The organism is Paracidovorax anthurii (genome assembly GCF_003269065.1).
GTDB classification, from domain to species: Bacteria; Pseudomonadota; Gammaproteobacteria; order Burkholderiales; family Burkholderiaceae_C; genus Paracidovorax; species Paracidovorax anthurii.
In genome coordinates, this window is sequence record NZ_QLTA01000009.1 from 1 (window position 1) to 56,620 (window position 56,620).

A 56,620-nucleotide genomic window follows, 5' to 3' on the forward strand; every position below is an offset into this window, starting at 1 on the left:
CCCGATCTGGTCAAGCAGGAGCTGTGGGGCTTGCTGATTGCCTATACGCTGCTGCGCCGATGGATGCGCAAGATGGCTGAGCACGCGGGCGTGCAGCCTGTGCGCATCAGCTTCCATACGGCCCAGCATGCCATCGTCGGTCTGCTCAACTCAGCCAGCCTCGCCACACCGGGCACGCTGCCCCAACGGCTGGATCAGTTGCTGCAACAGGCCCACTACTTCGTCCTACCGCCACGGCGACCTGAGCGAACCTACCCGCGCGAGGTCAAAAACAGAGCGCACAAGTTCCCAACGAAAAAATGCCAGTCAGCTGTTAACTGACTGGCATTGCGCCCGCAGGGGCTGTTTCACTTCAGTTTTCCATCGTGCGGCGCGCCACCCGCGACGCATGCCACTGGCGCGGCCCGGGCCCGTGGCCGCCGCGCAAGGGCCTCCCCGCCGCGCTGGCGGCGCCCCCTCCCGCTTCGCATCGCATCGCAAGGCGAAAGAGGAGGAAGGCGCGAAGCGGCTCAGGGGGTGTCGTTCCATCTCATGCCGGCGCGGCCAGCAGCAGCGTGGCCAGGATGCCGATGGCGCCGGCCCGGCCGAGCTCGCCGCCGAGCACGCTCTCGGCCAGATGCTCCCCCGCGCCCAGGAACGCGACGGTGAAGCCATACACCACCTCGGCATCGGCGCGCACGAATCCTTCCAGCGCGGCGGCATAGCGCTTCGCGAAATCGACCCGGACCATCCGATGGTCCTCGCCGGAAACCACCAGCGCGGCACTGATCGCGTTGTAGAGCGGGCCGTTCTCCAGGGTGCAGTCCAGGTAGGCCGTGCCGATGGCGCGGGCCACCTCGGCACGCTCCAGGCGCCCCTCCCGGCCTTCCCGCAGGGCCGCCAGCGCGGCCCCTTCGTGCTCCGCGCCCAATTGCCCGTACAGCTCCGACAGCAGGCCTTCCCTGGAGCCGAAATGCTGGTAGGCGATCGGCTTGGTCACCCCGCACGCCTGCGCGACCCGGGCCAGGGTCAATGCCGCGACCCCCTCCTCTCGCACCATGCGGACGGCCGTCTCCAGCATCTGCTGCCGGCGATCGGCCGCAGGCATGCGCTTGCGCGGGGAGGAAAGGGGGGTGGGAGAGGTCGCCATTTCGGATCGCCGGGGTTGAACGGTCAGCATTCGAACATATACTACCACCAGCAACTTACCATTGGTAGCTTGCTGACGGCACGCCGATGGCGCCGCCGTCGATCCGGGCGCGCGCCGGCCATGGCATGCCGCCCTCCATCCCGAGCCCTCCGAAAAAACGCCGCAAGGAACCCCCACCGTGTCCCGGAAAATCACCGTCATCCTCGGCCACCCCGACAGCTCCAGCTTCTGCGGGGCCCTCGCCGAGCGCTATGCCGCCGCCGCGCGTGCCGCCGGCCATGAAGTCCGCCTGCTCAAGCTGGGCGATATGGATTTCGACCCGATCCTGCGCCACGGCTACCAGCGCGTTCAGCCGCTGGAGCCGGACCTGCAGGAAGTCAGCGATGCGATCCTGTGGGCGCGGCACCTGGTGTTCGTCTATCCGATCTGGTGGGGCTCCATCCCGGCGCTTCTCAAGGGCATGCTGGACCGGGTTCTCCTGCCCGGCTATGCCTTCAGGATGCGCAAGGACTCCCCCTGGTGGGACAAGCTGCTGGCGGGCCGCAGCGCGGACCTCATCGTGACCATGGACACGCCGCCGTGGTATTACCGCCTCATCTATTCCATGCCGGGGCACCACCAGATGAAGAAGACCATCCTGGAATACTGCGGCGTCAAGCCCGTCAGGATCACGGCGCTGGGCCCCGTGCGTTACGCGCCGGAGCAACGGCGCGGCCGGTGGCTCCAGCGCATCGAGCGGCTGGCGGCCGGCTGAACGCTTCCGCCCGGACCGCGCCGCCGCGCTCAGAACGTGTTCACGATCTCAGTGCCTGGCGCGGCGCAACTGGCTCAGGCGCGCCCCGATGGCATCCACGTCCAGCGCGTCCTCAGCATGCGCGAGGTAGGTTTCCAGGTCGGACACGGCGCCGCCGGTATTGCCCAGCTCGGCCCGCGCGAGGCCCCGGTCGCGCCATTCGCCCCAGGCATCGGGCAGCAGCACCACGAGGCGGTCCTGCACCGCCGCGAGGCGCACCCAGTCCTGCTGGGAGCGGTGGATTTCCTTGAGGTTGCGCAGCATGCGGGCGATGACCTCGCGCGCGGGCGCGGCCTGCAGGTACAGCCCCAGCGGCACCTCGAAGTCGTCCACCAGCCCGCTGCGGCGCTTGAAGGGCTCCAGGCGCTCGGCCAGTTCCTCGCGCGAGAGCGACTGACCCGTGGTCGGGTCCATCACCACCTGCCCGCGCGGCAGCAGCACCTTGACCATGAAATGCCCCGGAAACGAGATGCCGCGCACGTGCAGCCCGAGCCCCTGGGCCAGCTCCATCCACAGCACGGCGAGCGAGATCGGAATGCCGCGGCGCGTGCGCAGCACGGCGTTCAGGTAGCTGTTGTCGGGGTCGTAATAGTTGTTGACGTTGCCGCCGAAACCCAGGTCGTGGAAGAAGAACTGGTTGAGCGAGCGCAGCCGCTGCATCGACGAGGCGTCGGTCGGCAGCCTGCGGCGCAGCCGGGCCAGCAATTGATCCACGTCGCCGAGCAATTGCTGCACGTCGAACTCGGGATACTCGTCATGGGCGATGCACGCAGCAGCCTCCAGCAACGGAAACTGCTCGTCGCTTTGCACCAGCGAGGTGAAATATTCGAGCGGCGTGGGAAGGGAATAGCTCAGGACCATGCCAGGGGTTGTACGGGCGGGTGCGTGGTGCGTCAAGCGGACGGCATGGCGCGCAAGGGGATAAAAACGCCTGGGAATGGAAAGGAAAAAGAAAAGGAATGGCAGCGCCCGTTCAGCGCCGCAGCAACAGGCGCAGCTTCAGGCCCGCCGCCCACAGCGCGCCGAAATACAGCGCCATGGCACCCAGCAGCAGCAGCGCGAGCCAGCCCGCGCGCTGCGCCTCATGGGCGCGCAGCGCGATCCAGTCGAAATGCCGCGCGCCCCAGATCAGGAAGATCGCCAGCAGCGCGCTGGCCGCCACCACCTGCAGCAGCAGCCGGCCCCAGCCGGGCCGTGGCTGGAAACTCCCGCGCCGCAGCAGCCCGATCAGCAGCCAGAGCGCATTGACCAGCGCCCCCAGCCCGATCGAGAGCGCCAGCCCCGCATGGTCGAGCATGGGCACGAGCACGGCATTGAGCACCTGCGTGACGACCAGCACCACCACCGCGATGCGCACGGGGGTGCGGATGTCCTGGCTGGCGTAGTAGCCCGGCGCCAGCACCTTGATCGCCACCAGCCCCAGCAGGCCCACTCCATACCCCGCGAGCGCCAACGCGATCTGCGCCACGTCGCCGTCGTGCAGCGCGCCGTGGTGGAACAGCGTGGCCACCAGCGGCTGCGCGAACGTGAGCAGCCCGACCGCGCAGGGCACCGACAGCACCACCACGATGCGCAGGCCCCAGTCCAGCATGGCGGAATAGCGCTCCGCATCGCCCGCCGCGCGCGCCGCCGCGAGCTGCGGAGTGAGCACCACCCCCAGGGCCACGCCCAGCAGCGAGGTGGGGAACTCCATGAGCCGGTCGGCATAGAAGAGCCACGTGACGCTGCCCGGCGCCAGGTACGAGGCGATCTGGGTGTTGATCATCAGCGAGATCTGGGCCACGCCCACGCCCAGCAGCGCCGGGCCCATCAGCGTCAGGATGCGGCGCACGCCGGGATCGCGCCACGCCGAGAGGATGGCCGAGGGCGCAATGCCGATGCGGGGCAGAAGCCGCAGGCGGTGCAGGGCCGGCAACTGCACGGCCAGCTGGGTGATGCCGCCCAGCATCACGCCGCCGGCCATCGCGTAGATGGGCTCGATGCCGCGCGCCGCGAGCTGCGGCGCGCCCAGCCAGGCGGCGGCGATCATGCACAGGTTCAGCAGCACCGGCGTGGCCGCGGGCACGGCGAAGCGCTTCCAGGTGTTGAGCACGCCGGCCGAGAGGGCCACCAGCGACATGAATCCGATGTAGGGGAACATCCAGCGCGTCATTACGACGGCGGCATCGTAGCCCTCGGGGCTCTGCCGCAGGCCGCTCGCGAGCAGCCACACCAGCAGCGGCGCGCCCAGGACACCCGCCGCGCAGGTGGCCAGCAGCACCCAGAACAGCGCGGTGGCCACGCTGGCGATGAGGCCGCGCGTGGCGTCGTCGCCATGCCGGGCCTTGTGCGCGGCCAGCACGGGCACGAACGCCTGGCTGAACGCCCCCTCGGCGAAGAGGCGGCGGAACAGGTTGGGGATGCGGAACGCGACGTTGAAGGCGTCGGTGAGCGCATTGGCCCCGAACATCGACGCCATCAGCAGATCGCGCATCAGGCCCGTCACGCGGGACGCCAGGGTCAGCAGGGAGACGGTGGAGGCGGCTTTGAACAGGGACACGGCGCGAGTGTATGCGCTGCGCCCCCCCGGCCCGCCGGCGCCCGGGCCGGCGAATGCCCCGGAAAGACGCTGCGCTATAATCGCCGGCTTTGCTGACATCATCCTCAGACACCTAAGGAACACACCATGGCATCTGCCAAGCCCAAGAAAAAGAACCCCCGCCTCGCCTCCGGCCGCAAGCGCGCCCGCCAGGACGTGAAGCTGAACGCAGCCAACACCTCGCTGCGCTCCAAGTACCGCACCGCCGTCAAGAACGTCGAGAAGGCCGTCCTGGCCGGCGACAAGACGAAGGCCTCCGAACTGTTCGCCAAGATGCAGTCCGTCGTCGACACCATCGCCGACAAGGGCATCTTCCACAAGAACAAGGCTGCTCGCGACAAGAGCCGCCTGTCCGCCAAGGTCAAGGCCCTGGCACTGGCCGCCTGACCCTCTTCAGGCAACAGCCCGGGCGGCCCCGCCGTCCGCCGTTTGCAACGGGTGCGCTGTCAGCAAAGCGAAAAACCGCCTTCGGGCGGTTTTTTCGTTTCTGCCGGGTGGCGGCTCCGGGCATGCAGGCCGGAGGCGGCTACCACGAATCGGCTTTGCAAACTTTGATCTGGCGGAAGGTCTTTGCTTGATGGGACAATCCCTCTGTCGTAAAACATTGTTTTTTGATAAGCGAGCAAAGCCTGCGGCCCTGCCAGCAGGCTTTTTTTCACGCCCAGCCATCCGAGATCCATGAAAAAGTCGATCAAAGCCTTGTTCGGCGCCCTGCTGGCGCTGGTTCTGGCCGCGGTACTGTTCCTGTACTGGCCTCTTTTCCCCCGCTCCGTGCCCCCCGCCGAAAACGAGCAGCCCATCGATGTGGTGATGGTCGGCGCCGGCGTGATGAGCACCACGCTCGCCACCTACCTGCAGGAGCTGCAGCCCGACTGGAAGATCGAAGTGTTCGAGCGCCTGGACGGCGTGGCCCTGGAAAGCTCCAACGGCTGGAACAACGCCGGCACCGGCCATTCGGGCTTCGCCGAGCTGAACTACACGCCGCAGCTGCCCGATGGCTCCATCGAAACCGTGCGGGCCGTGGGCATCGCCGAGCAGTTCGAGGTGTCGCGCCAGTTCTGGGCGCACCAGATCGGCCGCGGCAGCATGCAGGCGCCCGGGACCTTCATCAACCCGACGCCGCACATGAGCTTCGTCTGGGGCGACGACAACATTGCCTACCTCCGCAAGCGCCATGCGGCACTCGTGCAGAACCCGCTCTTCTACGGTATGCAGTACTCGGAGGACCAGGCACAGATCCGCCAATGGGCGCCCCTGATGATCGAAGGCCGTGATCCGGGCCAGAAGGTGGCCGCCACCTACATGCCCCTGGGCACCGATGTGAACTACGGCGCGGTGACCAACCAGCTCATGGCCGGCCTGCGCAAGAGCCCCCACTTCACGCTGAGCCTTCAGCACGAGGTGCGCGCGCTGCGCCAGAACGCCGACAAGACCTGGAACGTCACCGTGGCCCAGCTCGCCGAGGGCGGCAAGGAAAAGACCGTCAAGGCCAAGTTCGTCTTCGTGGGCGCGGGCGGCGCGGCGCTCAAGCTGCTGCAGGCCTCCGGCATCCCGGAGTCGAAGGACTACGCCGGCTTTCCCGTGGGCGGCCAGTTCCTCGCGATCGAGAATCCGGACATCACCGCACGCCACGACGTGAAGGCCTACGGCATCGCCTCGACCGGCTCCCCGCCGATGTCGGTGCCCCATCTGGATGCGCGCAACATGGACGGCAAGCCGGTGGTGCTCTTCGGCCCCTTCGCGCTGGCCACCACGAAATTCCTCAAGAACGGCTCGTGGTTCGACCTGTTCGCCTCCGTGACGCACGACAACCTTGCCGGCATGCTGCGCGTGGGCATCCACAACCTCGACCTGGTCAAGTACCTGGTGCAGCAGGCCGAACTGACCGACGAAGACCGCCACAAGGTGCTGCTGGAGTATTTCCCCCACGCCAAGCGCGAGGACTGGAAGCTCGTGACGGCCGGACAGCGGGTGCAGGTGATCAAGCGCGACCCCGTGAAAGGCGCGGTGCTGCAGTTCGGCACCGAGATCGTGACCGACAGCGACGGCACCATCGCCGCGCTCATGGGCGCCTCCCCGGGCGCCTCCACCGCGCCGCACATCATGCTGAACCTGATGGCGAAAGCCTTCCCGCAGCAGATGACCGATGCCGCCTGGAAGCCGCGCCTGAAGCAGATCGTCCCCTCGTACGGTCGCAAGATCAACGAGAGCCCCGCCCTGACGAACGAGATCCGCCGCATGACCAGCACGGCGCTGCATCTGCCCTACCTCGATGTTCCGGCGGATCTGTCACGGCCCGCCGCGCCGCAGGCTGGCGCCGAGAGCGCCGCACCGGCGGCACCTAGCGCACCGCGCCAGTTGAACAAGGAAATGCAGGCGCTTTGACCGCACAGGGCCGGGCTTTCAGTCCGGTTCGTTTCCTGCCGGGGGGGCCGCCTCCGGCCCGCCTGCAGACCCTCTTGCACGGCGCCCGCAGCCACACGACCGGCGCCGCGGGTTCCGCGCCGGTGCCGATGGCCCGCCATCGGCAGGGTGAAGGGGAAGGAAGGGTGAGTGTCCGGCGCGGCCGCCGGGCGATTCAGGGCTTGCCGGCGGGCGGATTGCCGTCAGGCAGCAGGCAGGCCTCGGCCACCTGCAGGCCGTTGTCGCGCGCGAAGTTCATCACGAAATCCCAGGCCATCGGCTCGTGGGCCTGCAGGTCGCGGTGGATGACGACGCACTTCACGCCGTTCATGGTGGTGGGAACGCACCAGGGGGAATAGCTCAGGTGGCTGCCCGGACGCGCACCGCCCGGGCGGAACTGGCTCATCACGCCGGCCAGTCGCTCGGCCCAGTCGCTGGGGCGAAAGGTTTTCCCGTCTTGGGTGACGCCTTGGATGAAGACTTCTTTGGAACTGGGGGAAACCATCGGGATCGGGGGGTCGTTGGAGGAAATTCGCCGCAGGATCGCCGCATGGCGCTACCGCCCGGCATTCTAACTCTTATATAAGAGCTACCCCCTTCAAAGACCCCTGGGCCGCGTCCGGCACGCATGGCTGTGATGCGCAATCGGCAATGGCCTCGCCATGCCCTGCACCTAGAATCGTGCTTCCGCGCGCCGGCCGGTCTCCCCGGGCCGGCGCACTCTTTTCCGATCCGCCTCGACCGTCTTTCTGGAGACCCCGCATGAGCGCTTCCGCCCAGCCCGCCTCGCCCCACGTGATGAACACCTACGGCCGCCTGCCGATCGCGCTCGAACGCGGAGAGGGCAGCCGGGTGTGGGACGTGAACGGCAAGCAGTACCTGGATGCCCTGGGCGGCATCGCCGTGAACACGCTCGGCCACAACCACCCCAAGCTCGTGCCCGCGCTGCAGGAGCAGATCGCCCGGCTGATCCACAGCTCCAACTACTACCACGTGCCGCTGCAGGAGCAGCTCGCCGCGAAGCTGGTGGAGCGCTCGGGCATGACCAACGCGTTCTTCTGCAACTCGGGCCTGGAGGCCAACGAGGCGGCCATCAAGCTCGCGCGCAAGTACGGCCACGACAAGGGCATCGAGAACCCGCAGATCGTGGTCTACGAGAAGGCCTTCCACGGCCGCTCGATCGCCACGCTCTCGGCCACCGGCAACCCGAAGGTGCAGGCCGGCTTCGGGCCGCTGGTGGAGGGCTTCATCCGCGTGCCGATGAACAACATCGAGGCCATCCGCAAGGCCACCGAGGGCAACGCCAACGTGGTGGCCGTGTTCTTCGAGACCATCCAGGGCGAGGGCGGCGTGAACCCGATGCGCATCGACTACCTGCAGCAGCTGCGCCGGCTCTGCGACGAGCGCGGCTGGCTGATGATGATCGACGAGGTGCAGTGCGGCATGGGCCGCACGGGCAAATGGTTCGCGCACCAGTGGGCCGGCATCGTGCCCGACGTGATGCCGCTCGCCAAGGGCCTGGGCTCGGGCGTGCCGATCGGCGCCGTCGTGGCCGGCCCCCGGGCCGCGCACATCTTCAGCCCCGGCAACCACGGCACCACTTTCGGCGGCAATCCGCTGGCCATGCGCGCCGGCAACGAGACCATCCGCATCATGGAGGAAGACAACCTCCTGCAGAACGCCGCCGACGTGGGCGCCCACCTGAGGACGGCACTGGAGCGCGAGCTGGGCGGCCTGCCCGGCGTGAAGGAGATCCGCGGCCAGGGCCTGATGCTGGGCATCGAGCTCGACCGCCCCTGCGGCGTGCTCGTGGGCCGCGCGGCCGAGGCCGGCCTGCTGCTCTCGGTGACGGCCGACAGCGTGATCCGCATGGTGCCGGCGCTCATCCTCACGCGTGCGGAGGCCGACGAGATCGTGTCCCTGCTCGCCCCCCTGGTCAAGGCCTTCCTGGCCGAATGAAAGCCCCTGCGCCCATGAAGCATTACCTGCAATTCAAGGACCTCGCCGCAGACGAATACGCCTACCTGCTGGAGCGCGCCGCGTTCATCAAGGCGAAGTTCAAGAACTACGAGAAGCACCACCCGCTCTCCGACCGCACGCTAGCGATGATCTTCGAGAAGGCCAGCACCCGCACGCGCGTGAGCTTCGAGGCCGGCATGTACCAGCTCGGCGGCAGCGTGGTGCACCTGACCACGGGCGACAGCCAGCTCGGCCGCGCCGAGCCCATCGAGGACAGCGCCAAGGTCATCAGCCGCATGGTGGACCTGGTGATGATCCGCACCTACGAGCAGACCAAGATCGAGCGCTTCGCGGCGCACTCGCGCGTGCCGGTCATCAACGGCCTGACCAACGAGTTCCACCCCTGCCAGATCCTGGCCGACATCTTCACCTTCATCGAGCACCGCGGCTCCATCCAGGGCAAGACCGTGGCCTGGGTGGGCGATGGCAACAACATGGCCAACACCTGGCTGCAGGCCGCCGAGCTGCTGGGCTTCACGGTGCACGTGAGCACGCCCTCGGGCTACGAGGTGGACAGCCGGGTCGCCGGCGTGGCGGCCGGCTCGCACTACAAGGTGTTCCAGGACCCGATCGAGGCCTGCCGGGGCGCCGACCTCATCACCACCGACGTGTGGACCAGCATGGGCTACGAGGCCGAGAACGAGGCGCGCAAGAAGGCCTTCGCCGACTGGTGCGTCGATGCCGAGATGATGGCCGCCGCCCGGCCCGATGCGCTCTTCATGCACTGCCTGCCCGCGCACCGCGGCGAGGAGGTGGAGGCCGACGTGATCGACGGCCCGCAGTCCGTGGTGTGGGACGAGGCCGAGAACCGCATGCACGTGCAGAAGGCTCTGATGGAGTACCTGCTGCTCGGCCGCGTCGCCTGACGCGGCCTCTTCCCTTCGCTCCATGGCCCCGGACCGCGACGCCCTCCTGGCCCGCTGGGCGGCGCTGGGCCGGCAGCTCGGGCGCGAAGGCCCAGCCTGGATGGCGCAGGGGCGGCGCCTGCTGCGCCACTGGTCCCTGTGGCCGCGCGCCTACCACGGCACCCGCCACCTGCAGGCCTGCCTCGACCATTTCGAGGCCGCGCGCGCGGCGCCCCCCTCGCAGGCCATGGCCGATCCGCAGGCCGTCGCCCTCGCGCTCTGGTTCCACGATGCCGTCTACTGGCCCTGGTCGCGCCGCAACGAGGAGCGCAGCGCCCGGTGGGCATGCCGCTTCCTGCAGGCCCAGGGCTTCGCCCCCACCCTGGTGGACACGGTGGAGCGGCACATCCTGGCCACGCGCCATGCGCCCGCCAGCCCGATCGAGGGCGACGCCCGCTGGGTGGTGGACATCGACCTCGCCATCCTCGGCCAGCCCCCCGGGGCATACGCGGAGTTCGAGCGGAACGTGCGCCGCGAATACCGCTTCGTGCGCTGGCCGCGCTACTGCGCGGGCCGCTGCGCGGTCCTGCAGTCCTTCCTGGACCGCCCTTCGGTGTATGCCACCCGGTGGTTCGGCGACCGCTGCGAGGCTCAGGCCCGCCTGAACCTGCGCCACGCGCTGGAGACGCTGGGCCGGGGCCACCCGTTCTGACCACGGCACCGCCGCCCGGGGCGAAGGATGCCGCCCGGCCCGCGCCGCGCGGGACGGCCGCTTTGTTCACAACTGCGGCGAAATGACAAACGGGTGCCCGAGAGTCCCATCTCCGTGCGTTCCCTTTGGCCCACGGCAGGGTCAGGCCGGGGAGAATTTCCGTCCTCCCATTTGCTGCCCCTTCTTCCATGACGTCGCCCACGGCCTCTGCGCGCCCCTCCACCCACCAAGGCACCGCCTTCCATGACGAAAGCTTCACCCGCGAGCGGCTGGCGCAGTGCCTGGCCGAGGAGACCGCGCCGCTGCTCTTCGAGCGCTGCCGCTTCGAAGGCGTGGACATGAGCCACCTGACGCTGGCAGGCTGCATCTTCTCGGAATGCCATCTCCAGGACGCGAACCTCGTGGCCTGCGACCTGGGCGCCAGCCGCTGGTTCCACTGCGATGCCGCGCGCGCGGATTTCCGCAGCGCCCGCGCGGACGCGGCGGAATTCCAGGCCTGCAACCTCGGCAACACCCGCTGGCAGAACGCGGTGATCGATGACGCGCGCTTCATCGAATCCAAGCTGACCGGCGCGCATTTCGGCAATGTGAAAGGCTCGGGCGTGGTGTTCAACCGCTCGCAGCTCTTCGCCGCCCACCTGCGCGGCATGGGCTTTCGCAAGGCGCGGATCGAAGAGGTCAACTTCGCGGAGGCGGACCTTTCGCAATGCGATTTCCGCCAGGCCGTCTTCGTGGGGGGCAGCCTGCGCGACGCCCGCGTGGACAACGCCGATTTCTCCTTGGCGGACCTGGGCGCCACCGAGATCTCCGGCCTGCCCCTGTGGAACAACCCGAAGTTCCGCAAGGCCCGCATCTCCCTGGCCCAGGCGGCCGCCCTGGCCGAGGAGGGCGGGCTGGTGGTGGACATCTGACGCGCCCGGCCGGGGACGGCCGGGCGCGGCTTCAGTTCCGCGGCGCTCCCGAGGGGCCCGGACGCACGATGGACACCGGCCGCGCCGCATCGCCGCCGGCCCCCGTGGTGGCGCAGCCACCCGCCGCGCCGCTGCCGCAGCTGCTGCATCCACCGCAGCCGGACGATTCGGCCAGCGCCGGGTGCACCGCCCCCAGGCGCCCGCGCCAGCGCGCGGGCATCCACTTCCATGCCAGATAGGCGGCAGCCACCGCCACGATGGCCACGACGATCCATTCCTGAGCCATGTCCTTCAACCTCCGGAGGTGAGCGCGAGCGCCACGCGGTAGGTGACGAAACTCGCGGCGTAGGCCAGCGCGAAGAGGTATCCCGCCATGAGCAGCGGATAGCGCCAGCTGTTGGTTTCACGCCGCACGGCGGCGATGGTGGAGATGCACTGCGGCGCGAACACGAACCACGCCAGCAGCGACAGCGCGGTGGCCAAAGACCACGTGCCGGCGATCAGCGTGCCCAGCTGCGCGGCGGCTTCCTCGCCGGTGGCCGACAGCGCATAGACCGTGCCCAGCGCGCTCACCGCCACCTCGCGCGCGGCCATGCCGGGGATGAGCGCGATGGCGATCTGCCAGTTGAAGCCGATCGGCGCCACCAGCGGCTGCAGCAGCGCACCGATGCGCCCGGCCAGGCTGTACTGGATGGCCGCACCGGTGGCGCCGTCGGGCGGCGCCGGGTAGCTGGAGAGGAACCACAGCAGGATGGTGACGGCCAGGATGATGCCGCCCACGCGCTTGAGGAAGATCATGGCGCGCTCGTAGAGGCCCTGCGCCAGGCCGCGCGGGCTGGGCCAGCGGTAGGCGGGCAGCTCCATCAGCAGCGGCGTGGCGCCCTGCTGGCGGCGCGCGAGCTTGGCCACGGCGGCCACGGCCATGGCGCTCGCGATGCCGCCGAAGTAGAGCGCGAACAGCACCAGCCCCTGCAGGTTGAACACGCCCGCCACCGTGCGCTCGGGGATGAAGGCGCCGATGAGCAGCGCATAGACCGGCAGGCGCGCCGAGCAGGTCATGAGCGGCGCGATCATGATGGTGACGAGCCGGTCGCGCCAGTGGGTGATGGAACGCGTGGCCATCACGCCCGGCACGGCGCACGCGAAGCTGGAGAGCAGCGGGATGAACGAGCGCCCCGACAGCCCCACCGTGCCCATCACGCGGTCGAGCAGGAAGGCCGCGCGCGGCAGGTAGCCCGAATCCTCCAGCGCGAGGATGAAGAAGAACAGGATCAGGATCTGCGGCAGGAAGACCAGCACCCCGCCCGTGCCGGCCAGGATGCCGTCGGTGAGCAGGCTGCGCAGCGGCCCGTCGCCCATGTGCGCGTTGACCCAGCCCGAGAGCGCGGCCACGCCGTCCTCGATGAGGCCCTTGGGCGCCTCGGCCCAGCTGAACACGGCCTGGAACATCAGGAACAGCGTGGCGGCCAGCAGCAGCAGGCCCCAGAGCGGGTGCAGCACGACGGCATCGATGCGGTCGTCGGCGCGCAGGCTGGCGGCGGGCTCGCGCACGGCCACGGACATGATGCGGCGCACCTCCTGGTGCTGGCGCATGGCGCGCTCGGCAGCGCCCGTGGCGCCGGGCGCATCGCCCGCCGCCGCGGGCGTGGACGGCAGGGCGGCCGTGTCGAGCCAGCCCAGCAGCTCGCGCGCGCCGTCGCTGCGCACGCCCACGGTGGCGATCACGGGCATGCCGAGTTCCCGCGACAGCGCCTCGCGATCGATCGCGATGCCCTGGCGCTCGGCCATGTCGCTCATGTTGAGCACGAGCAGCATGGGCAGGCCCAGCGCGCGGGCCTCCAGTACGAGCCGCAGGTTGAGCCGCAGGTGGGTGGCATCGGTCACGCACACCAGCAGGTCGGGCACCGCCTCGCCCGGGCGGCGGCCGGTGACGATGTCGCGCGTGACGGCCTCGTCGAGGCTGTGGGCGTTCAGGCTGTAGGCGCCCGGCAGGTCGAGCACGCGCACGCGGCGCCCGCCCGCGGTCTGCAGGTGCCCTTCCTTGCGCTCCACGGTGACGCCGGCATAGTTGGCGACCTTCTGGCGCGCGCCGGTCAGCAGGTTGAAGAGCGCGGTCTTGCCGCAGTTGGGGTTGCCCAGCAGGGCGATGCGCAGGGGCGATGCGGCGCTCATGCCACGCCCTCCCCGGGCCGCACGCGCACCAGCGCGGCTTCATGGCGCCGCAGCGCGAAGGTGGCCTGGCCGATGCGCACGGCGATCGGATCGCCCCCAGGGAAGCCGCTGGCCACCACGCGCACGGGCTCGCCGGGCAGGAAGCCGATTTCCATGAGGCGCTGGAGGATGGCCTGCTCGCGCTCGTCGCTCGCGGGCTGCAGCTCCATCACGCAGGCCGGCGTGCCGCGCGGCAGCCGGTCGAGGCCGACGAGATCGGTCATGGCGGACGGACGGGCCACGGCGGGCCCCATCACTCCTTCTGACATTTTCATGGGATATTGTTGGAAATGATATTAATTTTCATTCTATCCACCCGGCCTTCGAGGGCCTTGTGATGGATCACAGACCCGGGCAGCCCGCAAAGGTTCTGCGGACCGGGCATTTCTGTCGCCGGGCCGCCGCCGCGCGGGGCGCGGCACAATCGCGCCCAGCCCGCCACCGCCAGCCACCTTGTCCATGAGCCTCCATCCCTGCCTGACGTGCGGCGCCTGCTGCGCGAGTTTCCGCGTCGATTTCTCGGTGCACGAATCGGAGGAGATGGGTGGCAGCGTCCCGGGGGGCCTCGTGGTGGAGGTGAACGACGGGCTGCGCCGCATGCGGGGCACCGACCACGCCGCGCCGCGCTGCGCGGCGCTCACCGGCCGCGTGGGCGCCCGGGCGGCCTGCGGCATCTACGAATGGCGCCCCTCCCCCTGCCGCGAGTTCGAGGCCGGCGGCGAAGCCTGCGCCCGCGCGCGCAGGCGCCACGGCCTGGAGCCGCTGGCGGACTCCGTGGTGTTCTGACCGGACCGCGGGCCCGCGCGGGCCCGGCCAAGGTCAGCCGGGCACCGGCAGCCCGCCGATGCGCCCCTTGAATTCCTGCAGCGAGAAATAGCTGTGCACGTGGCGCACGCCGGGCAGGCGGTGCAGCCGGCCCTGCAGCAGCTCGGAATACGCATCCAGGTCGCGGGCCACCACCACGAGCATGAAATCCTCGGGCCCGGAGATGCCGTGGAACATCACCACCTCGGGGATCGCGCGGACGGCGTCCTCGAACGGCCGGGAGGACGCCTCGGTCTGCCGGTCGATGCCCACCATCACGAACACCAGCACGCCCAGCCCCAGTGCGCGGCGGTCCAGGGCCGCGTGGTAGCCGGCGATGACGCCGTCGTCCTCCAGGCGCTTGACGCGCCGCCAGCAGGGCGACTGCGAGAGGTGCGCCATCTGCGCCAGCTCGCCCGAGGTGAGGCGCGCGTCGTCCTGCAGGGCCGCCAGGAGCTGCCGGTCGGTGCGATCGAGGTCGGCTTGCATAGGTTTTTTCCTTTTTCCAGCAAATCGGAAGATTTATCCAATTTTCAGGCTTGTCAGGATTAAACGACACCATACCCCACCCGTGTGCCTAGGATGCGCCCCATAGCGGTTCGAAGCCGCCTTTGGAGGGAGGAGACAGCCTATGACCGCTACCCGCACGCTGTGGGACATTTCCGCGCCGGTGCACGCCGGCAGCCCGGTGTTCCCGGGCGACACGCCCTATTCGCAACAGTGGTGCGCCACCATCGGCCCGCAGTGCCCGGTGAACGTGAGCGCGGTCACCCTCTCGCCGCACGTGGGCTCGCATGCCGACGCCCCGCTGCACTACGACCCCCAGGGCGCCGCCATCGGCAACGTCGCGCTGGACGCCTTCCTCGGGCCCTGCCGGGTCATCCACGCGATCGGCCGGGGCCCTCTCATCGGGTGGGAGCACCTCGCGCACGCCGTGGACGGCGGCGCCCCCCTGCCCCCGCGCGTGCTGGTGCGCACCTACGGGCGCATGCCCGTGGACCGCTGGGACGGCGCGCTGGCCGCCTATGCGCCCGAGACCATCGAGCGCCTGGCCGACCGGGGCGTGGTGCTGGTGGGCATCGACACCGCCAGCATCGACCCGGCCGAGAGCAAGGCGCTGGAGAGCCACCAGGTGATCCGCCGGCGCGGCCTGCGGGTGCTGGAGAACCTCGTGCTCGACGCCGTGCCCGAGGGCGACTACGAACTCATCGCCCTGCCCCTGAAGCTCACCACCGCCGATGCCTCGCCCGTGCGTGCCGTGCTGCGGGCCCTGGACTGAGCCCCGGGCGCCCTGAAGGCCCTTTTCTCGGCCTTTGGGCCTCCATGTCGCCGTATCCGCTGCGAAGTTAGCTACACATTTAATAGCAATCCCCTGCCATGACCACCCTGGACGACTGCCGCGCCCTCGATGCGCAAGACCCGCTGCGCCCGCTGCGCGACCACTTCCTGCTGCCCGAGGGCGTGATCTACCTCGACGGCAATTCCCTGGGCGTGATGCCCCGGGCCGCGCCCGCGCGCATCGCCGACGTGGTGGCGCGCGAGTGGGGCACGGACCTGATCCGCTCGTGGAACGACGCCCGCTGGTTCGACCTGCCGCAGCGCCTGGGCGACCAGCTCGCGCCGCTGATCGGCGCGGGCGCCGGCGAGGTGGTGTGCACCGACAGCACCTCCGTCAATCTCTACAAGGTGCTGAGCGCCGCGCTGAACATCGCCCGCGAGGACGCACCCGCGCGCCGCCGCGTGGTGAGCGAGCGCAGCAACTTCCCCACCGATCTCTACATCGCCGAAGGCCTGTGCCGGGAGCGCGGCCTGGAGCTGGTGCTGGTGGAGCCCGAGGACATCGCCGCCGCGCTCACGGGCGACGTGGCCGTGCTGATGCTCACCCACGTCAACTACCGCACGGGCGCGATGCACAACATGGCAGCGGTCACCGCCGACGCGCATGCCCGGGGCATCCTCTGCGTGTGGGACCTGGCGCACAGCGCGGGCGCGGTGCCGGTGGACCTGCGCGGCGCGCAGGCGGATTTCTCGATCGGCTGCGGCTACAAGTACCTCAACGGCGGCCCCGGCGCGCCCGCCTTCGCGTGGGTGCACCCGCGCCACGCGGACCGATTCTGGCAGCCGCTGTCGGGCTGGTGGGGCCACGCGGCGCCGTTCGCCTTCACGCCCGGCTACCAGCCGGCCCAGGGCATCGCGCGCTACCTCTGCGGCACGCAGCCCATCATCAGTCTGTCGGCCCTGCAGTGCGGGCTGGACGTGTTCACCGCGGCCGGGCCGCTGGGCGGCATGGCGGCGCTGCGCGCGAAGTCGCTGGCCCTCACGGACCTGTTCATTCGATTGGTGGAGGAGCGCTGCGCGGGCCACGGCCTGGGCCTGGCCACGCCGCGCGGGCATGCGCAGCGCGGCTCCCAGGTCTGCCTGACGCGCGACGAAGGCCAGGGCGTGGACGGCCGGGGCAGCGGCGCCTACGCCATCGTGCAGGCGCTGATCGCGCGCGGCGTGATCGGCGACTTCCGCAAGGGCGACGGCGGCCAGGGCCCGCACAAGGACATCCTGCGCTTCGGCTTCACGCCGCTCTACCTCGGCCACGAGGACGTCTGGAACGCCGTGGAGCACCTGCGCACGGTGCTGGAGAGCGGCGAATGGCGCCGCCCCGAATTCAACCAACAACATGCCGTGACCTGAACCGGCCGGAGACCGCCCCCCATGTGCCCCCACGCCCCGCAAGCCGCCACCACCGCAGCCCCCCAGCCCGAAGCCATCGTGCACGAAGAGCGCGCCCAGCTCGACTTCAGCCGCGACATGAGCTATGGCGACTACCTGCAGCTCGACGCGATCCTGAGCGCGCAGTCGCCCCTCTCGCCCAACCACAACGAGATGCTGTTCATCGTGCAGCACCAGACCAGCGAGCTGTGGATGAAGCTCATGCTGCACGAGCTGCAGGCAGCCATCGCCCACGTGGCGCGGGACGACCTGCCGCCGGCCTTCAAGATGCTCGCGCGCGTGTCCAAGATCATGGAGCAGCTCGTGCACGCCTGGGACGTGCTGGCCACGATGACGCCGCCCGAGTACAGCGCCATCCGCCCCTACCTGGCGCAGTCCAGCGGCTTCCAGAGCTACCAGTACCGCTGCATCGAGTTCGCGCTGGGCAACAAGAACGCGGCCATGCTCCGGCCGCATGCGCACCGCCCCGACCTGCTCGCGCGCGTGCAGGCCGCCTACGAGGCCCCCTCGCTCTACGATGAGGTGCTGCGCCTGCTGGCGCGCCGGGGCCTTCATGTGCCCGCCAGCCACACGCAGCGCGACTGGACCCAGCCCTATGCGGAGAGCGACGCGGTGGAGCAGGCCTGGCTGGCCGTGTACCGCGACACGGCGCGCCACTGGGACCTCTACCAGATCGGCGAGAAGCTCACCGACCTGGAGGACGCCTTCCGCCTCTGGCGCTTCCGCCACGTGACCACGGTGGAGCGCGTGATCGGCTTCAAGCGCGGCACGGGCGGCACGGGCGGGGTGAGCTATCTGCGCCGCATGCTGGACGTGGTGCTGTTCCCCGAGATCTGGAAGCTGAGGACGAGTCTCTGAAGCCCGCCTGAGCGGCCTTCTGACGGGTGGCGCCGCGCCGGTTCCATGCGCCCTGGGGGACTGCGCACGTGCGGCTAAAAGCCGAGAATGCCGGAGCCTCGCCGCAGCCGCGGCGAGGCCGTCCGCACGCCCTCCGCCGCCATGCACTCCACTCGCCAGCCCCCTGTCGAAACAGCCGCGCCTCCGGACTCGGGCGCCCCCTGGGCCATGCTGCTCGCGCTGGTCTCGGGCTTCGCGCTCAGCCAGGCGTTCCGCACGGTCACGGCCATCATCGCCACGGGGCTGCAGGCGGAGTTCGGCCTCTCCGCGCAGGCGCTGGGCGTGTTCGCGGGCACCTTCGCCTTCGCGTTCGGCACCATGCAGCTCTTCATGGGCGTGGGCATCGATCTCTTCGGCGTGCGGCGCACGGTGCTCGCGGTGTTTCCGCTCGCGGTCGCGGGAGCGCTGCTGTCCGCGCTGGCACCGGGCCATGGCGCCGTGCTGGCCGGGCAGGCGCTGATCGGCGTGGGCTGCGCGCCGGCCTTCCTGGCGTGCACGGTGTTCATCGCGCGGCACTTTCCGGCGCGGCGCTTCGCGTTCGTCTCGGGCGTGGCGCTGGGCGTGGGCGGGCTGGGCATGCTGTTCACCGGCACGCCGCTGGCGTGGCTGGTGGAGTGCACCTCCTGGCGTGCGGGCTTCGGCGTGCTGGCGGGGCTGGCGGCCGCGGCCTGGCTGCTGATCGCCTGGCGCGTGCGCGAGCCCGCAACGCATGCGAAGGACGCGCCGCCGCGCGAATCGCCGGGCGCGGCGATGCGCGGCTTCGGCGCGCTTTTCCTGCTGCCGCACACGCCGGGCATCCTGCTGCTGGGCCTGGTGACCTATGCGGCCTTCCTCGCGCTGCGCGGCCTGTGGCTGGGGCCGCTGCTGATCGGGCGGCACGGCTTCTCGCTGGTGGAGAGCGGCAACGTGGCGCTGCTGGTGTCGCTGGTGTCGCTCTTCGGCCCCGCCGCCTTCGGCCGGCTCGACCCCGGCCCCGCGCGCCGCCGGCGCTGGATCATCGGCGCCACGCTGCTGATCGCGGCGATCTTCCTGGCCATGGGGGCGCTGCACAGCGCCCGCGCGGACGTGGCCGGCGCGATCGCGGTGGGCGTGCTCTCGGGCGCCCTGGTGCTGCAGTACGCCGACGTGCGCTCGGCCTACCCGCCCGCCATGACCGGGCGCGCGATGTCGGTGTTCACCATGGCGATGTTCCTCGGCGTGGCGCTGGTGCAGTGGGTGACGGGCCTGGCCGCATCGGTGGCCGCGGCGCGCGGCGCCGACCCGTATGCGGCGGTGCTGCTCACCATCGCCGGGCTGCTGGCGGCCGGCGCGCTGGCCTACCGGCTGCTGCCGGCGCCGCCGGGCGCGGCCGGCCCGTCCGCCGGCTCCCGATAAAGCCAGGGCTGGTCCAGCAGCCGCTCGCCCAGCAGGCGCAGCGCGGCGTCGCGGGCCCAGCGCACCGGGCCCGCCGCGTGGAAGATGCGGCCGTTGCGCTCGGCGCGGGCCTGCACGCGCGCATTGCGCCGCCAGCGCTGCCCGGCATAGTGCCGCAGGCGCCCGGGCACGTCCGCGCCCGCGCCCGCGCCCGCGCCGGCCAGCACCTGCTGCAGCACGGCGGCATCCTCGATCGCCATGCCCGCGCCCTGGGCCAGGTACGGCCGCATGGGGTGGGCCGCGTCGCCCAGCAGGGCCACGCGGCCCCGGGCCATCTCCTGCGGCCCCCCCACGGGCGGGCGGTCGCACAGCGGCCAGAGGCGCCAGCCCGCGCCCGCGTGCGGCACGGCGCGCACCACGTCCTGCAGCGCCGCGCAGGCGCCGCGCAGCGCCGATTCGAGGTCGCCCGCGTTGCCCGCGTGGTCCCAGCCGTCCAGGTCGTCCGGCGCGCGGCCGTGGCGAATGGCCACGACGTTCATCAGCTCGCCGCGCCGCACCGGGTACTGCACCACGTGCAGGCCCGGCCCCAGCCAGGCGGTGACCTGCGCCGTGCGCAGGCCCTGCGGCAGCGCGGCCTGCGGCACCACGGCGCGGTAGGCCAGGTGGCCCGACACCCGCGCGGGCGCATCGCCCAGCAGGCGCGCGCGGGTGGCGCTGCGCAGCCCGTCGGCGCCGATGAAGGCATCGCCGCGCGGTGCGTCGCCCGCCGCCGTGCGCAGCACGATGCCGTGCGCCTCCTCGGCATGGCCGGCGATGGTCTCGCCCGGATGCAGCCGCACGCCGGCCTGGGCGCGCGCGGCCTCCAGCAGCAGGCCGTGCAGGTCGGCGCGATGGATGGTGGCGTAGGGCGCGCCGTAGCGGGCCCGCAGGGCCTCGCCCAGCGGCAGCGTGGCCAGCACGCCGCCGTGCAGGGCGCTGCGCACCTGCAGCCGGTCAGGGTAGGCGGCCACGGACTGCAGCGCGCCGCCCAGGCCCCAGGCCTGCAGGCGCCGCACGGCATTGGGGCCCAGTTGCACGCCCGCGCCCACCTCGGTGAAGGCGGGGGCGCGCTCGAAAAGCTCCACGGCCCAGCCCCCGCGCCCGGCGCCCAGCGCCGCGGCCAGGCCGCCGATGCCCCCTCCGGCGATCAGGAGCACCGGCTGTCGTGTGTGGTTCATGCGCGCGATTGTGCGCGGGGCGTGCGCCGCGCGGCACGAGGCAGGTCAATGGAATGACTGCCGCGCCCCTGCGGCGGCGCAGCCGTCACAGCGCGGGGCGCAGCGCGCGCTCCAGCACCGAGGCCGGCGCGGGTCGCCCGAAGAGGTGCCCCTGGAAGGCATGGCAGCCGTGGCGCTGCAGGAACTGCAGCTGGCCCGTGGTCTCCACCCCTTCGGCCACCACGCTCAGGTCCAGGCTCTGCGCCAGCGCGAGGATGGTACGCACGATGGCCGCGTCGTTGGGGTCGGAGAGCACGTCGCGCACGAAGCCCTGGTCGATCTTGAGCTGATCGAGCGGCAGGCGCTTGAGGTAGCTGAGCGAGGAATAGCCCGTGCCGAAGTCGTCGATGGAAAAGCCCACGCCGTGCGCGCGCAGCTGATCCATGCGCGCGATGACCTCCTCCACATCGACCATGAGCAGGCTCTCGGTCAGCTCGATCTTGAGCAGCCTCGGCTGCGCGCCGCTGCGGCGCAGCGCCCGCAGCACCTGGTCCACGAAGTCGGGCTGGCGGAACTGGCGCACGCTCACGTTGACCGACAGCACGAGCTGCGCCGTGGCCGCGCCGCGCGCCCAGGCGACGAGCTGCTCGCAGCCGCGCTCCAGCACCCACTGCCCCAGCGGCACGATCAGGCCGCCCTGCTCGGCCACCGGGATGAACTCCCCGGGCAGCACCATGCCCCGGCGCGGATGCCGCCAGCGCACCAGCGCCTCGGCCCCGAGCATGTGCCCCCCGACGTCCACGATGGGCTGGTAGTGCAGCACCAGCTCATCGGCCCGCAGGGCCTGCCGCAGCTCGGTTTCGAGCGCGGCGCGGGCGCTCACCGCGGCCTGCATGGACGGGTCGAAGAAGCGCACGGTGTTGCGCCCCGCCGCCTTGGCCTGGTACATGGCCAGGTCGGCATGCTTGAGCAGGTCGTCCACGCCCGGCGCGGCCCCCTGCCCCGCGCCGAACATCACCAGCCCGATGCTCGGCGTGCTGTGGTGGTGCCCCATGCCGCCGACCTCGTAGGGCGGGCCCAGGGCGGCCACGATGTGCTGGGCCAGCCGGGCGGCCTCTGAGCGCGCGGCGCCCGCGTCGCCGGGCAGGCCCTCGGCCAGCACCACGAATTCGTCGCCGCCGAAGCGCGACACCGTGTCCTGCGGCCGCACGCAGGCCAGCAGCCGCTGCGCGGCCTGCTCCAGCAGGCGGTCGCCCATGTCGTGGCCCAGCGTGTCGTTCAGGTCCTTGAAGTTGTCCAGGTCGATGAAGAGCAGCGCCCCGTGCCGCGTGCCATCCGCCGTGGAGCCGATGGCCCGGCCCAGGCGGTCGGTGAGCAGGCGGCGGTTGGGCAGGCCGGTGAGGGCATCGAAGAAGGCCAGGCGCTCGATCTCCGCCTCGACGCGCTTGCGCTCGGAGATGTCGCGCCCCACGCCCCGGTATCCGAGGAACGCGCCCCCCGCGCCGAACACCGGCACGCCGCTCAGCGACACCCAGTAATTGCGCCCATCGGCGCCCGGGCGCTGCAGCTCCAGGTCGCGGAAGGGCTCGCGCGCATCGAGCAGGCGGCGGTGCGCCGCCCAGTCGGCGTCGGTGAAATTGAGGGCGCCCAGCTCCCAGCGCGTGCGCCCGAAGATGTCCGCGGGGGGCATCCGCAGGTTGCCCGAGCCGCCGGCGAAATGGACGAAGCGGTAGTTGGCGTCCTGCTCCCAGTACCAGTCGGAAGAGAGATCGCTCAGGCTGCGAAAGCGCGCCTCGCTCAGGCGCAGCTCCGCCTGCAGGCGCGTGTGGGAGGTCACGTCCGCGAAACTGCGCAGCAGCCTGCCGCCCGGCAGCGCGGTGGTGGTGACCTCCAGCGTGCGGCCGCTGTGGGTCTTGCGCCAGTACACCCCGGGCGCGGCCAGGCTCGCGCCGCTCTCCACGTAGGCGCGGCCGCGCTCGTCCACGCGGTCGTAGCCGGGGCCGAAATCGCCGCGCCGGGCCTGCACCTGCTTGATCTCCGCGAGCGTGGGCGCGCGGTCCAGCAGCGCGCGCGGCAGCTCCAGCATCTCCAGCAGCCGTTCGTTGTAGAGCTGCAGGCGGCCATCCGCCCCGAAGATCAGCAGCCCCAGCCCCATGTGGTCCAGCGCGGTCTGCAGCAGCGCCGCGGGCGCGGCCCCCACGACGGGCGGCATGGGGGGCGCGGCACCGTCCCGTGCCTCGGCCTCGCCGTCCGCCTCCATGCCCCGGGCCCGGCGCACCATGGCCGCCGTGCCCGCAGGCACGGCGGCCAGCAGCGTGACCAATCGCAAGGCCAGCTCGCGCACGTGGCCATCGCCCTGGGCGCCGCGCTGCACGTAGTCGCCCGGCCCGGCGCGCAGCGCCCGGGCGGCCAGGGCCTCCTGGGCGATCTCCGGCCCCAGGCACAGCAGCAGGGGCATGCGCCGGCCGGGCTGGACGGCCCAGGGCGGGAGCGCGGTGGCGTGCAGCGAGGGCGCGAGCACCACGGCGTCGAAGCCGGCGCCCGACCCGGGCAGGCCGTCGCTGGACAGCGCGCCCGTTTCCCCGGGGGCCATCCCGAAGGTCTGCCATGGCAGCTGCACCACCTCCCAGGCATGGCCCCAGTCGCGGCCCTGCGCCGCCAGGGAGGCGGCCGCGGCGGCCCGGTCCGGCAGCTCGGGCGCGGCGTCGATCCAGGCGATGCGGGTATTCATGGCCCGGGGGGAGCCACGGCCCCTGGTGCCAGGGGCGCCGCGGACTGCGGGCCGGGCAGCTGGTGCTCGCGCTCGAATGCGGCCATCGGGACCGGGCGGCCGAACAGGTAGCCCTGGAAGCCCTCGCAGCCGTGCAGCTTCAGGAAGCTGAGCTGGCCCGCCGTCTCCACCCCTTCGGCGACCACCTTCAGATCCAGGCTCTTGGCGAGCGCGAGGATGGTGCGCACGATGGCCGCGTCGTTGGGGTCGGTGAGCACGTCGCGCACGAAGCCCTTGTCGATCTTGACCTGGTCCAGCGGCAGGCGCTTGAGGTAGCTGAGCGAGGAATAGCCGGTGCCGAAATCGTCGAGCGCGAAGCCCACGCCCGCCTGCTGGAGGTGGGCCATGCGGGCGATGGTGTCCTCGACGTCGCCCAGCAGCAGGCTCTCGGTGAGCTCGATCTTGAGCCGCCGCGGGTTGGCGCCCGTGCGCTCCAGCGTCTCCAGCACGTCGGCCACGAAGTCGGGCTGGCGGAACTGCCGCGCGCTCACGTTCACGGCGATGGTGAGGTGGGCGGTGGCGGGATGCGCCGCCCAGCGCACGAGCTGCTCGCAGGCGATGTCCAGCACCTGGCGCCCCAGCGGCACGATGAGCCCGGTCTGCTCCGCGATGGGAATGAAATCGGCCGGGCTGATGAGGCCCTTCTCGGGGTGGTGCCAGCGCACCAGCGCCTCGGCGCCGCACAGGTGCGTGCCGCCGTCCACGATGGGCTGGTAGTGCACGGCGAGCTCCTGGCGCGCGATGCCCTGGCGCAGATCGGATTCGAGCTGCGAGCGGGCGGTCACCTCGGCCTGCATCTCCGGGTCGAAGAAGCGCTGCGTGTTGCGGCCGGCGGCCTTGGCCTGGTACATGGCGAGATCGGCGCGCTTGAGCAGCTCGTCCACGCTGCGGCGCTGGTCGCCGAAGAGCGTGATGCCGATGCTCGGCGTGCTGTAGTGCTGCTGCGAGCCCATCGCGAACGGCTGGTTGAGCTGCGCGAGCAGCTTCTCGGCCACCTGCTCGGCCTGCAGCGCGGCCTGCGCGAGATCGCCGTCCAGGCTCTCCAGCATCACCACGAACTCGTCGCCGCCGAACCGCGCCACGGTGTCGGAGGGCCGCACGCAGTCCTGCAGGCGCTGCGCCACCAGCACGAGCAGGCGGTCGCCCATGTCGTGGCCCAGGGTGTCGTTCAGGTCCTTGAAGTTGTCCAGGTCGATGAAGAGCAGCGCGCCCAGCTGGCGGTTGCGCAGGCAGGCCGCGCTCGCACGCTGCAGGCGGTCCAGCAGCAGGCGGCGGTTGGGCAGGCCCGTGAGCGCGTCGAAGAAGGCCAGCAGCTCGATCTGCTGCTCGGCCTTCTTGCGGTCGGTGATGTCGCGGCACACGCTCAGCAGGCCGGTGACGTGGCCGTGCAGGTCGCGGATCGGGGTCTTGATGGTCTCGAAATAGCCGGAATAGCCGTCTTCCGCGAAGGTGAGCGTTTCCTCGTACACCAGCGGCTGCCAGGCGGCCATGGCGCGCTGGTCGAGCTGGCGCACGCGCGCCGCCTCGATGGGCGGCAGCAGCTCGTCGTCGCCGAGGCCGAGGATGTCGCGCTCGCGGCGGCCCAGGAAGCGCTCGAACACCGGGTTGCACGACAGGTACCGGCCCTGCGCGTCCTTGAGGAACACCACGTCCGGGATGGCGTTCACGAGGCTCGCGAGCCGCGAGCGCTGCTGCGCCAACTCCAGGGCCATGCGCTTTTGCTCGGTCAGCTCGAACGCGAACACCACCACCGCGGCCACGCGGCCATCGGGCCCCGTCTCGGGCACCACGGTGGTGTGGAAGAACAGCGGGCCGGACTGGCCGCCCGGGGTGCTGTATTCGAACACCACCGTCTGCCCGCGCAGCGCGCGCAGCACGTGCGGGCGCAGCGAATGGAACAGCTCGGCGGGCAGCACGTCGGAGAGCAGTTGCCCTTCGAGTTCGCGCTCGGAGCGACCCAGCCACTGCGCCTGCGACGGATTGACGTAGAGGATGCGCAGGTCGGGATCGAGCCGCGAGACACCACCCGGCATGCGGCCCAGCAGGCTCGCGAGCTGGATCTCGTGCGCGTGGCTCAACTCCTGCGCCTCGCGCTGCTCGGTCACGTCGGTCAGCACGCCGTCCCAGATCACCCGGCCGCTGCCGTCGTCCAGCAGGCGCGGCGACGAGCTCAGCCGCATCCACCGCCGCTGGCCGTCCGCGCGCCGCATGCGCACCACCGACTGGCTCACGCCCATGGTGCGGTAGGAGTTCTCGTCGGCCTCGGCGCTGGCGGCGCGGTCCTCGGGATCGATCCGGTCGAACAGGCGCGAGGCATCCTCCATCACCTCGGCCGCGGGCAGGCCCACGAGCCGCTCCAGCGCCTCGCCCATGTGCACGAAGCGGCGGCGGCCATCGGGCTCGCGCACGACCTGGTAGGGCACGCTGTCGGGCAGGTTGCGCCCGAGCAGCTGCAGGCGCAGCTCGCTCTCGCGCAGCCGCGCCTCCGCCTCGCGCACGCGGGCGAAGGGCATGCGGATGCCGGCGATGAACACCGCCTGGAACAGCAGCGCATACCCCAGCACGCGCAGCGCGTGCGAGAGGGTGTCGATCCACAGGGAATAGCCGCTCGCGAGCACCAGCAGCAGCACGAACTGCCCCGCCGCCAGGGACACCGCCGCCGAGGCCATGAGGTGCCTGCGCCCCTGGCGCAGCAGCGGCTCGCCCGCCCTGCGGTGCGGGCCGTAGAGCAGGGCCGCTGCCAGCACCAGCAACGCGCCGGAGAACAACCCGCCCGCCTGGGACGGCAGGCCGCCGAACCACCGCGCGAGGCGTTCGGGCAGGCCGGCCGTGGCCGACCACACGATCGCCAGCGCCAGCCCGGACGCCGCCACCGCCCACGCGCGGCCGGGCCCGGGGCCGGAGACGCGCAGCGCGAACAGCAGCAGCGTGACCGCCTCGACCACCGTCCCCCACAGCGCGAAATAGGCCGATGCATTGATGCTCCCGCCCACCGGCACGCCCATCACCTCGTGCTGCAGCACGCCATGCAGGAAATTGCACACCGCCGCCGTGGCCAGGCCCAGCACCAGCACGTTCGCCCGCCCCTGGGAGCTCTCGTCCAGCATGTGCAGCGACACCGACACGGCCAGCAGGCCCACCAGCACCACCACCATGTCGAGGAACGGCTCCACGCCGTGCAGCCCCTCCAGCCCCGCCCCCAGCATCTGCACGATCGGCACCAGCAACAGGGCCATGCCCGCGGCCACCAGCACGATGGTGACAGCCGGGGTATCTGACCGCAGGGCGCGGGAGAGAAGACCGGCGGGCGGCGGGCGGCGGGACGGACGCATGGCGTGATCGGTGAGGGCGGGCCGGCTGGGGAGGATGCACCGGGGCCCGCTCACGGGCTTTCAGCGCGGCGACGCCTGGAAAGCCCTGTGCACCGGCCCGGTGACAACATATCGTCACAAGTGTATCGATCCCCACGGCCCGGTGGGGGCCCGCCCGTCCCCGCAGGGTCAGGCAGTGAGCAATTGGCGCAACACGTAGGGCAGGATGCCGCCGGCGCGGTAGTAATCCACCTCGATGGGGGTGTCGATGCGCAGCGTCAGGGCCACCTCCTGGCGGGTGCCGTCGGCGCGGCGGATCACCAGCCTGGCCTCGCTCTGCGGCGTGAGCGCCGCATCGGGCACCACGTCGATCACCTCATCGCCCCGCAGGCCCAGAGATTCCCAGGAATCCGCTCCGCGGAACTGCAGCGGCAGCACGCCCATGCCCACGAGGTTGGAGCGGTGGATGCGCTCGAAGCTGCGTGCCACCACGGCCTTGATGCCCAGCAACTGCGTGCCCTTGGCGGCCCAGTCGCGGCTGGAGCCCGTGCCGTACTCCTCGCCCGCGAAGATCACCGTGGGCGTCTTCTGCGCCATGTACTGCATCGCGGCATCGAAGATGAACATCGTCGCGCCGTGGTGCGGCCCGTCGTTCTGGAAGACCGTCAGGCCGCCCTCCTCGCGCGAGCCGTCCTCCTTGGGCGGGATCATGAGGTTCTTGATGCGCACGTTGGCGAAGGTGCCGCGCATCATCACGTCGTGGTTGCCGCGCCGCGCGCCGTAGCTGTTGAAGTCCTGCTTCATCACGCCGTGCTGCAGCAGCCACTGCCCGGCGGGAGACGTCTCCTTGATCGAGCCGGCCGGCGAGATGTGGTCGGTGGTGATGGAATCGCCGAACAGCGCCATGATGCGCGCCCCCAGCACCGATTGCGATCCTTTTTGCGCCCGTGTCGCTGATTCTTCTGGATTGTTTGCTATGGAATCAAGAGCAAATCGGGCGAAGAACGGCGGCTCGGCGATGTAGGTGCTGGAAGGCCAGTTGTAGGTGTCGCCCGAAACGCCCTGCACCTTGCCCCAGAGCGCGCCCGGGTCGGTCCTCACCTTGCCGTAGTTCTCGCGGAAGGCCTTGCCGTTCATCGCGTGCCGCATGAGCTGGTGGATCTCGTCGCTGCCCGGCCAGATGTCGCCCAGGTAGATGTCGCGCCCCCCCCGGCCCTTGCCCACGGGCTCGGTCATCAGGTCGCGCAGCACCGTGCCCGCGATGGCGTAGGCCACCACCAGCGGCGGGCTCGCGAGGAAGTTGGCCTTGAGGTTGGGGTGGATGCGCGCCTCGAAATTGCGGTTGCCCGAGAGCACGGCCGCGCACACGAGGTCGTTGCCGGTGATGGCCTCGTTGATCTCGGGCGCGAGGTCGCCCGCGTTGCCGATGCAGGTCGTGCAGCCGTAGCCGGCCACAGCGAAACCCAGTTTTTCCAGGTAGGGCAGCAGGCCGGTTTCGGTCAGGTACTGCGTCACGATGCGCGAGCCCGGGGCCAGCGAGGTCTTGATGTGCGGCTGCACCTTCAGGCCCGCCTCCACCGCCTTCTTGGCCAGCAGGCCGGCCGCCAGCAGCACGCTGGGGTTGGAAGTGTTCGTGCAGCTGGTGATGGCGGCGATCAGCACGTCGCCGTTGCCGATCGTGGGATCGGCCCCCCGAACCGGCAGCTTCGCCGTGGCGTCGGCGTGCTGCGTCTCCAGCGCGGGCTTGTTGTGCTCCATCTCCACGAGGAAGCGCGGGCCGCCGGCCGGCGCCGGCTTCTCGCCCGGCAGGCGCGCCGGGGCGGCCTCGCCGGCGCGGTGGATGTGGTGGCGCGTGTGCAGCAGCTCGGCCGGGCGGTTGAAGCCGTTCTCGGCCGCCGGCCTGGCGAACAGCGTGGTGAACTGCTCCTTCACCTTGCCCAGCTCGATGCGGTCCTGCGGGCGCTTCGGGCCGGCCAGGCTCGGGGTCACGTCGCCCAGGTCGAGCCGCACCACCTGCGAATAATCGATCTCGCCGGCCCGGGGCACGCCGAAGAGGCCCTGCGCGCGGAAATACGCCTCGAAGGCCTCGATCTCGGCGCGCGTGCGCCCCGTGCCCTCGAAATAATCGATCGTCTTCTCGTCCACCGGGAAGAAGCCCATGGTGGCGCCGTATTCGGGCGCCATGTTGCCGATGGTGGCGCGGTCGGGCAGCGAGAGCGTGCGCGTGCCCTCGCCGAAAAACTCCACGAACTTGCCCACCACCTTGTGCCGGCGCAGGATCTCGGTCACCGTGAGCACCAGGTCGGTCGCCGTCACCCCCTCGCGCAGCTGCCCCGTCAGCTCGAAGCCCACCACGTCCGGCGTGAGGAAATACACCGGCTGGCCCAGCATCGCCGCCTCGGCCTCGATGCCGCCCACGCCCCAGGCCACCACGCCGATGCCGTTGATCATCGTGGTGTGGCTGTCGGTGCCCACCAGCGTGTCGGGGTAGTACACGCCGTCGGCGCGCCTGTGCACGCCGCGTGCGAGGTACTCCAGGTTCACCTGGTGCACGATGCCGAAGCCCGGCGGCACCACGCCGAAGGTGTCGAACGCCTGCATGCCCCACTTCATGAACTCGTAGCGCTCGCGGTTGCGCTGGAATTCGAGCTTCATGTTCAGGTCCAGCGCCTTCTTGCTGCCGTAGTGGTCCACCATGATCGAGTGGTCCACCACCAGATCGACGGGCACCAGCGGCTCGATCTTCTTGGGCTTCTTGCCCAGCCGCTGCGCCACGCTGCGCATCGCGGCCAGATCGGCCAGCAGCGGCACCCCGGTGAAATCCTGCAGCACCACGCGCGAGACGATGAACGGAATCTCGTCCTTGCGCTCGGCCACGGGCTGCCAGCGGGCCAGCTGTTCCACGTGCGCGGGCGTCACCTTGAGGCCGTCGCAATTGCGCAGCACCGATTCGAGGACGATACGAATCGATACCGGCAGCCTTTTCACGGAAGGAAACTTGCGCGCCAGCGCAGGCAGTGAATAGAACTGGCCGCTTTTACCCGATCCGGTGGTGAATGTCTGGAGGGTGGAAGCAAAAGCGTGGCGGGGTACCTGGGCAGACTTCGGGGCCATGGGGCACTACTCCTTTTACTGGGGCGACGGCAGCATTTTGGCAGTCCGCCATTTCGATGCAAATGTGGGGAGATCGCCCGAAGACCCATGTGCCGGCCGTTCGGGAGAACCCCAATGCCGCCGCGCCGGGCGCGGTATGGATCGGGTATCCGGGGTATGTCGGACAACGCCGCTTTTTGCCCATCCGCGAACGCCCGCATTCTCGGCAGTTACCACATTTCCGCCGTTTATGCTTCGCGCCGCCAATACCCCATCTGCCCGCATCGCCAAACGCCAGAACCGCAGATGGTTATGCCCTCCCCCGGCCGCGTCCCGCCGTTTCGACCCGAATGCCGCCCACGCGTCCGGGCGATTACGCGCGTATTTCGGCAATGCCCCTGAAAGGGTATTGCCCCGGCATTCGCGCCGCCCGGTCCCGCATGGTTCGCAGCACCGATTACCCTCGCCGGCCCCGAGTGCAGCCCGGCCAGCCGTGGCGGCTGCGCCAGAAACACAAAACCCGCCAAAAGGCGGGTTGTGCAGGCGTTCGACACTATCCACGGCGGCTGGGCAATGCACCGCCCAGCGGTGCCGCACATGCAGCCGGTGATGCTGCGAATATCAGATGGCGAACTGTTCGCGATTTTCGTTCTGGATCCACTTCGGGGCCTTGCCGCGGCCCGTCCAGGTCTGGCCGGTGGCGGGATTGCGATATTTGGGAGCCACCTTGGTACCGGCGCTGGCACTGCGCGCGCGGCCAGCGGGGAATATGTCCTCGGCCTTCAGGCCATACTCGGCCACGAGCGTGCGAGCCTGGGTGATTGCATCGGCGAGTTCACGGCGGCGGGCCTCGCTGATTTGCTGCTCGAGTTGATCCCGCTGTTTCAGCAGTTCCTTGTAGCTGGTGGTCATGTGAGTCAGGGTGGTAGTGAAAAACGAAGACTGCATTATAGAAACTATTTTCGAATACATGCGGACTCTCGCATCCGGAAAATTAAAACCCCGCAGATGTGCCGTCCGGCCATGGAACTTTGAATCCACCCTCTTCTCCAAGCCCGCCCGCGCGATACGCCAGCCGGCCGCACAGGGCGTTTTTGCCATTCACAATGGCGCCTTGGCGAATAAACACTTCCCCCTCCATTCATGGCCCTCTACTGCATTGGCGATATTCAGGGATGCGACACCGCGTTGCAGCGCCTGCTCGACACCATGGATTTCTCGCCCAGCCGCGACACGGTTTATCTGCTGGGCGATCTGGTGAATCGCGGCCCCGAATCCGCGCAGGTGCTGCGGCGTTGCGCCCGGGCGGGCGACAGCCTGCGCAGCCTGCTGGGCAACCACGACCTGCACCTGCTGGCGGCCTCGCGGGGGGCGCGCAAGCCCTCGCGGCGCGACACGCTGGCCAGCGTGCTCGACGCGCCCGACCGCGACAGCCTGCTGGAATGGCTGCGGCAGCAGCCGCTGGCGCGCGAGCACCGGCATGCCGGCGAGCGCCTGCTCATGGTGCATGCCGGCGTCCTGCCGCCCTGGACGGCCGACGACGTGCTGGCGCACGCCGCGGAAGTGCAGGCCCTGCTGCAGGGGCCGGAGCTGCCCGGGTTCCTCCACGCGATGTACGGCAACCAGCCCGACCAGTGGCGGGCGGACCTCCAGGGCACCGAGCGGTGGCGCGCCATCGTGAACGCCCTGACGCGGCTGCGCTTTTGCACCCCCGAAGGGCGCATGGACTTCGAGAGCAGCGAAGACGCCGGCGCAGCGCCGCCAGGGCTGGTGCCCTGGTTCGACGCCCCGGAGCGGCGCACGCGCGGCACCCTGATCGCCTTCGGCCACTGGTCCACCCTGGGCTGGATGAACCGGCCCGATCTGCTGGCGCTGGACACCGGGTGCGTCTGGGGCGGCTGCCTCAGCGCCGTCCGCTTCGGCGCCACCCTGGCCGAGCGCGAACACCTCAGCGTGCACTGCGAACAGGCACAGGCGCCGGGGTGAAGCGCGGCTGCGCCCCGTACCGGTCTGCAACCCTGTTTGCTATGTTTTTAGGAGCAAAGAACGCAGGCGATACGCCGACATCCGCCTGATTTCATCAGCATATTGCCCTACAGGGCGGTCCGCGCCGCCTTGGGCGCGCCCCGGAGTGCCGGGCCCCGTGGCGGCCGCGTTGCCTCGCCCCGTTCCCGCAGGGATCGCCCGGCCCGGGCGATCCGGTTTACTGCGACGGGCTTTCCACCCCGGGCGGCGGCACGGCCTTGAACAGGGCCGCGACCTTGCGCTTGGACTTGATGTTCGCGGAGATGCCGCTGCGCGCCGGCTGCTGCGCGCGGGCGGTGGCCTCCCAGCCCGGAGCGGTGCTGGAGGCGGCCTCGTAGGGCTTGTCGAAGAAGGGATCGCGCGGCGCGGACGGCGCGCGGTAGCCGCCGCCCCGGGGCTCGCGCCCGTCGCCACGGGCATCGCGCCGCGGGCGCTGGTCGCCCTGGGCACCGTCCTCGTCGCGCCATGCGCGGCGGCCGTCGTTGAACCGGCCGCGCGGGCGGTCCTCGTCCCACTCCATCGGTTCGAGATCGATCTTCTTCTTGATGAGCTTCTCGATGTCGGCCACCAGCCGGGTGTCACTGCTGGACACCAGCGTGACCGCCAGCCCCGAGGCGCCCGCGCGGCCCGTGCGGCCGATGCGGTGCACGTAGTCCTCGGCGTTGAAGGGCACGTCGAAATTGAACACCGCCGGCACGTCCTTGATGTCCAGGCCCCGCGCCGCGACGTCCGTGCACACGAGCAGATCGACCTCGCCGCGCTTGAAAGCGTCGAGCGCCTTGAGCCGCTCGTCCTGGCTCTTGTCGCCGTGCAGGGCCGTGGCCTTGAGCCCCTCGCGCTCCAGGGTGCGGGACAGGCGCGCGCAGCCCAGCTTGCTGTTGACGAAGATGAAGGCCTGCTTCACGCCGCGCGTGCGCAGCACCTGGTGGATGGCGCGGCGCTTGTCGTCGTCGCCCACGCTGTAGAAGCGCTGCTCGACGGTGGAGGCGGTCTCGTTGGGCCGCGCGACCTCGATGGTGATCGGGTCCTGCAGGTAGCTGCTGGCCAGCCGCTTGATCTCGGGGGAGAACGTGGCCGAGAACAGCAGCGTGGTGCGGCTCTTGGGCAGGTAGCTCAGGATGCGCTGCAGGTCGGGCAGGAAGCCGATGTCCAGCATGCGGTCGGCCTCGTCGAGCACCACGTACTCGACCTGGTTGAGCACGGCATTCTTGGCCTCGATGTGGTCCAGCAGGCGTCCCGGCGTGGCCACCAGCACTTCCACGCCCTTCTTCAGCTCCAGAGTCTGCGGCTTCATGTCCATGCCGCCGAACACGACGGTGCTGCGCAGCTTGGTGTACTTGGCGTAGAGGGCGATCTGCTGGGCGACCTGGTCGGCCAGCTCGCGCGTGGGCAGCAGCACCAGGGCGCGCACGGGATGGCGGGCCGGCGAGGTGGAACTGTTCTCGTGCTGGAGCAGGCGCTGCAGCAGCGGCAGCGAGAAGGCGGCCGTCTTGCCGGTGCCGGTCTGCGCGGCGCCCATCACGTCCTTGCCCGTCAGCACCACGGGAATGGCCTGTGCCTGGATGGGGGTCATCGACGTGTAGCCCATCTCGGCCACGGCGCGCGCCAGCGGCTCGGCCAGCGATAAATTGGAGAAAGAACTTGTCATTTGAGCCCGTTATTGTCGCACCAGCCTCACATAGGAGGTGTTTTTGGCCCCATGTCGGCGTGGAACGGACGGATACAGCTATCAAAAATGAAGCGATTCACCCCGCCGGAGCGCCTCAAAGGCTGCGGCTGGAGAAGGTGTCGCAGGCCTTCACGCTGCCGGTCTGCAGGCCCGTGTGGAACCAGCGCTGGCGCTGCGCGCTCGTGCCGTGGGTGAAGCTGTCGGGCACCACGGCGCCGCCGGCCGCGCGCTGCAGGGCGTCGTCGCCGATCTTGGCGGCAGCGTTCATCGCCTCCTCCACGTCGCCCTGCTCCAGGATCTGGCGCGCGTTCTGCGCGTGGTGGGCCCAGACGCCGGCGAAGCAATCGGCCTGCAATTCGAGCCGCACCGAGAGGTGGTTCATCTCGACCTGGCCCACGCGGCCCCGCATCTGGTCCACCTTGGCGCTGATGCCCAGCAGGTTCTGCACGTGGTGGCCCACCTCGTGCGCGATCACGTAGGCCTGGGCGAAATCGCCCGGCGCGCCGAGCCGGTTCTTCAGCGTCTCGTAGAAGCCCAGGTCGATGTACACCTTGCGGTCGGCCGGGCAATAGAACGGGCCCATGGCCGCCTGCCCCGCGCCGCAGGCCGTGGGAATGGAGCCGCGGAACAGCACCAGCCGGGGGTTCTGGTACGTGGTGCCGCCCTTGCGGAAGACATCCGCCCACACGTCCTCGGTGTCGGCCAGCACGACGGAGACGAAGCGGGCCAGGGTGTCGTCGGCCGGTGGCCGGTGCGCGGGCCCGGGGTGCTGCTGGACATGCGCCGGCGGGGCGCCGCCGCCGCTCAGCAGGCCCAGCAGCGTGAGCGGGTTGATGCCGAACACCCACCCGCCGATGAGCGCGATGACGATGGTGCCGATGCCGATGCCACGGCCTCCGAAGAGAGGTGATCCGCCCGAGCCGCCGCCTTCATCGCGGCGGTCCTCGACGTTGTCCGATTCGCGATTGCCTTCCCATCTCATCGTCCGCACCTCATGGCTTCATCCAGGCGCCGGATGCGGCGCTTTGCCGCGCATGGTACGCCCGCGCGGGCGCCCCGGCACTCAGCGATGGCACCAGTGGAGCGCGGCGGCCGCGGGTTCCTCGTCGAAATATTCGGACAGCTCCCGCACCAGTGCCTGCAGCGTCTCGCCCTGCAGGCCCCGGGCCCGCTCGATCTGCGCGAGCGCATAGCCCCGGTCGCCGAGCATCATGGCGGCGCTGATGCAGTGGCCGCGCGCGGCCATCTGCAGCAGGAAGGCATCCAGGGTGTGGGCGGGCCAGTAGCGCGGGCCGCAGCCGAAGGTGTCCGCTCCCGGCATTGCGGGGCATGGGCCCCCGGCGGCACCGGCCAGGGCGGAAGGCAAAAACGATGTGGCGAGCATGGCGGCGTCCTCCGGGCGGGTGGTGCGGAGTCTGCCGGGCATTTGTGACAACCATCACCGTGTGCAACGACAGACCTTGGGCTGGATGCTAGGCCCTGGCCCGCGCCGGCGCATCGGGCGGAATCACCGCGCGGATGTAGGACGACGGCGCACCCATCTCCAGCCCCCCGGATCGTGGCGCGGGGCCCCTGCCACCGTGCCGCGCCAGGCGCAGCGATCGCCCGCCGTGCGAAGCCCCCCGGGCCGAAGCGGGGGCAGGCCTCAGGCCTTGGGCAACGTCACCCCCGACTGCCCCTGGTACTTGCCGCCCCGGTCCTTGTAACTGACGTCGCAAACCTCGTCGCTCTCGAAGAACAGCACCTGTGCGCAGCCCTCGCCCGCGTAGATGCGCGCCGGCAGCGGGGTGGTGTTGCTGAATTCGAGCGTCACGTAGCCCTCCCATTCGGGCTCGAACGGGGTCACGTTGACGATGATCCCGCAGCGCGCATAGGTGCTCTTGCCCAGGCAGATGGTGAGCACGTTGCGCGGGATGCGGAAATACTCCACCGTGCGCGCGAGGGCGAAGCTGTTGGGCGGGATGATGCAGCTCTCGCCGTGGAAATCGACGAAGCTCTTCTCGTCGAAGTGCTTGGGGTCCACCACGGTGCTGTGGATGTTGGTGAACACCTTGAATTCCGGCGCGCAGCGGATGTCGTAGCCGTAGCTGCTGGTGCCGTAGCTGATGATCTTGCGCCCCTCGCTCTCCCGGACCTGGCCGGGCTCGAACGGCTCGATCATCCCGTGCTGCTCGGCCATGCGGCGGATCCACTTGTCGCTCTTGATGCTCATGGGTTCTCTCTCCTCGTGCGCGCCAGGTCGAAGGCGGCGCGCGGACGCGATACTACTCTTTTCATAGCTGCATACCGGCGTTCCATATGCCCTCGCGGGCTATGGGGCCGCAGCGATCACGGTGCGCTCGATGAGCCGGTCATCGCCCAGCACGATCATCGCGAACAGCAGCTCGTCCAGGCTCGCGGCCTGGGCCACCCTGCGCGCGAGCAGCGGGGTCGCCCGGGGGTTCAGCACCACGAAGTCGGCCTCGCAGCCCGGCTGCAGGTTGCCGATCACGCCGTCGAGCCCGAGGGCGCGCGCGGCGCCGGCCGTGTGTTGCCACCACAGGTGCCCCGGCGGCAGCGACAGCCCCGGCTTGGTCTGCCCTTCGCGGCCCACATAGTAGGCGGCGAGCATGGTGTGGAACGGGCTGAAGCTGGTGCCGCCGCCCACGTCGCTCGCGAGGCCGTAGCGCATGCCCATGCGGTCGGCGCTGGCATAGTCGAAGAAGCCGCTGCCGAGGAACAGGTTGCTGGTCGGGCTCACGGCCGCCACGGTGCCGGTGTCGCGCATGAGTGCGCGGTCCTCGTCGTCGAAGTGGATGCAGTGCGCGTACACGGCCCGCTCACGCAGGAGGCCGAAGCCCTCGTACACGGCGAGGTAGCTGCGGGCCCGGGGAAAGAGTTCGCGCGCCCAGCGGATCTCGTCGCGGTTCTCGGCCACGTGGGACTGGATCCACACGCCGGGGTGGCGCGCGGCCAACTCGCCCGCGCCGCGCAGCTGCGCCTCGCTGCAGCTGGGCGCGAAGCGCGGCGTGATGGCATAGCCCAGCCGGCCCCGGCCGTGCCAGCGGCGGATCAGCGCCTCGGTGTCGATCAGCGACTGCGCGGTTGCGTCGCGCACGCCGTCGGGCGAGTGGCGGTCCTGCAGCACCTTGCCGGCGATGATCCGCAGGCCGCGCGCAGAGGCCTCCTCCATGAGGGCGTCCACCGATGCGGGGTGCGAGGTGGCGAAAGCGAGCGCGGTGGTGACGCCGTTGCGCAGCAGCTCGTCGAGGAAGAAGGTGGCCACGCCGCGCGCGTACGCCGCGTCGGCGAAGCGCGATTCGTGCGGGAAGGTGTAGTGCTCCAGCCAGGGCAGCAGCCCCTCGGCGGGCGAGCCGATCACGTCGGTCTGCGGGAAGTGCACGTGCATGTCCACGAAACCCGGGGCGATGATGCGCCCCGGCCAATGCTCGGCCGGCAGCCCCGCGAAGCGCGGCGCGAGCGTCTGCCAGTCGCCCGCCGCGATCACGCGCGGCAGGCCGCAGGCATCGGGGCCGGTGGCGAGCAGGCCGTCCTCGTCGTAGCGGGGCGAGCCATCGCCATCGAAGCGCAGCAGCGCGGCGCGGTAGAGCCGGGTGGCGGATTCAGGGGGCGCAGGAGTCGTCGCGGGCATGGGAGCATGATGACACGGGGTGCCCCTCCCCCGCGGGCAGGCGGATGCCGATCTCCACCCAGCCTGCCCCGGATGCGGCGAACGCCTCGCCGCCATGCATGCGCGCGATCGCGGACACGATGGCCAGGCCCAGCCCGTGGTTGCGGTCGGCCTGCGGGCGCGCGGTGTCCACGCGGTAGAAGCGGTCGAAGATGCGCGGCAGATGCCGGGCCTCGATCCCCGGCCCCTGGTTGCGCACCGAGAGCGAGACGGTTTCCGGCGGGCCCGGCATGCGGCCGATGCACACCTGCACGACGGAGCCCGGCGTGGCATACCGCGTGGCATTGCCCAGCAGGTTGGAGAGCGCGCGCCGCAGCAGCCGCGCATCCACTGTGGCGGGCGCGTCGCCCACGATCTCGGCCCGCAGGCCGGCGTCCTGGATGGCCGCCTCGTGGAACTCCAGCACCTCGATGGCCAGCGCCGACAGGGCCGGCACGCGCTCGCTGCGCGCCGCGGCGCCCCGGTCGGCCTGCGAGAGAAAGAGCATGTCGGCCACGATGCCCGCCAGGCGCCGCAGCTCCTCCAGGTTGGAGGCCAGGGTTTCCTGCAGCTCGGCCTCGCCGCGCGAACGGCGCAGGGCCAGCTCGCAACTGCTGATGAGGGTGGCCAGCGGTGTGTTCAGCTCGTGCGCCACGTCGGCGTTGAAGGCCTCCATCTGCCCATAGGCGCCGGAAGCGCGGTCGAGCAGCGCGTTGAACTGCGCGATCAGCGGCTGCAGCTCGGTGGGCTGGGCAGAGCCGTCGAGCCGCTGGCCCGTGCCCGTGGCCGTGAGACCCGCGGTCTGCGCCACCAGGTGCCGCAGTGGCGAAAGCCCCTGGCGCACACGCCAGAACGCCCCCAGCGACACGACGGCGGCCCCCGCGAGCGCGGCGATCAGCAGCGTCCACGCGAGCCGGCGCAGCAGGGCATCGTCCGCGCGGGTGTCGAGCACCAGCGTGGCATACACGGCGCGCCGGCTCTCGGGCGGCCCGTTGATCTCGAACGTGCGGCGCAGGTGGGCATCGTCCGCCGCCACCAGTTCCGGATTGCGCGCGTACACGACGCGGCCCTGCGCATCGGCCACGCGCAGGGCGAGTTCGCTGTGGCCGGCGAGCATGTCGTCCAGCATGTGGGCGGCGGCCTGCGCGCCATGGCCGGGGCGGTGGCCGGCAAGCACCTCCATCACGGCCCCTTCCTTCTGCGCGATGGCTTCTTCCTGGCGCTGCGCCATGGTCAGGGCGATGACCAGGTACACCGCCCCGCACACCACGCCCAGCCCCAGCACGGTCTGCACGGCCAGCCAGCGCGAGAGCGTGGCCCCCAGCGATGCCGCATGCGCATGGCCACCCGGGGCGGCCTTCACGCGGGCGCTCCCGGCACGCGCGCCTCCAGCACGTAGCCCATGCCGCGCACCGTGTGCAGCAGCGGCCGCTCGAAGGGCTGGTCGAGCTTGGCCCGCAGGCGGCGAACGGCCACCTCGACCACGTTGGTCTCGCTGTCGAAGTTCATGTCCCAGACCTGCTCGGCCAGCTCGGTGCGCGAGAGCACCTCGCCCTGGCGGCGCAGCAGCAGGCTCAGCAGGTTGAACTCCTTGGCCGTCAGGTCCAGCCGCTGGCCCGCGCGCACGGCCCGGCGGCGGATCAGGTCCAGCTCCAGGTCGGCCATGCGCAGCACGGTGGCCTCGGCGGGCGCGCGGGCGCCCTGCGCGCGGCGCAGCAGCACGTGCAGCCGCGCCACCAGTTCGGAAAACGCGAAAGGCTTGACGAGGTAGTCGTCGGCGCCGCCCTGCAGGCCCTGCACGCGGTCTTCCACGCGCCCCTGGGCGGTGAGCATCAGCACGGGGACCTGCCGGCGGGTGCGCAGGGCCGCGAGCACGGCCAGTCCGTCGATGCCCGGCAGCATGCGGTCGAGCACGATGAGGTCGTAGGCGTATTCGGTGGCGCGGTGCAGGCCGTCCACGCCGTCGTGCGCGACATCGACGACGAAGCCCTCTTCGCTCAGCCCCTTGCGCAGGTACTCGGCCAGCTTGACCTCGTCTTCGATCACCAGCAGTTTCATGCGGCGGATTGTGCCCACGCGCGGCGCCGGCGGAGATTACGAATTTGTCATCTGCCGGGCGGCGCTTTGTCGGCATCGCCTCCCTAGAGTTCGGGCTGTCCCAAGGCCATCGCCGCAAGACATGGCTCCACAACCCTTCCAACCAGGAGATCGATCACCATGACCCGCATCCGCACCACCCTGCTGTCCACCCTGGCCTGTGCCGCGCTGCTGCCCGCCGCCGCGTTCGCGAGCGACATCATCCACAGCGCGCCCACCGAATCGGGCTACACCTCGCACCCCGACCATGCCCGCACGGCGGCGGCCCCCGCCAACGCCAACGCCAGCACCGGCACCGCCGCCCCGGCGGCCCGCGGCGACACCTACGCCAACGGCCAGTCCGCGCTGGGCCGCGCCGCCAGCCCGGCCAACGCCACGCGCACGGTGGATGCCTCCCAGGCCCGCACCCTCAACGTGAAGTGCGGAGAAACCGTCGCCTTCCGCAACGGCGACAAGACCTTCGCCTGGAAGTTCGACGTGGCGGCCCACCGGCCCGTGAGCCTGGCGGCGATCAGCCCTTCGGACTTCGGCGCGAGCCCGCTGCGCGTGTACGTCGCGCCGAACGAAGGCGAACGCAACTGACGCGCCTGCGCCGCCGGCCATCCCCCAGGCTGCCGCGCTACCGCTGCACGCCCTCGACGAGCCAGTCCATGCGCAGGATTGCCTCGTCGCCGAGCGTGCGGCCCCGCGCGATCACCTCGCGGCCGGTGTTGTCCCGCACGGCTGTCGCGCCGGCGCTGAACGGGTGCAGGCGCCCGCGCGCGATGTCGTCCTGGCGCGCCAGCACCTCCCGCCGCACGGCGGGCGGCACCCGGCTGCCGAAGCCCTCCACGCGCACCATGCCCTCGCGCACGCCGCCCCAGACGCTGCCGCTCTTCCAGCGGCCTTCGAGCACGGCCCGCACGCGCTCGGTGTAGTAGGCACCCCATTGGTGGGTGACGGCCAGGATCTGCGCGTCCGGCCCCACGCGGCGCATGTCGGAGTGGTAGCCGATGGCGAGGCGGCCGCGCTCCTGGGCGGCGGCCATCACGGCGGTGGACCCCGTGTGGAAAGCCACCACGTCCACGCCCTCGTTGAAGAGCGCCATGGCGGCGTCGCGTTCCTTGGGCGGGTCGAACCAGGTGTCGAGCCAGATCACCTTGACGATGGCCTTCGGGTCCACCGAGCGCATACCCAGCGTGAACGCATTGATACCCTGCAACACCTCGGGGATCGGGAAGCCCGCCACGAAGCCGGCCACGTGCGACCGCGTCATGCGGCCGGCGGCCACGCCTGCGAGGTAGCGGCCCTCGTAGTAGCGCGCATTGGCGGTGGCCACGTTGGGCGCGGTCTTGTAGCCGGTGATGGATTCGAACTTCACGCCGGGAAAATCGCGCGCCACCTTCAGCGTGGGCTCCATGTAGCCGAAGCTGGGCGTGAAGATGATCTGGTGGCCCGTGGCGGCCAGGTCGCGGATCACGCGCTCGGCATCCGCGCCCTCGGGCACGTTCTCCACGAAAGTGGTGCGCACCCGCGCCCCCAGGGCGGCCTCCACCGCGCGGCGGCCCTCGTCGTGCTGGCGGGTCCAGCCGGCCTCGGTGATGGGCGATACGTAGACGAAGCCGGCCTTCACGGGCTCCGGCTCAGGGGAAGCGGGTCGGGACAGGGCGGCGGGGGCAGCGAAAAGACAGGCGGCCGCGAACGCGGCGGCGAGGTTTTTGTACATGGTGTTCCTCTACATGGTCCCGGGGGCGGAAAAACAAAAAGGCTGCCGGGACAGCAGCCTTTTGCCTGGAAATGCTCGCAAAAGCCGGCGGATTGTATTCCCCGGCCCTGCAGGCGCTTACACGGGAGAAACCACGCCCCGCCCGCTGAAATGCCCCTCGGCGTTGGCGAGGAAGCGGTCCACGCTGGACTGCACGGCCTCGGGCGACCAGCCCGCCACGTGGGGCGTGAGCACCACGTTCTCCAGCCCCACGAGCGCCTCGGGCGGGTGCGGCTCGCTCTCGTACACGTCCAGCCCCGCGCCGGCGATGCGGCGGTCGCGCAGCGCGGCGGCCAGCTCCTCGGTATCGACCACGCTGCCGCGCGCGATGTTCACCAGATAGCCCAGCGGGCCGATGGCATCGAGCACTTCGGCGTTCACCGCGTGGCGCGTTTCCGGGCCGCCGGGCGTGGCGCACACGAGGATGTCGCTCCACTCGGCCAGCTCCCGCAGGCTGTCGAAGTAGCGGTGCGGCACGCTCCCGCGCGGCCTGCGGTTGTGGTAGCCGATCTCCATGTCGAAGCCCGCCGCGCGGCGCGCGATCTTCTGGCCGATGGTGCCCAGGCCGAAGATGCCCAGGCGCTTGCCCGAGACGTTGGGCGGCAGGCCGATGGCGTCGCGCCACACGCCCTCGCGGCAGAGCCGGTCGAGCGGGCGCAGGCCGCGCACGATGGAGATCAGCAGCCCGAAGGCATGGTCGGCCACGCAGTCGTCGTTGGTGCCCGCGCCGTTGGCCACCGCGATGCCGCGCGCGCGGGCCGCGTCCAGCGCGATGTTCTCGTAGCCCGCGCCCATGGCACAGATGAGTTCGAGCGACGGCATGGCCTCGATCTCCTGCGCCGTGAGGCCGATGGAGCCGATGGTGAGCACGGCGCGGAACATCCCGCCGCGCGCGGTGATCGCCTGCGTGCGGTCGTTGGGCATGGGCGCGTAGTGCAGGTCATAGACCGCGGCGATCTGCGCCTGGTGCTGCGGCGACAGGGTATTGAGGACGAGCAGGGGGATGCGGGGAGTGGACACGGTTTCGCTTCCATTTTTATAGCAGTTGGCGCCCGATGCACGGGCGCTTGAGCGCCACGGCAGCCCTCCAGGTCTGCCACGGCGCCCCGGCCGGGTGCCCCGATTGTGCGCCAGCCCCGCGCCCTCCGGGCAAGGGTGTGGGAGACAAGCCCTGGAAAACGGAATGCATGGCCCAGTCCACCCCGTTGACCTGACTGGCCCGTTGCACACCAGGCCCACGGTGATGGATGCGGGCGCTACAGCAACGGCACCACCCCAAAGAGGGCAGCGGAAAGGATCATGACCACCACGAGCAATGCGGCCCATTTGAAGGTGAACCTCTGGTGCGCCCCGAACTCGACACCGGCCACCCCCATCAACACGTAGTTGGCGGCCACCAACGGGCTGAGTTGATGGATCGGCTGGCCCAGCAAAGAGGCCCGGGCAATGACCTCCGGCGCGATCCCATAGGTCTTCGCGGCCTCGGCAAGGATGGGCACCACGCCGAAGTAGAACGCGTCGTTCGACAGGAAGAACGTGAAGGGCGCGCTGAGCAGGCCCGTGATCAACGGCATGAACTGCCCTGCCGAGTGGGGGATCGACTGGATGACGCTTTGCGCGATGGCATCGGTCATCTTCGTTCCGGACAGGATGCCCGTGAAAACGCCAGCGGCGAAGATCAACGACACCACCGCCAGGGCGCTCGGTGCATGCGATGCAATCCGCTCCTTCTGGTCGTTGACATTGGGGAAATTGACGCTGATCGCGATGGCAAACGCTCCCATGAACAACAGCGCCAGCGGCCACTTGCCGTGCACGAGCAGAACCATCAGCGCGGCGGTGAGTACCAGATTGAAAGCCATCTTGGCACGCGAGGTTCTCGGCCTGTCGGACTCGCCGAGGTCCAGGCGGCCGCCCAGTGGCGACTCTTCCGTGGCGACAGGCGTCCAGGTCACGGCCTGAAGGCGATGGCGCTCCTTGAGGCCCAGGTACCAGGCAATCCCGAGCGTTGCGGCACTCGCCATGAGGATCGACGGGATCAAGGGCGTGAAGACCTGCGTGACATCCAGATGCAACGTGCTCATCACGCGTGCGGTCGGCCCGCCCCACGGCGCGATGTTCATGATGCTGTTGCCCAGCATCGTCACGCAGGGAAGGATCAAGGGATTGATGCCCAGCCTGCGATGCAGGGGCAGCATGGCAGAGCAGCACAACAGGTAGGTCGTGGAGCCATCGCCATCGAGGGAGACGATCAGCGCCAGGATGGCCGAGCCCACCACGACCCGCATGGGGTCGCCCCTGCACAGGCGAATGATGCAGCGGATGAGCGGGTCGAAAAGGCCCACGTCGATCATCAGGCCGAAGTACAGGATCGCGAACAGCAGCAACACCCCGGTCGGGGCGATCGCCCGGATTCCCGAGACGACCATCGGGCCGATATCGGCCCCGAAGCCTCCGATGACGGCGAACACGATCGGCACCACGATGAGCGCGATGAGGGCCGTCGCGCGCCCTGACATGATCAATGCCATGAAGACCACGATCATTGCGTACGCAAGCAAGGTCAGCATATTGGTTTCCTGGTGTGTGGTGGAGTTTTCCGGCGGCGCGCGCGCAGGCTCGCGCCACCAGCCCACTGGGTATCGCGGATTGCCGGGATGTGAGGGCCGGCGCACGCGCGCCGGGACAGTCGCTAGCCCAGGGTGATGCCCTGGCGTGCCCCCGGAACGTCGCCGGCCGGCAACGCGCCGGGGCATTCATGCGCAAGCCCCTGGGGCCTGGCATCGTGTGGCCCGGAGGACAGCGCCTCGGCGCCCACATAGTCCCGCCACACCCTCGGAAGAATGCCGCCGTGGCGCCAGTAATCGACGTCCTCGGCGGTATCCAGGCGAATGGTCAAAGGCACGGTGGTCGCGGTCCCATCGGGACGGTGGAACACCGCCTCGACGCGGCCGTTCACGGCCAGGCGGCCATCGAGGCCTGGGATGTCGATCGTCTCGCTGCCATCGAGGCCCAGCGTCTCGGCGGTGGTCCCGGCGTCGAACTGCAGGGGCAGGACCCCCATGCCCACGAGGTTGGTGCGGTGGATGCGCTCGAAGCTCTCCGCGATGACCGTCTTCACGCCGAGCAGGGCAACCCCCTTCGCAGCCCAGTCGCGCGAGGAGCCGCACCCGTAGTTCTTTCCGGCAATGACCGCCAGCGGAGTGCCGCGCTCCATGTATTGGACAGCCGCCTCGAACACGCGCATCGGCTCTCCCTCGGGCATGACCTTCGTATAGCCGCCTTCGACACCCGGAACGATCCGGTTGCGCAGTCGGATGTTGGCGAAGGTGGCCCGCACAGCCACATCATGGTTCCCGCGGCGGGTCGTGTAGTTGTTGAAATCCGGCTTCTGGACACCCTTGCCCAGCAGGAAGTCGGCGGCAGGAGTGCCCAGGCTGATGGCACCGGAAGGCGATATATGGTCCGTGGTCACGGAATCGCCCAGGATGACCAGTGGACGCATGCCCTTCATGTCCTGCACCGCAGGCGCCTCGCGCGCCAGGCCCTCGAAGTAAGGCGGCCGCCGCACGTACGTGCTGGACTCCTGCCACGGGAAGCGCACGCTGGCCTCGCCAGCCAGTGCATCCCAGGCCTCGCCGCCGTCGAACAGGTCGGCATACTTCGCGCGGAACAGCTCCGGACCGTAAGCGCCGCTGACTGCGGCATTGATTTCGGCGGCGGTGGGCCAGATGTCCTTGAGGTACACGGGCTGGCCATCGCGGCCGGTGCCGATGGGCTCTGTCGTCACGTCGACGGTCAACGATCCGGTGAGGGCGTACACGACCACCAGCGCCGGCGAGCCAAGATAGGCAGCGCGGACATTCGGATGAATGCGGCCTTCGAAGTTCCGATTGCCCGAGAGGACGGCCGTTGCCACCAGCTTGTCTCTCTCGATTGCATCCGCGATCGGTTCGGGCAGCGGCCCCGAGCCACCGTTGCAGGTGGTACAGCCGAAGCCTGCCACGTGGAAGCCCAGCGCGTCGAGCACCGGCTGCAGGCCGGCCTTCTCCAGAACGGCCGCAGTGACGTGGCTGCCAGGAACGAGCGAGGTCTTGACCCAGGGCCTGGATTGCATGCCCAGCGCCACCGCCTTCCTGGCCACCAGGCCGGCAGCCATCATGTTGATGGGGTTGGCCGTGTTGGTGCAGCTGGTGATGGCGGCGATGACCACCGCCCCGTCGCTCAGCGCAAAGTCCGCCCCGGCGACAGGAGCGGCCCGCGCAGGATCGATCGGCCGTCCGGCGATCTCCAGATGGTGCTGCGCGAATGCGGCGGGTACCGTCTCCAGATCCAGGCGATCCTCCGGATTGCGAGGCCCCGACAGGCAGGGGCGAATCCCCGCCAGGTCGAGGGTCATCACCTTGTCGAACCGGGGCGCCGGGGTGGAGCGGTCGCGCCACAGCTTCTGCGCCTTGGCATATGCCACGATCAGGTCGATCTGCGCCGGCTCCCGGCCCGTCATCTTCAGGTAGTCGACGGTCTGCTCATCGATGGGGAAGTACACGGCGGTGGCGCCGTATTCCGGGGCCATGTTCGCGATCATTCCGCGCTCCCCGAGCGACAGCGCTTTCAGGCCTTCGCCAAAGAACTCGACGAACTGGCCGACGACACCCTGCTCGCGCATGAGCCGGGTGATGGCGAGCACCAGGTCGGTGGGCAGCACGCCCTCGCTCAGCCGGCCCTTCACTTCCAGTCCGACCACCTCGGGGAGCGCAAGCGCCACGGGCTTGCCCACCATCACGGCTTCCGCCTCGATGCCGCCCACCCCCCAACCGAGGACTCCCAGCCCATTGATCATGGGCGTGTGGCTGTCGGTGCCAACGCAGGTATCGGGGATGGCCAGATCGCCCTCCTCGGTCTTCTCCGTCCAGACCACCTGGCCGATGTACTCTAGGTGGATCTGGTGCATGATCCCTTTGCCCGGCGGAACGATGCGCACGCCCTCAAAGCTGCTGCTGCACCAGCGCAGGAACGCGAAGCGCTCGCGATTGCGCTCGTATTCACGCTCGAGATTGAGGCGGCGGGCATCCGGGCTCGCCCAGCGATCCACCTGAAGCGAGTGATCGATGATCACATCCACAGGGACCTTGGGTCTCACCTGGGCCGGATCTCCACCGGCCTCGGCCACCGCATCGCGCATGCCCGCCAAGTCCACCAGCATGACCTGCCCGAGGATGTCCTGTCCGAAGACGCGCACCGGATAGAAACTGAGGCCGCTGCCCACGCGGCGCTGCAAAAGCGCGTCGATTTCAGCCTGGGTATCGATGCCGCGGCTGGCCTGGCGCAACAGATTCTCCAGCAGGATGCGCAGGGAAAACGGGAGGCTGTCGACGCCCGGGACGTTTGCGATCGAAACATATCGCGTGGATCCGCTGGGCAGCGGCAGAACATGGATTTCCGGCTTCAAAGTCATGGTGGGTCACTCTCGATGGATCTGGCGAACGTTCGGTGGCGGCGGTCCATGGGCCCATCGAGGACGGGCGCCACGGCAGCCGAAGGCCACCGATTTGCTGAATTGTATTTTCTAACCACTTTCAACATTAAAGGACGAGGAAAAACCCCACCCCGCCGCCGCGGGCGACCCACCCGGTCATTGTTCGGGCGTGAATACCTCGGTCTGCTTCAACTTGCCGCGGCGCGCGCCGTCCAGATGCGCCCGCATCAGGACGGCGGCCTGGACCATGTCCAGCTTCTCGATCGCATCGAGGATGGCCAGGTGCTCCATGGCCTGGACGCGACGGGCGTCGCGCCGGGATGCCTGCCGGTACTCGACCAATCGCCGCAATTGATTGATCCGCCGCACCGACTGCAGCACGAAGCGGTTGTGGCCCCACTCGGCCAAGGTCTCGTGAAAGCGACTGTTGGCCTCGAACAGCTCGATGGCCGTCATGGATTCATAGCCACCATCGACGATCCGCCGCTGCTCGGCCAGCAAGCGCTTGAGGGCCGCAGGATCGAAGGCAAAGGTTGCGCTCAGCAGCGAGTTCGGCTCGATGAACTGGCGATAGAGGTAGCTCTCCTCATAGGACTCGGAGGAGTCGATCAACGGCAGGAAACGCCATCCGTGCCCCATGCTCTGCTCGACCCAGCCTTCTTCGGAGATGCGGGACAGCACCTTGCGCAGGGAGCTGCGCGCGATCCCATAGCGGCGCATGAGATCCGCCTCGTTCACCTCGTCGGGGAGCAGCTTGCGCTGCAGGTCATCGGCGATCCGCAGGTACACCGGGTCATCCGTCGTGAGCAGGCTGGCGACGGCGCCATCCCAGTCCTTGGCGTCCTTGACCAGGAAGAAGCCACGATTGGCGTCCTGCTGGAGGACCCCCAGCCGGGAGAGATGGCGCAGGGCCGCCTGCACGGGGGAGCGCGAAGTGCCGATACGCTGGGCGATGTGGACTTCCGGGAGGTGCTCCCCTGCACGGCGGCCCTCCCGGCGTACCAGGGCGACGATCTCGCGAGCCACCTTGAGCTGCAGAGCCGTGAGTTCGGAACCGGGGTTGTCCTGGGTTTGGGTGTGCGCATGCATGCCCATAGTCTAGGAGCTCAGTCGATCTTCACCCTCCACTGCCTGATCTGCCTGGACCAGCGCTGATTCTCCCGTGCGATCAGGTCCGCGAATTCCCTGGGGCCGGCGCCGATGGGCTCCGTCATGCCTGCCGCCAGGCGCTCCGCGACCTCTTTCTCCTGGAGTGCGGCGCTGGCGGCCCCGTGGATCCGGGCGATCACCGGCTCGGGCGTTCCCTTGGGGACCACGAGACCCATCCATGAGGTGAACGCATAGCCGGCGACACCGCTTTCCGTGACGGTCGGGACATCCGGCAGTGCCTTGGACCGTGAACTGCCAGTGACCGCGAGGGCCTTGAGCTTCCCCGCCCTGATGTGAGGAAGTGCCGCGAGCGGGAACGCGATCGCCGTGCTGATTTCGCCGCCCAGCAGCGCAATGATCGAGTTGCTGCCGCCCTTGTAGGGAACGTGCATGACGTCGATCCTGGCCATCGACTTCAGCATTTCGCCGGCCAGGTGATTGGCGCTGCCATTGCCCGCCGTTCCATAGGAATACCTGCCGGGCTCCTTGCGGGCCAGTTCGATGAATTCCCGCAGGTTGTTCGCCGGAACCGAGGGGTGGGCCACGATCACGAGGTCGATCGATGTCAACCAGGTCACCGCGGCGAACGACTCCACCTTGTAGCCGGGGTTGGGGTACAGGGCGGGATTCAGGGCCATCGTTCCCTGATTGACGAAGGTCACCGTGTAGCCGTCCGGCGCGGCCTTCGCGCCCAGCGCGGTTCCGATGTTCCCGCCCGCGCCACCGCGGTTGTCGATCACCACGGGCTGGCCAAGGACCTGCTGCATCCTGGCCTGGATCGCGCGGCACACCGTATCCGCATCTCCCCCGGCAGGTTGCGGAACGATGAGGGTGACCGGCTTGTCGGGGTACTTCTCCTGGGCCATGGCCCCGCCAGCCAGGCGACCGATGGAAAGGCAGACAGAGGCCTTGAGAAGCTTTCTGCGTTGCATGGGATGCATAAGTCGGGTTCCATGGTTTGCCTCCATACACAATGTATAAAGTGATCATATAATTCAATACAAACAACGGATGGCGCATGGAGACAAACCCTTGGTCCGGATCAGCGAGCCCTCGGCGATGGGCCTTCGTGGGCTGCAGGACGTCCGCAGCCCGCAACGCGCAGGGCACGGCGATCGAGGTCTACGAGCGCGGCGGTGACGGCGCGTGGCGGCACGCACACTCAGTGCCCGCGGGAGACAACCCGTCCTACCTGGCGCTCGATGCGGCCGAGCGGTTTCTGCATGCCGTCCACGGCGATGGCTCCTCGGTGAGCAGCTTCGCGGTGCGGGCGGACGGCACCCTTCAACGGCTGGGAAACCAGAGCACCGAGGGCCTCAACCCGGTGCATCTCTCGTTCTCCCCGTGCGGCCGCTGGGTGGTCGTTGCGAACTACGCCACGGGAAGCGTCGTTTCGCTCCCCGTGCGTGCCGATGGAAGCCTGGGGACGGTTGCCTGCAAGCTGGAGCTGCCGGATGCCCCCGGGCCCCACCGCCTGCAGCAGCGCGGCTCCCACCCGCATCAGGTGGTCTTCGACCCTTCCGGCAACTGGCTGCTCGTTCCCGACAAAGGGGGAGATGCCGTGCACACGCTCACGCTCGACGCGGCGACCGGCGCACTGCGGCGGGTCGCATCCCTGCACTGCGCACCGTGCAGCGGCCCCCGCCACCTGGTGTTCGATCGCTCCGGAACCAAGGCTTGGGTGGTGCTTGAGCTCTCCAGCCAGGTCCTGTCGATGCACTTCGATCCCTCCAGCGGCATCCTCCAACCCCATCAGCGCATCGCGTCCGTTCCGGAATCCTTCACCGGAGAAAGTTCTGGCGCCGGCATCCTGATCACCGACGATGGCGAGGCACTGTGCGTGTCGAACCGAGGCCATGGGAGCGTCTGCGTTTACGCGGTCGGCCGCGCCTCCGGCGTGCTCAGCCGGCCCGTATGGATCGGTGCGGGAGGCCTGGTTCCACGATTCATCTGCCAGGCGCCGGCGGCCACCGGCGCTCGCGAAACAGACGCCGACGCCAGCCGCACTTCGATCCTGGTCGCCAACGAGGATGCGCACACGATCGTGCGCGCGTCTGTCGATTCCGACCCCTTCGTCTTCGCCCACACGGGAAGCCCCGTGTGTGTTGTCTTCACCCAAGGAAGCCCATGAGCAAGCAATCCCCCCAAGTCGGCATCCGAGCCACCTACATGCGTGGCGGCACCAGCAAAGGCGTGTTCTTCACGCTGGATGACCTCCCGCAAGCAGCGCGCCGGCAGGGCCAGGCCCGCGATGCGCTGATGCTCCGTTTGGCGGGCAGCCCCGACCCCTACGGGAAGCAGATCGATGGCATGGGCGGGGCCACGTCCAGTACCAGCAAGGTCGTTATCGTGGGCCCGGGGTCCCGCGGAGATTGCGATGTGGACTATCTCTTCGGCGCAGTGTCCATCGAATCGCCGGTGGTGGATTGGAGCGGCAACTGCGGCAACCTCACTTCGGCTGTCGGCCCGTTCGCGATCCAGCGTGGCCTCGTGAAGGCGCCCCGGGACGGCATCGCAGTGGTCCGCATCTGGCAGGCCAATATCCAGAAGACCATCATTGCCCACGTGCCCATGCAGGACGGTCAGGTCGTCGAAACCGGTGATTTCGAGCTGGACGGCGTCACCTTCCCTGCGGCACAGATTCAGCTGGAGTTCCTGGATCCCGGTGCCGACGGGGAGGGCGAGGGCGGCGCGATGTTCCCGACAGGGAACATGATCGACCGCATCGAGGTCCCGGGCATCGGCACCATCGAGGCCACCTTGATCAACGCCGGCAACCCGACCATCTTCGTGGATGCCGCGACGCTGGGCCTGAAAGGTGCGGAGCTGCAGCCGGAGTTCAACGGCGATGCAGCGCTGCTGGCGCGGTGCGAAACCCTCCGGGCACACGCGACCGTCGCCATGGGACTGGCCCAGTCGGCGACGGAGGCCACCGAGAAGCGGCCCCACACGCCCAAGCTGGCATTCGTCTCCACACCGGTTGCCTACACGGCATCGAGCGGGAAGCCGGTGCGCGCCGAGGACATGGACCTGTGCGCCCGCATTCTCTCCATGGGGAAGCTGCACCATGCCATGACCGGCACCGGTGCCGTCGCCATCGCTGTGGCCGCGGCCATCCCGGGCACGCTCGTGTCGCGCCTGCTGGGCGAAGGACTGCACCGCGAAGTCCGGTTCGGCCACCCGTCCGGTACCTTGACGGTCGGCGCGGAAGCCGCAGAGGTGAATGGAAGCTGGACGGTGACAAAGGCCCTCATGAGCCGCAGCGCCCGCCGCCTGATGGATGGCAACATCTATGTCCCGGCCAACAGCGTCGAGACAGCCTGAGAGGTTCACATGCAGTTCACGGAGCAGGAACGGAAGTCGATCGCACCGATGGGCATCCTTCGGTCCACCATCAACCTCGGAAATCCGATCCTGGCCCGCCAGGAGCCCGGCATGGATCATCCCGAGGGCGTGTCCGTCGATCTGGCCAGGTCACTGGCCGCACTGCTCGGGCTGGAGCTTCGGTTGCTGGTATTCGATGGCGCCGGCAAGGCCGTGAAAGCCGTTGCCGCGCAAGAGGCAGACATCGGCTTCTTCGCCATCGATCCCTTGCGCGCGGAAGGCATACGGTTCACCTCCCCGTATGTCCTCATCGAAGGCGCCTACATGGTCCGCGATGCCTCCCCCATCCAGAGGAACGAGGAAATCGACAGACCGGGCAACAGGGTCGTGGTCGGCCAGGGAAGCGCGTACGACCTCTTCCTGACGCGCGAGCTCCAGCAGGCGCAGATCGAACGGGCGCCGACTTCACCGGCGGTGGTGGACGTTTTTCTTGAAGGAGGCTTCGAGGTTGCGGCAGGCGTGCGCCAACAGCTTGAATCGGACGCGGCGCGATGGCCCGGGCTGCGGGTGCTGCCAGAGCGCTTCATGGTCATCGAACAGGCCATGGGTTTGCCCAGCACGCGCGACGACGCGGCCACGGGCCTGCTGGCCCGATTCGTCGAACATGCGAAGCAGGAGGGCATGGTGAGCGCGGCGCTGCGGCATCACAAGATCACGGGTGCGCGGGTGGCGCCATGACCATGGCGGCTCCAGGGGCCGCGCCCGGGCGCCTGCGCGGCAGAACGGGCTGCACCTGCGGGAATGGGGAGGGGCACGGATTGACTGCACGGGTCCACACGCTGCCGCCCCTGCGAACCTGAACAGCGCGCCACCCGGTGGGCGCGCCGGGCCTCGAAGCATTCTGCCCGCGCTGCGAAGGCGGCCGCAGATCGGATCAACCCCGATCCGCGGCCGGTTCGCCAGGGCTCCGTGCGGGCGCCTAGGGCCGCACGGTGACCGTGCGGTAGTTCGCGTCGCCGGTGATTTCGGCCTCGGTGAAGGGCACGCGCAGCCACTGGTGGGCGCCATAGGCGCGCGTGTAGTCGCCGTAGTGCGGCGATGCCGGATCGTCCGAGAGCGAATGGGTGAGCAGCGTGTGGGCCTGCACGCCGCCCACGGGGAAGGTAACGACCTGCATGTAGGTGTTGCCGTGCGGCTGGCCGTCCATGGCGTAGCCGCCCTGGTCGATGGAATTTTCCGAGCAGGTGACGGTGAAGTAGCCCCATCCGCAGCCGCCGTAGAGCGGGATCTTCTCCCCACCGCGCGTGGCGAAGAGCACCTCGCCCCGGGGGGCGTCCATCGCGAAGCCGCTGGCACGCACCTTCTGCACGGCCTCCGCGAAGGCCCGCCGCAGCGCGTCCGCAGCGCCCGGCCGCAGCCCCCGGGGCGTGTCGATCGGTTGGGCGGGATCGAAGGCCACCGCATAGAGCTGCGCCTCGGGCAGCGCCTGCGCGCGCCGCCAGAACTCGTCCCAGACGTGCGAGCCGCGCGCCGTGGCGGTGCCGGTGTTGTCCCAGGCGCGCAGGGCCGCGCAGGCGGAGGCCACGTCCACCTCGCTGCCGTTCAGGCCGATGCGGGGCGCGGCGCACACCATGCCGAGCGCCTCGTCCTTGAAGCGCTCGGCGGAGAACACCCGGCTGCCGAGCACCATCTGACGCACGACGGCGCTGCCGGCCAGGCGCCCCAGGTAGCCGTCGGTGCCGGCCAGGCGGTCGAGCACCATGGCATGGCCCAGGCGGGTGCGCAGCGACTGCGCCTGGGTGCCCGCGGGGCCGAAGATGGCGGGAAAGCCGGTGAGCGGCGCGCGGACGTTGGTGAGCCAGTAGCTGTCGTTCATGTTGGCCACGTAGTCCTCGCGCAGCTGGCTGGGCATGCGCGCGGGGCCGACGGCACCCTTCTGCACCGAATCGGCATCGCTCTGCCAGTCGCAGGCGCTGCGCGAGCCGTCGAAGAACGGCACGTTGGGCAGGGCCGCCGCCACCGCCTTCCCGAAGGCCGTGGTGCACGCGACCACCTGCTCGGCCGACACGTTGGGCACCGCGCCGATGTCTGCGTACCAGGCGCGGGCATCGCCCCGGCCCACGGCCACCGTGTTGACCCACGGCACGGCCGCCTCCTGGCGCTGGATGTCCATGAATTCATCGAGCGTCTTCGCCTGGCTCCAGCGCAGCCAGGTGCGGAAGGTGCGGTAGTTGTCGCCATTGATGTCGCGGATGGCGAAGGCCGTGGTCTGGCTCCAGGCCAGGGCGGGGTTGAGGCCGCTCAGGTCCGCCACGGGCCCGTACTCGGTCTTGTAGAGGGTGCGCGTCACGTCGGTGAGCGCTCCGGAGGCATCGCGGTTCTGCACCGTGATGGTGCTCGGGACCATGCCCACGCGCCGGCCGTCGCGCACGTAGCTCGTGCGATCGCCCTCGGCCAGCTGCAGCTGGTAGAACCCGAAGCGCCGCGCGGTGGACACCGTGTGGCTCCAGGCGACGTTGCCGTTGAAGCCGATCAGCACCACCGGGACGCCGAGGAACGAGACGCCGCTCACGTCCAGCTCGCCCGGAATCGTGATCTGCGCCTGATAGAAGCGGTCCGCCCCCTTCCAGTACCAGTGGGGGTTGCCGAAGAGCAGCGCGCTGCCCTCGCCCGTCGCGGCTGACCCGAAGCCCAGCGCATTGCTGCCGATGCCCAGCGTGCCGCCCACCTGCATGGAAGGCACGCGGGTGAGGGACGGGTCGATGCCGGCCGTGCGGACCGCCGGGGCCCGCGCCGCGCGCTGCGCGGCCACCTTGCCGGCCGGGGCCGACGCGGTGGCCGGCGGCAGCGTGGCGTTGGCGATCGCGGCGGCGAAGTTGCTGTAGCCGCCCGCCAGGTTGGCCGCGAACATGCGGCGCCACACGTCCTGCGCGGTGATGGGCTGCAGCCAGGGCTGGGCGCGGCAGGCCGCGTGGGCCGTGCCCGAGGCGACGACCTCGCGCAGGTAGCGGTTGTAGCCCGCGGCGAAACCCTCCACCATCTGCCGCAGCGGCTCGGGCTGCGAGGCCTCCATGCGCCCGACCACGTCGGCCGAGATCACGTGGCGGTGGAAGAAGTCGGACTCGATGTTCAGCGGGCGGCCCAGCGTGCTGTCGTAGGCCACCCGCGCGTCGCCGCCGAAATGGCGCGAACGCTCGCCCCGGTAGGTGAGGAAGGCATCGGCCATGGTGCACAGGTTGTCCTGCGCCTGGGCATAGCCGATCCCGAAGCCGGCGCCGCCCCAGTTGTCGGCCTTGATGTGGGGCACCCCCATCGTGGTGCGTCGGATCTCGGCCTGGTAGGAGGCCGTACGGTGGAACTCTGCCTGGTAGACGGCGTTGCTGGCGCCCCCGCCGCCGCAGGCCGACAACGCGGCCAGCAGCAGCAGCAGGGAGAGCGGGCGGATACCGCCGCGAAAGGTGTCTTGCATACGAAACGTCTCCTGGATGTTCGCGCGTGGGCGAACCATCGGAAACCGGCCCGCGTCCCGGACAAGGGGGCGGGCCGGCACGAAATGCCCGTTCGGGGCCCAGGGGAGACGAATGAGGGTGGCACGCTGTTCACAACCAATCGGTATGCCAGCGATAACGGCTGACGGCAGCGGGCGGGCGGGCCGGGCGGCCGTCAGCCGTCGTACTCGACGGCCCGCTCGAAATGCTGCTTGAGCCGGTGCTCCCATTCCCGCTTCTCGGGCACGGACGCGAAGCTCGCCTCGAAGCTGTTGAAGGCCAGCTGGTAGGCATGGCGGGCCGTCAGCCCCCGGTCGGCGGCGAAGAGCTGCGTGAAGTTCTCGTTGACATAGCCGCCGAAATACGCGGGGTCGTCGGAGTTGACCGTGGCGGCCAGGCCCGCGTCGAGCAGCTGGCGCAGGTTGTGGCGGGCCAGGTCGGGGAACACGCAGAGCTTGAGGTTGGAGAGCGGGCACACGGTGAGCGGGATGCGCTCGCGCGCCAGCCGCTCCATCAGCGCCGCGTCGTGCACGGCCTGCACTCCGTGATCGATGCGCTCGACCTGGAGCACGTCGAGCGCGCTGTGGATGTAGGCCGGCGGCCCCTCCTCGCCCGCGTGGGCGACGAGGCGCAGGCCCAGTTCGCGGCAGCGCGCGAAGACGCGGGCGAACTTCTCGGGCGGGTGGTCCACCTCGCTGCTGTCCAGGCCCACGCCGATGAACTTCTCGCGCAGCGGCAGGGCCTGCTCCAGCGTGGCGAAGGCGTCCTCCTCGCTCAGGTGGCGCAGGAAGCACAGGATCAGCGAGGCGGAGAGGCCCCAGCGCGCGCGCGCATCGGCGCAGGCGCGGTGCAGGCCGTTCACCACGGTGGCCATCGGCACGCCGCGCGCGGTGTGCGTCTGCGGGTCGAAGAAGATCTCGGCGTGGACCACATGGTCGGCGGCCGCGCGCTCCAGGTAGGCCATGGCCATGTCGTGGAAATCCTGCTCGTGCAGCAGCACGCTCGCGCCCGCGTAGTAGATGTCGAGAAAGCTCTGCAGGTCGGTGAACGCATACGCCGCGCGCAGCGCCTCCACGTCGGCATAGGGCAGCGCCACGCCGTTGCGCCGCGCCAGCGCGAAGATCAGCTCGGGCTCCAGCGAGCCCTCGATGTGGATGTGCAGCTCGGCCTTGGGCATGGTGCGCAGCAGCTCGGGCAGGTGCGCGGCGGGGATCGGTGGGACTTTGAACATCGTGGGCTCCTCTTCTGTGCGGGCGGGGCTCCGGCGCCAGCCCGGCTGGCACGGGGCGCCCGATGCATGGCTTGTACCACGGCACCCCCGCCCTGCCCAGCACCCTGCCCAGCACCCTGCCCAGCACCCTGCCCAGCACCCTGCCCAGTGCCCCGCCCCGGCGCGGGACCGCGCGGGCCATAGGGCAAATCTCGGTGCACATCCGCCCGCGGCGTGCGCAAGATCGGCGCATGCACACCCTCCCTCCCTGGCGCCCGCGCGCCGCCACCCGGGCCCTGGCGGCCACGGCCCTCGCCGCCCTGGCCGGCTGTTCCGGCTCCCTGGCCCCCTCCCTCCAGCCCCGCGCCGCCGTGGGCGGCGCGCCGGTGGCCGCGTGCGACAGCCTCGCGCACCAGTTCCAGCATCCCGGCACCCGCATCACCCACCTGGAGAGCGTCGCGGCCGGCCAGGTCACGCTGCCGGGCATCCCGACCCCCATGCCCGCGCACTGCATCGTGCGGGGCGCGATGCACGAGCGCGCCGGCGCCATCGACGGCAAGCCCTATGCGATCGGGTTCGAGATGCGCCTGCCGGACGCCTGGAACGGCCGGCTGTTCTACCAGGCCAACGGCGGGCTCGACGGCCAGCTGGTGCCCGCCTGGGGTGGCATCCTGGGCGGCGGCCCCGCGACCAACGGGCTGCTCCAGGGCTTCGCGGTGATCAGCTCCGACGCGGGCCATGCGCTGGACCGCTCCGCCGGCGCGATCGGCGGCGCCACGTTCGGCGTGGACCCGCAGGCGCGGCTGGACTACGGCTACCGCGCCGTGGCCGAGCTCACCCCGATGGCGCGCGCGCTGGTGCGGGCCCACTACGGCAAGGGCCCGGACCGGGCCTATCTGGTGGGCTCGTCCAACGGCGGCCGCCACGGCATGGTCGCGGCCGCGCGGGACAGCGGGCAATATGACGGCATCGTGGTCACGGCGCCGGGCTACCGCCTGCCGCTGGCCGCCGTGACCCAGCTCTGGGGCGCGCAGCAGGTG

The 56,620-nt window shown here is 70.0% G+C and carries 47 protein-coding genes and 1 pseudogene (1 of these 48 cut by a window edge); 19 read left to right on the top strand and 29 right to left on the bottom strand.

The features are described from left to right. Positions 1 to 321: pseudogene (locus AX018_RS06335) on the top strand (IS4 family transposase); the annotation flags it as partial. Positions 322 to 529: 208 nt separating this feature from the next. Here AX018_RS06335 and AX018_RS06340 read toward each other — a convergent pair. Continuing rightward, positions 530 to 1,129: a TetR/AcrR family transcriptional regulator gene (locus AX018_RS06340; RefSeq protein WP_170146195.1), complete on the bottom strand. Its 600-nt coding sequence runs from the start codon at positions 1,127 to 1,129 to the stop codon at positions 530 to 532. Between the two features lie 178 nt (positions 1,130 to 1,307). On the opposite strand from AX018_RS06340, the gene AX018_RS06345 reads away from it, so the two are divergent. Beyond that, positions 1,308 to 1,883: an NAD(P)H-dependent oxidoreductase gene (locus tag AX018_RS06345; protein WP_111876464.1), complete on the top strand. Its 576-nt coding sequence runs from the start codon at positions 1,308 to 1,310 to the stop codon at positions 1,881 to 1,883. A gap of 48 nt (positions 1,884 to 1,931) precedes the next feature. On the opposite strand, the gene AX018_RS06350 is transcribed toward AX018_RS06345, so the two are convergent. Next, positions 1,932 to 2,783, bottom strand: coding sequence for a SirB1 family protein (locus tag AX018_RS06350; protein ID WP_111876465.1), 852 nt, complete (start codon positions 2,781 to 2,783; stop codon positions 1,932 to 1,934). A 112-nt stretch (positions 2,784 to 2,895) separates the two neighbouring features. Beyond that, entirely contained in the window at positions 2,896 to 4,461 is a 1,566-nt protein-coding gene (murJ, locus tag AX018_RS06355) for a murein biosynthesis integral membrane protein MurJ (RefSeq protein ID WP_111876466.1), read from the bottom strand. A gap of 126 nt (positions 4,462 to 4,587) precedes the next feature. Here murJ and rpsT point away from each other — a divergent pair, with 126 nt between their 5' ends. Continuing rightward, a complete protein-coding gene (rpsT, locus tag AX018_RS06360) occupies positions 4,588 to 4,887 on the top strand; it encodes a 30S ribosomal protein S20 (RefSeq protein ID WP_011794312.1) in 300 nt (99 codons plus the stop codon). A gap of 59 nt (positions 4,888 to 4,946) precedes the next feature. On the opposite strand, the gene AX018_RS24655 is transcribed toward rpsT, so the two are convergent. Further along, a complete protein-coding gene (locus AX018_RS24655; protein ID WP_146749241.1) occupies positions 4,947 to 5,180 on the bottom strand; it encodes a hypothetical protein in 234 nt (77 codons plus the stop codon). Here AX018_RS24655 and mqo point away from each other — a divergent pair. Further along, positions 5,179 to 6,885, top strand: coding sequence for a malate dehydrogenase (quinone) (gene mqo / locus AX018_RS06365; RefSeq protein ID WP_111876467.1), 1,707 nt, complete (start codon positions 5,179 to 5,181; stop codon positions 6,883 to 6,885). The genes AX018_RS24655 and mqo overlap by 2 nt on opposite strands. Before the next feature lie 193 nt (positions 6,886 to 7,078). Here mqo and AX018_RS06370 read toward each other — a convergent pair whose 3' ends face one another. Further along, complete coding sequence (locus tag AX018_RS06370) at positions 7,079 to 7,408, bottom strand: DUF3579 domain-containing protein (protein ID WP_111876468.1); 330 nt, start codon at positions 7,406 to 7,408, stop codon at positions 7,079 to 7,081. A gap of 257 nt (positions 7,409 to 7,665) precedes the next feature. On the opposite strand from AX018_RS06370, the gene AX018_RS06375 reads away from it, so the two are divergent. The 4 genes from AX018_RS06375 (at position 7,666) to AX018_RS06390 (ending at position 11,390) form a co-directional block, all read left to right on the top strand. Further along, positions 7,666 to 8,862, top strand: coding sequence for an aspartate aminotransferase family protein (locus AX018_RS06375; RefSeq protein ID WP_111876469.1), 1,197 nt, complete (start codon positions 7,666 to 7,668; stop codon positions 8,860 to 8,862). Then, complete coding sequence (gene argF / locus AX018_RS06380; RefSeq protein ID WP_111876470.1) at positions 8,859 to 9,788, top strand: ornithine carbamoyltransferase; 930 nt, start codon at positions 8,859 to 8,861, stop codon at positions 9,786 to 9,788. Before AX018_RS06375 ends, argF begins: the two co-directional genes overlap by 4 nt. Positions 9,789 to 9,810: 22 nt before the next feature. Then, positions 9,811 to 10,479 (top strand): HD domain-containing protein, encoded by a 669-nt coding sequence (locus tag AX018_RS06385; RefSeq protein ID WP_111876471.1) that lies wholly within the window; start codon positions 9,811 to 9,813, stop codon positions 10,477 to 10,479. 188 nt (positions 10,480 to 10,667) lie between these two features. After that, on the top strand, positions 10,668 to 11,390 hold the full coding sequence (locus tag AX018_RS06390; RefSeq protein WP_111876472.1) for a pentapeptide repeat-containing protein: 723 nt from the start codon (positions 10,668 to 10,670) through the stop codon (positions 11,388 to 11,390). 31 nt (positions 11,391 to 11,421) lie between these two features. Here the strand turns inward: AX018_RS06390 and AX018_RS06395 are convergent, their stop codons facing one another. The 3 genes from AX018_RS06395 to AX018_RS06405 are packed head-to-tail and all read right to left on the bottom strand — an operon-like array spanning position 11,422 to position 13,825. Beyond that, positions 11,422 to 11,676 carry a hypothetical protein gene (locus AX018_RS06395; RefSeq protein ID WP_111876473.1) on the bottom strand — a complete coding sequence of 85 codons (255 nt, stop codon included), beginning with the start codon at positions 11,674 to 11,676 and terminating at the stop codon, positions 11,422 to 11,424. A gap of 5 nt (positions 11,677 to 11,681) precedes the next feature. After that, positions 11,682 to 13,562 (bottom strand): ferrous iron transporter B, encoded by a 1,881-nt coding sequence (feoB, locus tag AX018_RS06400; RefSeq protein ID WP_111876474.1) that lies wholly within the window; start codon positions 13,560 to 13,562, stop codon positions 11,682 to 11,684. Next, the gene (locus AX018_RS06405; RefSeq protein WP_415842121.1) at positions 13,559 to 13,825 is read right to left on the bottom strand and encodes a FeoA family protein; all 267 of its coding nucleotides are present in this window, start codon (positions 13,823 to 13,825) and stop codon (positions 13,559 to 13,561) included. Before AX018_RS06405 ends, feoB begins: the two co-directional genes overlap by 4 nt. Positions 13,826 to 14,060: 235 nt before the next feature. Between AX018_RS06405 and AX018_RS06410 the strand changes: the two genes are divergently transcribed. Beyond that, on the top strand, positions 14,061 to 14,387 hold the full coding sequence (locus AX018_RS06410) for a YkgJ family cysteine cluster protein (protein ID WP_111876476.1): 327 nt from the start codon (positions 14,061 to 14,063) through the stop codon (positions 14,385 to 14,387). Positions 14,388 to 14,420: 33 nt separating this feature from the next. Here AX018_RS06410 and AX018_RS06415 read toward each other — a convergent pair whose 3' ends face one another. Further along, positions 14,421 to 14,894, bottom strand: a complete 474-nt coding sequence (locus tag AX018_RS06415; protein WP_111876477.1) for an Lrp/AsnC family transcriptional regulator — start codon at positions 14,892 to 14,894, stop codon at positions 14,421 to 14,423. 142 nt (positions 14,895 to 15,036) lie between these two features. Between AX018_RS06415 and kynB the strand changes: the two genes are divergently transcribed. The 4 genes from kynB (at position 15,037) to AX018_RS06435 (ending at position 19,400) form a co-directional block, all read left to right on the top strand. Continuing rightward, positions 15,037 to 15,684, top strand: coding sequence for an arylformamidase (gene kynB, locus AX018_RS06420; protein WP_111876478.1), 648 nt, complete (start codon positions 15,037 to 15,039; stop codon positions 15,682 to 15,684). A gap of 98 nt (positions 15,685 to 15,782) precedes the next feature. Further along, entirely contained in the window at positions 15,783 to 17,090 is a 1,308-nt protein-coding gene (kynU, locus tag AX018_RS06425; RefSeq protein WP_111876479.1) for a kynureninase, read from the top strand. A 21-nt stretch (positions 17,091 to 17,111) separates the two neighbouring features. Next, positions 17,112 to 17,987, top strand: a complete 876-nt coding sequence (gene kynA / locus AX018_RS06430) for a tryptophan 2,3-dioxygenase (RefSeq protein ID WP_111876480.1) — start codon at positions 17,112 to 17,114, stop codon at positions 17,985 to 17,987. A 141-nt stretch (positions 17,988 to 18,128) separates the two neighbouring features. After that, positions 18,129 to 19,400, top strand: coding sequence for an MFS transporter (locus tag AX018_RS06435; RefSeq protein WP_170146196.1), 1,272 nt, complete (start codon positions 18,129 to 18,131; stop codon positions 19,398 to 19,400). On the opposite strand, the gene AX018_RS06440 is transcribed toward AX018_RS06435, so the two are convergent. From AX018_RS06440 to AX018_RS06460, 5 genes are all read right to left on the bottom strand, one after another. Further along, entirely contained in the window at positions 19,343 to 20,596 is a 1,254-nt protein-coding gene (locus AX018_RS06440; protein ID WP_111876482.1) for an FAD-dependent monooxygenase, read from the bottom strand. The genes AX018_RS06435 and AX018_RS06440 overlap by 58 nt on opposite strands. 85 nt (positions 20,597 to 20,681) lie before the next feature. Continuing rightward, positions 20,682 to 23,306 (bottom strand): putative bifunctional diguanylate cyclase/phosphodiesterase, encoded by a 2,625-nt coding sequence (locus tag AX018_RS06445; protein WP_111876483.1) that lies wholly within the window; start codon positions 23,304 to 23,306, stop codon positions 20,682 to 20,684. Further along, entirely contained in the window at positions 23,303 to 26,677 is a 3,375-nt protein-coding gene (locus AX018_RS06450; RefSeq protein WP_111876484.1) for an EAL domain-containing protein, read from the bottom strand. The genes AX018_RS06445 and AX018_RS06450 overlap by 4 nt, the downstream gene beginning before the upstream one ends. 168 nt (positions 26,678 to 26,845) lie before the next feature. Continuing rightward, positions 26,846 to 29,770: an aconitate hydratase gene (locus AX018_RS06455; RefSeq protein ID WP_111876485.1), complete on the bottom strand. Its 2,925-nt coding sequence runs from the start codon at positions 29,768 to 29,770 to the stop codon at positions 26,846 to 26,848. Between the two features lie 600 nt (positions 29,771 to 30,370). Beyond that, a complete protein-coding gene (locus AX018_RS06460; RefSeq protein WP_111876486.1) occupies positions 30,371 to 30,661 on the bottom strand; it encodes an H-NS histone family protein in 291 nt (96 codons plus the stop codon). A gap of 231 nt (positions 30,662 to 30,892) precedes the next feature. On the opposite strand from AX018_RS06460, the gene AX018_RS06465 reads away from it, so the two are divergent. Further along, complete coding sequence (locus AX018_RS06465; protein WP_111876487.1) at positions 30,893 to 31,735, top strand: symmetrical bis(5'-nucleosyl)-tetraphosphatase; 843 nt, start codon at positions 30,893 to 30,895, stop codon at positions 31,733 to 31,735. Between the two features lie 217 nt (positions 31,736 to 31,952). Here the strand turns inward: AX018_RS06465 and AX018_RS06470 are convergent, their stop codons facing one another. From AX018_RS06470 to AX018_RS06500, 7 genes are all read right to left on the bottom strand, one after another. Then, a complete protein-coding gene (locus AX018_RS06470) occupies positions 31,953 to 33,422 on the bottom strand; it encodes a DEAD/DEAH box helicase (protein ID WP_111876488.1) in 1,470 nt (489 codons plus the stop codon). A 115-nt stretch (positions 33,423 to 33,537) separates the two neighbouring features. Beyond that, positions 33,538 to 34,425, bottom strand: a complete 888-nt coding sequence (gene ypfJ, locus AX018_RS06475) for a KPN_02809 family neutral zinc metallopeptidase (RefSeq protein WP_111876489.1) — start codon at positions 34,423 to 34,425, stop codon at positions 33,538 to 33,540. 81 nt (positions 34,426 to 34,506) lie between these two features. Continuing rightward, a complete protein-coding gene (locus AX018_RS06480) occupies positions 34,507 to 34,827 on the bottom strand; it encodes a hypothetical protein (protein ID WP_111876562.1) in 321 nt (106 codons plus the stop codon). A 261-nt stretch (positions 34,828 to 35,088) separates the two neighbouring features. Then, positions 35,089 to 35,655 (bottom strand): dCTP deaminase, encoded by a 567-nt coding sequence (gene dcd / locus AX018_RS06485; protein ID WP_111876490.1) that lies wholly within the window; start codon positions 35,653 to 35,655, stop codon positions 35,089 to 35,091. 99 nt (positions 35,656 to 35,754) lie between these two features. After that, on the bottom strand, positions 35,755 to 37,074 hold the full coding sequence (gene guaD / locus AX018_RS06490; protein WP_111876491.1) for a guanine deaminase: 1,320 nt from the start codon (positions 37,072 to 37,074) through the stop codon (positions 35,755 to 35,757). After that, positions 37,046 to 38,455 (bottom strand): heavy metal sensor histidine kinase, encoded by a 1,410-nt coding sequence (locus AX018_RS06495; RefSeq protein WP_111876492.1) that lies wholly within the window; start codon positions 38,453 to 38,455, stop codon positions 37,046 to 37,048. Before AX018_RS06495 ends, guaD begins: the two co-directional genes overlap by 29 nt. Next, positions 38,452 to 39,150 carry a heavy metal response regulator transcription factor gene (locus AX018_RS06500; RefSeq protein WP_146749242.1) on the bottom strand — a complete coding sequence of 233 codons (699 nt, stop codon included), beginning with the start codon at positions 39,148 to 39,150 and terminating at the stop codon, positions 38,452 to 38,454. Before AX018_RS06500 ends, AX018_RS06495 begins: the two co-directional genes overlap by 4 nt. Before the next feature lie 159 nt (positions 39,151 to 39,309). Between AX018_RS06500 and AX018_RS24660 the strand changes: the two genes are divergently transcribed. Next, positions 39,310 to 39,771 (top strand): CzcE family metal-binding protein, encoded by a 462-nt coding sequence (locus AX018_RS24660; protein WP_146749243.1) that lies wholly within the window; start codon positions 39,310 to 39,312, stop codon positions 39,769 to 39,771. Positions 39,772 to 39,808: 37 nt separating this feature from the next. On the opposite strand, the gene AX018_RS06510 is transcribed toward AX018_RS24660, so the two are convergent. From AX018_RS06510 to AX018_RS06535, 6 genes are all read right to left on the bottom strand, one after another. Further along, positions 39,809 to 40,894: a BMP family ABC transporter substrate-binding protein gene (locus AX018_RS06510; RefSeq protein ID WP_111876493.1), complete on the bottom strand. Its 1,086-nt coding sequence runs from the start codon at positions 40,892 to 40,894 to the stop codon at positions 39,809 to 39,811. Between the two features lie 117 nt (positions 40,895 to 41,011). Further along, a complete protein-coding gene (locus tag AX018_RS06515; RefSeq protein ID WP_111876494.1) occupies positions 41,012 to 41,953 on the bottom strand; it encodes a 2-hydroxyacid dehydrogenase in 942 nt (313 codons plus the stop codon). Between the two features lie 236 nt (positions 41,954 to 42,189). Further along, the gene (locus AX018_RS06520) at positions 42,190 to 43,503 is read right to left on the bottom strand and encodes a CitMHS family transporter (RefSeq protein WP_111876495.1); all 1,314 of its coding nucleotides are present in this window, start codon (positions 43,501 to 43,503) and stop codon (positions 42,190 to 42,192) included. A gap of 122 nt (positions 43,504 to 43,625) precedes the next feature. Further along, positions 43,626 to 46,388, bottom strand: a complete 2,763-nt coding sequence (acnA, locus tag AX018_RS06525; protein ID WP_111876496.1) for an aconitate hydratase AcnA — start codon at positions 46,386 to 46,388, stop codon at positions 43,626 to 43,628. A gap of 177 nt (positions 46,389 to 46,565) precedes the next feature. Beyond that, positions 46,566 to 47,498 carry a GntR family transcriptional regulator gene (locus AX018_RS06530; RefSeq protein ID WP_111876565.1) on the bottom strand — a complete coding sequence of 311 codons (933 nt, stop codon included), beginning with the start codon at positions 47,496 to 47,498 and terminating at the stop codon, positions 46,566 to 46,568. Between the two features lie 17 nt (positions 47,499 to 47,515). After that, positions 47,516 to 48,490: a Bug family tripartite tricarboxylate transporter substrate binding protein gene (locus AX018_RS06535; RefSeq protein ID WP_170146197.1), complete on the bottom strand. Its 975-nt coding sequence runs from the start codon at positions 48,488 to 48,490 to the stop codon at positions 47,516 to 47,518. 86 nt (positions 48,491 to 48,576) lie between these two features. Between AX018_RS06535 and AX018_RS06540 the strand changes: the two genes are divergently transcribed. The 3 genes from AX018_RS06540 to AX018_RS06550 are packed head-to-tail and all read left to right on the top strand — an operon-like array spanning position 48,577 to position 51,620. Beyond that, the gene (locus tag AX018_RS06540) at positions 48,577 to 49,689 is read left to right on the top strand and encodes a lactonase family protein (RefSeq protein WP_111876498.1); all 1,113 of its coding nucleotides are present in this window, start codon (positions 48,577 to 48,579) and stop codon (positions 49,687 to 49,689) included. Further along, on the top strand, positions 49,686 to 50,882 hold the full coding sequence (gene prpF, locus AX018_RS06545) for a 2-methylaconitate cis-trans isomerase PrpF (protein WP_111876499.1): 1,197 nt from the start codon (positions 49,686 to 49,688) through the stop codon (positions 50,880 to 50,882). Before AX018_RS06540 ends, prpF begins: the two co-directional genes overlap by 4 nt. 9 nt (positions 50,883 to 50,891) lie before the next feature. Further along, on the top strand, positions 50,892 to 51,620 hold the full coding sequence (locus tag AX018_RS06550) for a transporter substrate-binding domain-containing protein (protein WP_111876500.1): 729 nt from the start codon (positions 50,892 to 50,894) through the stop codon (positions 51,618 to 51,620). A 241-nt stretch (positions 51,621 to 51,861) separates the two neighbouring features. On the opposite strand, the gene AX018_RS06555 is transcribed toward AX018_RS06550, so the two are convergent. Next, the gene (locus tag AX018_RS06555; protein WP_111876501.1) at positions 51,862 to 54,351 is read right to left on the bottom strand and encodes a penicillin acylase family protein; all 2,490 of its coding nucleotides are present in this window, start codon (positions 54,349 to 54,351) and stop codon (positions 51,862 to 51,864) included. A gap of 194 nt (positions 54,352 to 54,545) precedes the next feature. Continuing rightward, entirely contained in the window at positions 54,546 to 55,601 is a 1,056-nt protein-coding gene (locus tag AX018_RS06560) for an adenosine deaminase (RefSeq protein WP_111876502.1), read from the bottom strand. Positions 55,602 to 55,831: 230 nt separating this feature from the next. On the opposite strand from AX018_RS06560, the gene AX018_RS06565 reads away from it, so the two are divergent. Next, positions 55,832 to 56,620, top strand: the start of a protein-coding gene (locus AX018_RS06565) for a tannase/feruloyl esterase family alpha/beta hydrolase (protein ID WP_111876503.1). 981 nt of this gene lie beyond the right edge of the window; 789 of the gene's 1,770 nt are visible here — the first part of the coding sequence; it begins with the start codon at positions 55,832 to 55,834; the stop codon falls past the right edge of the window.

Excerpts from the sequence above, each read along its gene's own strand:
- AX018_RS06450 (WP_111876484.1), bottom strand. The coding sequence starts at position 26,677 with ATGCGTCCGTCCCGCCGCCCGCCGCCCGCCGGTCTTCTCTCCCGCGCC.
- acnA (WP_111876496.1), bottom strand. The coding sequence starts at position 46,388 with ATGACTTTGAAGCCGGAAATCCATGTTCTGCCGCTGCCCAGCGGATCC.
- AX018_RS06375 (WP_111876469.1), top strand. The coding sequence starts at position 7,666 with ATGAGCGCTTCCGCCCAGCCCGCCTCGCCCCACGTGATGAACACCTAC.
- prpF (WP_111876499.1), top strand. The coding sequence starts at position 49,686 with ATGAGCAAGCAATCCCCCCAAGTCGGCATCCGAGCCACCTACATGCGT.
- AX018_RS06510 (WP_111876493.1), bottom strand. The coding sequence starts at position 40,894 with ATGTACAAAAACCTCGCCGCCGCGTTCGCGGCCGCCTGTCTTTTCGCT.
- AX018_RS06440 (WP_111876482.1), bottom strand. The coding sequence starts at position 20,596 with ATGAACCACACACGACAGCCGGTGCTCCTGATCGCCGGAGGGGGCATC.
- AX018_RS06560 (WP_111876502.1), bottom strand. The coding sequence starts at position 55,601 with ATGTTCAAAGTCCCACCGATCCCCGCCGCGCACCTGCCCGAGCTGCTG.
- kynU (WP_111876479.1), top strand. The coding sequence starts at position 15,783 with ATGACCACCCTGGACGACTGCCGCGCCCTCGATGCGCAAGACCCGCTG.
- AX018_RS06530 (WP_111876565.1), bottom strand. The coding sequence starts at position 47,498 with ATGCATGCGCACACCCAAACCCAGGACAACCCCGGTTCCGAACTCACG.
- ypfJ (WP_111876489.1), bottom strand. The coding sequence starts at position 34,425 with ATGAGATGGGAAGGCAATCGCGAATCGGACAACGTCGAGGACCGCCGC.
- AX018_RS06390 (WP_111876472.1), top strand. The coding sequence starts at position 10,668 with ATGACGTCGCCCACGGCCTCTGCGCGCCCCTCCACCCACCAAGGCACC.
- kynA (WP_111876480.1), top strand. The coding sequence starts at position 17,112 with ATGTGCCCCCACGCCCCGCAAGCCGCCACCACCGCAGCCCCCCAGCCC.
- AX018_RS06435 (WP_170146196.1), top strand. The coding sequence starts at position 18,129 with ATGCACTCCACTCGCCAGCCCCCTGTCGAAACAGCCGCGCCTCCGGAC.
- guaD (WP_111876491.1), bottom strand. The coding sequence starts at position 37,074 with ATGCCCGCGACGACTCCTGCGCCCCCTGAATCCGCCACCCGGCTCTAC.
- AX018_RS06535 (WP_170146197.1), bottom strand. The coding sequence starts at position 48,490 with ATGCAACGCAGAAAGCTTCTCAAGGCCTCTGTCTGCCTTTCCATCGGT.
- mqo (WP_111876467.1), top strand. The coding sequence starts at position 5,179 with ATGAAAAAGTCGATCAAAGCCTTGTTCGGCGCCCTGCTGGCGCTGGTT.
- AX018_RS06550 (WP_111876500.1), top strand. The coding sequence starts at position 50,892 with ATGCAGTTCACGGAGCAGGAACGGAAGTCGATCGCACCGATGGGCATC.
- AX018_RS06455 (WP_111876485.1), bottom strand. The coding sequence starts at position 29,770 with ATGGCCCCGAAGTCTGCCCAGGTACCCCGCCACGCTTTTGCTTCCACC.
- AX018_RS06410 (WP_111876476.1), top strand. The coding sequence starts at position 14,061 with ATGAGCCTCCATCCCTGCCTGACGTGCGGCGCCTGCTGCGCGAGTTTC.
- AX018_RS06350 (WP_111876465.1), bottom strand. The coding sequence starts at position 2,783 with ATGGTCCTGAGCTATTCCCTTCCCACGCCGCTCGAATATTTCACCTCG.
- AX018_RS06415 (WP_111876477.1), bottom strand. The coding sequence starts at position 14,894 with ATGCAAGCCGACCTCGATCGCACCGACCGGCAGCTCCTGGCGGCCCTG.
- AX018_RS06500 (WP_146749242.1), bottom strand. The coding sequence starts at position 39,150 with ATGAAACTGCTGGTGATCGAAGACGAGGTCAAGCTGGCCGAGTACCTG.
- AX018_RS06340 (WP_170146195.1), bottom strand. The coding sequence starts at position 1,129 with ATGGCGACCTCTCCCACCCCCCTTTCCTCCCCGCGCAAGCGCATGCCT.
- AX018_RS06470 (WP_111876488.1), bottom strand. The coding sequence starts at position 33,422 with ATGACAAGTTCTTTCTCCAATTTATCGCTGGCCGAGCCGCTGGCGCGC.
- AX018_RS06520 (WP_111876495.1), bottom strand. The coding sequence starts at position 43,503 with ATGCTGACCTTGCTTGCGTACGCAATGATCGTGGTCTTCATGGCATTG.
- argF (WP_111876470.1), top strand. The coding sequence starts at position 8,859 with ATGAAAGCCCCTGCGCCCATGAAGCATTACCTGCAATTCAAGGACCTC.
- AX018_RS06445 (WP_111876483.1), bottom strand. The coding sequence starts at position 23,306 with ATGAATACCCGCATCGCCTGGATCGACGCCGCGCCCGAGCTGCCGGAC.
- AX018_RS24660 (WP_146749243.1), top strand. The coding sequence starts at position 39,310 with ATGACCCGCATCCGCACCACCCTGCTGTCCACCCTGGCCTGTGCCGCG.
- kynB (WP_111876478.1), top strand. The coding sequence starts at position 15,037 with ATGACCGCTACCCGCACGCTGTGGGACATTTCCGCGCCGGTGCACGCC.
- AX018_RS06385 (WP_111876471.1), top strand. The coding sequence starts at position 9,811 with ATGGCCCCGGACCGCGACGCCCTCCTGGCCCGCTGGGCGGCGCTGGGC.
- AX018_RS06370 (WP_111876468.1), bottom strand. The coding sequence starts at position 7,408 with ATGGTTTCCCCCAGTTCCAAAGAAGTCTTCATCCAAGGCGTCACCCAA.
- AX018_RS06480 (WP_111876562.1), bottom strand. The coding sequence starts at position 34,827 with ATGCTCGCCACATCGTTTTTGCCTTCCGCCCTGGCCGGTGCCGCCGGG.
- dcd (WP_111876490.1), bottom strand. The coding sequence starts at position 35,655 with ATGAGCATCAAGAGCGACAAGTGGATCCGCCGCATGGCCGAGCAGCAC.
- AX018_RS06465 (WP_111876487.1), top strand. The coding sequence starts at position 30,893 with ATGGCCCTCTACTGCATTGGCGATATTCAGGGATGCGACACCGCGTTG.
- AX018_RS06405 (WP_415842121.1), bottom strand. The coding sequence starts at position 13,825 with ATGACCGATCTCGTCGGCCTCGACCGGCTGCCGCGCGGCACGCCGGCC.
- AX018_RS06460 (WP_111876486.1), bottom strand. The coding sequence starts at position 30,661 with ATGACCACCAGCTACAAGGAACTGCTGAAACAGCGGGATCAACTCGAG.
- rpsT (WP_011794312.1), top strand. The coding sequence starts at position 4,588 with ATGGCATCTGCCAAGCCCAAGAAAAAGAACCCCCGCCTCGCCTCCGGC.
- AX018_RS24655 (WP_146749241.1), bottom strand. The coding sequence starts at position 5,180 with ATGGATCTCGGATGGCTGGGCGTGAAAAAAAGCCTGCTGGCAGGGCCG.
- AX018_RS06540 (WP_111876498.1), top strand. The coding sequence starts at position 48,577 with ATGGAGACAAACCCTTGGTCCGGATCAGCGAGCCCTCGGCGATGGGCC.
- feoB (WP_111876474.1), bottom strand. The coding sequence starts at position 13,562 with ATGAGCGCCGCATCGCCCCTGCGCATCGCCCTGCTGGGCAACCCCAAC.
- AX018_RS06395 (WP_111876473.1), bottom strand. The coding sequence starts at position 11,676 with ATGGCTCAGGAATGGATCGTCGTGGCCATCGTGGCGGTGGCTGCCGCC.
- AX018_RS06555 (WP_111876501.1), bottom strand. The coding sequence starts at position 54,351 with ATGCAAGACACCTTTCGCGGCGGTATCCGCCCGCTCTCCCTGCTGCTG.